55 protein-coding genes (2 of these 55 cut by a window edge) are annotated in these 57,250 nt (G+C 63.4%); 40 read left to right on the top strand and 15 right to left on the bottom strand.

Translation table 11 applies throughout. The annotated features are described in order from the left end of the window. Both ATN38_RS31775 and ATN38_RS31770 read left to right on the top strand, forming a co-directional pair. Nucleotides 1-626: the 3' portion of an urea amidolyase associated protein UAAP2 gene (locus ATN38_RS31775; protein WP_204855796.1), read on the top strand. The gene continues 28 nt to the left of window position 1, outside the view; only the last 626 of its 654 coding nucleotides appear in the window; its start codon lies off the left edge, out of view; it ends in the stop codon at nucleotides 624-626. Continuing rightward, on the top strand, nucleotides 623-2,605 hold the full coding sequence (locus ATN38_RS31770) for a 5-oxoprolinase/urea amidolyase family protein (RefSeq protein ID WP_218749360.1): 1,983 nt from the start codon (nucleotides 623-625) through the stop codon (nucleotides 2,603-2,605). The genes ATN38_RS31775 and ATN38_RS31770 overlap by 4 nt, the downstream gene beginning before the upstream one ends. Nucleotides 2,606-2,720: 115 nt before the next feature. Here ATN38_RS31770 and ATN38_RS31765 read toward each other — a convergent pair whose 3' ends face one another. The 4 genes from ATN38_RS31765 to ATN38_RS31750 are packed head-to-tail and all read right to left on the bottom strand — an operon-like array spanning nucleotide 2,721 to nucleotide 6,286. After that, on the bottom strand, nucleotides 2,721-3,503 hold the full coding sequence (locus ATN38_RS31765; RefSeq protein ID WP_047888369.1) for a Fic family protein: 783 nt from the start codon (nucleotides 3,501-3,503) through the stop codon (nucleotides 2,721-2,723). Continuing rightward, nucleotides 3,500-4,933 (bottom strand): putative nucleotidyltransferase substrate binding domain-containing protein, encoded by a 1,434-nt coding sequence (locus tag ATN38_RS31760; protein ID WP_256932258.1) that lies wholly within the window; start codon nucleotides 4,931-4,933, stop codon nucleotides 3,500-3,502. Before ATN38_RS31760 ends, ATN38_RS31765 begins: the two co-directional genes overlap by 4 nt. A 49-nt stretch (nucleotides 4,934-4,982) precedes the next feature. Beyond that, nucleotides 4,983-5,867 (bottom strand): DUF5995 family protein, encoded by an 885-nt coding sequence (locus tag ATN38_RS31755; RefSeq protein ID WP_080961165.1) that lies wholly within the window; start codon nucleotides 5,865-5,867, stop codon nucleotides 4,983-4,985. A 53-nt stretch (nucleotides 5,868-5,920) separates the two neighbouring features. Continuing rightward, nucleotides 5,921-6,286, bottom strand: coding sequence for a RidA family protein (locus ATN38_RS31750; protein ID WP_019748335.1), 366 nt, complete (start codon nucleotides 6,284-6,286; stop codon nucleotides 5,921-5,923). 98 nt (nucleotides 6,287-6,384) lie between these two features. Here ATN38_RS31750 and ATN38_RS31745 point away from each other — a divergent pair, with 98 nt between their 5' ends. The 4 genes from ATN38_RS31745 to ATN38_RS31730 are packed head-to-tail and all read left to right on the top strand — an operon-like array spanning nucleotide 6,385 to nucleotide 12,129. Continuing rightward, on the top strand, nucleotides 6,385-7,422 hold the full coding sequence (locus tag ATN38_RS31745; RefSeq protein ID WP_003944842.1) for an Rv2578c family radical SAM protein: 1,038 nt from the start codon (nucleotides 6,385-6,387) through the stop codon (nucleotides 7,420-7,422). A 58-nt stretch (nucleotides 7,423-7,480) separates the two neighbouring features. Then, nucleotides 7,481-8,884, top strand: a complete 1,404-nt coding sequence (locus tag ATN38_RS31740; protein WP_374104633.1) for a 3' terminal RNA ribose 2'-O-methyltransferase Hen1 — start codon at nucleotides 7,481-7,483, stop codon at nucleotides 8,882-8,884. Continuing rightward, on the top strand, nucleotides 8,881-11,424 hold the full coding sequence (locus tag ATN38_RS31735; protein WP_218749358.1) for a polynucleotide kinase-phosphatase: 2,544 nt from the start codon (nucleotides 8,881-8,883) through the stop codon (nucleotides 11,422-11,424). Before ATN38_RS31740 ends, ATN38_RS31735 begins: the two co-directional genes overlap by 4 nt. A gap of 36 nt (nucleotides 11,425-11,460) precedes the next feature. Beyond that, nucleotides 11,461-12,129: a bifunctional 2-polyprenyl-6-hydroxyphenol methylase/3-demethylubiquinol 3-O-methyltransferase UbiG gene (locus ATN38_RS31730; RefSeq protein WP_054826439.1), complete on the top strand. Its 669-nt coding sequence runs from the start codon at nucleotides 11,461-11,463 to the stop codon at nucleotides 12,127-12,129. Here ATN38_RS31730 and ATN38_RS31725 read toward each other — a convergent pair. After that, nucleotides 12,090-13,319: an MFS transporter gene (locus ATN38_RS31725; protein ID WP_218749357.1), complete on the bottom strand. Its 1,230-nt coding sequence runs from the start codon at nucleotides 13,317-13,319 to the stop codon at nucleotides 12,090-12,092. The genes ATN38_RS31730 and ATN38_RS31725 overlap by 40 nt on opposite strands. Before the next feature lie 70 nt (nucleotides 13,320-13,389). Here ATN38_RS31725 and ATN38_RS31720 point away from each other — a divergent pair, with 70 nt between their 5' ends. Further along, nucleotides 13,390-14,445, top strand: coding sequence for a LacI family DNA-binding transcriptional regulator (locus ATN38_RS31720; protein ID WP_230793240.1), 1,056 nt, complete (start codon nucleotides 13,390-13,392; stop codon nucleotides 14,443-14,445). After that, entirely contained in the window at nucleotides 14,442-14,897 is a 456-nt protein-coding gene (locus tag ATN38_RS31715; RefSeq protein WP_230691687.1) for a hypothetical protein, read from the top strand. The genes ATN38_RS31720 and ATN38_RS31715 overlap by 4 nt, the downstream gene beginning before the upstream one ends. Nucleotides 14,898-14,992: 95 nt before the next feature. Here ATN38_RS31715 and ATN38_RS31710 read toward each other — a convergent pair whose 3' ends face one another. Further along, nucleotides 14,993-15,811: an AraC family transcriptional regulator gene (locus tag ATN38_RS31710; protein ID WP_047270373.1), complete on the bottom strand. Its 819-nt coding sequence runs from the start codon at nucleotides 15,809-15,811 to the stop codon at nucleotides 14,993-14,995. An 89-nt stretch (nucleotides 15,812-15,900) separates the two neighbouring features. Here ATN38_RS31710 and ATN38_RS31705 point away from each other — a divergent pair, with 89 nt between their 5' ends. Further along, on the top strand, nucleotides 15,901-16,272 hold the full coding sequence (locus ATN38_RS31705; RefSeq protein WP_003945018.1) for a cupin domain-containing protein: 372 nt from the start codon (nucleotides 15,901-15,903) through the stop codon (nucleotides 16,270-16,272). On the opposite strand, the gene ATN38_RS31700 is transcribed toward ATN38_RS31705, so the two are convergent. The 4 genes from ATN38_RS31700 to ATN38_RS31685 form a co-directional block, all read right to left on the bottom strand. Continuing rightward, a complete protein-coding gene (locus tag ATN38_RS31700) occupies nucleotides 16,273-17,001 on the bottom strand; it encodes an HD domain-containing protein (RefSeq protein WP_047270374.1) in 729 nt (242 codons plus the stop codon). Between the two features lie 208 nt (nucleotides 17,002-17,209). Further along, a complete protein-coding gene (locus ATN38_RS31695; protein WP_007728059.1) occupies nucleotides 17,210-17,806 on the bottom strand; it encodes a CHAP domain-containing protein in 597 nt (198 codons plus the stop codon). A 17-nt stretch (nucleotides 17,807-17,823) separates the two neighbouring features. Then, nucleotides 17,824-19,395 carry an MDR family MFS transporter gene (locus ATN38_RS31690; RefSeq protein ID WP_047270375.1) on the bottom strand — a complete coding sequence of 524 codons (1,572 nt, stop codon included), beginning with the start codon at nucleotides 19,393-19,395 and terminating at the stop codon, nucleotides 17,824-17,826. A 41-nt stretch (nucleotides 19,396-19,436) separates the two neighbouring features. Beyond that, entirely contained in the window at nucleotides 19,437-20,069 is a 633-nt protein-coding gene (locus tag ATN38_RS31685; protein WP_047270417.1) for a TetR/AcrR family transcriptional regulator, read from the bottom strand. 104 nt (nucleotides 20,070-20,173) lie between these two features. Between ATN38_RS31685 and ATN38_RS31680 the strand changes: the two genes are divergently transcribed. From ATN38_RS31680 to ATN38_RS31665, 4 genes are all read left to right on the top strand, one after another. After that, nucleotides 20,174-20,527: a zinc ribbon domain-containing protein YjdM gene (locus ATN38_RS31680; protein ID WP_218749356.1), complete on the top strand. Its 354-nt coding sequence runs from the start codon at nucleotides 20,174-20,176 to the stop codon at nucleotides 20,525-20,527. A 101-nt stretch (nucleotides 20,528-20,628) separates the two neighbouring features. Beyond that, nucleotides 20,629-21,660: an ABC transporter substrate-binding protein gene (locus ATN38_RS31675; RefSeq protein ID WP_308251846.1), complete on the top strand. Its 1,032-nt coding sequence runs from the start codon at nucleotides 20,629-20,631 to the stop codon at nucleotides 21,658-21,660. A gap of 51 nt (nucleotides 21,661-21,711) precedes the next feature. Continuing rightward, nucleotides 21,712-22,131, top strand: a complete 420-nt coding sequence (locus tag ATN38_RS31670; protein ID WP_007728052.1) for a DUF1622 domain-containing protein — start codon at nucleotides 21,712-21,714, stop codon at nucleotides 22,129-22,131. Nucleotides 22,132-22,162: 31 nt separating this feature from the next. Continuing rightward, a complete protein-coding gene (locus ATN38_RS31665; RefSeq protein WP_007728051.1) occupies nucleotides 22,163-23,563 on the top strand; it encodes a DUF2252 domain-containing protein in 1,401 nt (466 codons plus the stop codon). A gap of 4 nt (nucleotides 23,564-23,567) precedes the next feature. On the opposite strand, the gene ATN38_RS31660 is transcribed toward ATN38_RS31665, so the two are convergent. From ATN38_RS31660 to ATN38_RS31650, 3 genes are all read right to left on the bottom strand, one after another. After that, entirely contained in the window at nucleotides 23,568-24,284 is a 717-nt protein-coding gene (locus ATN38_RS31660; protein ID WP_218749355.1) for an SRPBCC domain-containing protein, read from the bottom strand. A 2-nt stretch (nucleotides 24,285-24,286) separates the two neighbouring features. Next, the gene (locus ATN38_RS31655; RefSeq protein ID WP_042448756.1) at nucleotides 24,287-24,916 is read right to left on the bottom strand and encodes a helix-turn-helix domain-containing protein; all 630 of its coding nucleotides are present in this window, start codon (nucleotides 24,914-24,916) and stop codon (nucleotides 24,287-24,289) included. A 74-nt stretch (nucleotides 24,917-24,990) separates the two neighbouring features. Further along, nucleotides 24,991-25,914, bottom strand: a complete 924-nt coding sequence (locus ATN38_RS31650; RefSeq protein ID WP_003945028.1) for a neutral zinc metallopeptidase — start codon at nucleotides 25,912-25,914, stop codon at nucleotides 24,991-24,993. A 163-nt stretch (nucleotides 25,915-26,077) separates the two neighbouring features. Here ATN38_RS31650 and aspS point away from each other — a divergent pair, with 163 nt between their 5' ends. The 3 genes from aspS to ATN38_RS31635 all read left to right on the top strand — a co-directional run bounded on the left by aspS (nucleotide 26,078) and on the right by ATN38_RS31635 (nucleotide 30,243). Next, nucleotides 26,078-27,886, top strand: a complete 1,809-nt coding sequence (aspS, locus tag ATN38_RS31645; RefSeq protein WP_003944808.1) for an aspartate--tRNA ligase — start codon at nucleotides 26,078-26,080, stop codon at nucleotides 27,884-27,886. Nucleotides 27,887-27,904: 18 nt separating this feature from the next. Then, a complete protein-coding gene (locus ATN38_RS31640; protein ID WP_042448764.1) occupies nucleotides 27,905-28,870 on the top strand; it encodes a DUF389 domain-containing protein in 966 nt (321 codons plus the stop codon). Between the two features lie 191 nt (nucleotides 28,871-29,061). Next, nucleotides 29,062-30,243, top strand: a complete 1,182-nt coding sequence (locus ATN38_RS31635; RefSeq protein ID WP_042448767.1) for a kinase — start codon at nucleotides 29,062-29,064, stop codon at nucleotides 30,241-30,243. A 71-nt stretch (nucleotides 30,244-30,314) separates the two neighbouring features. On the opposite strand, the gene ATN38_RS31630 is transcribed toward ATN38_RS31635, so the two are convergent. Further along, nucleotides 30,315-30,695 carry a nuclear transport factor 2 family protein gene (locus ATN38_RS31630; protein WP_003944973.1) on the bottom strand — a complete coding sequence of 127 codons (381 nt, stop codon included), beginning with the start codon at nucleotides 30,693-30,695 and terminating at the stop codon, nucleotides 30,315-30,317. A gap of 96 nt (nucleotides 30,696-30,791) precedes the next feature. On the opposite strand from ATN38_RS31630, the gene ATN38_RS31625 reads away from it, so the two are divergent. From ATN38_RS31625 to aroQ, 11 genes are all read left to right on the top strand, one after another. Then, nucleotides 30,792-32,231 carry a replication-associated recombination protein A gene (locus ATN38_RS31625; RefSeq protein WP_370852743.1) on the top strand — a complete coding sequence of 480 codons (1,440 nt, stop codon included), beginning with the start codon at nucleotides 30,792-30,794 and terminating at the stop codon, nucleotides 32,229-32,231. Between the two features lie 77 nt (nucleotides 32,232-32,308). Further along, nucleotides 32,309-34,981 carry an alanine--tRNA ligase gene (alaS, locus tag ATN38_RS31620; protein ID WP_054188211.1) on the top strand — a complete coding sequence of 891 codons (2,673 nt, stop codon included), beginning with the start codon at nucleotides 32,309-32,311 and terminating at the stop codon, nucleotides 34,979-34,981. Between the two features lie 2 nt (nucleotides 34,982-34,983). Further along, entirely contained in the window at nucleotides 34,984-35,517 is a 534-nt protein-coding gene (ruvX, locus tag ATN38_RS31615; RefSeq protein ID WP_003944838.1) for a Holliday junction resolvase RuvX, read from the top strand. Further along, nucleotides 35,514-36,824 carry an endolytic transglycosylase MltG gene (gene mltG / locus ATN38_RS31610; protein ID WP_218749354.1) on the top strand — a complete coding sequence of 437 codons (1,311 nt, stop codon included), beginning with the start codon at nucleotides 35,514-35,516 and terminating at the stop codon, nucleotides 36,822-36,824. The genes ruvX and mltG overlap by 4 nt, the downstream gene beginning before the upstream one ends. After that, nucleotides 36,814-37,653 (top strand): shikimate dehydrogenase, encoded by an 840-nt coding sequence (locus ATN38_RS31605; RefSeq protein WP_218749353.1) that lies wholly within the window; start codon nucleotides 36,814-36,816, stop codon nucleotides 37,651-37,653. The genes mltG and ATN38_RS31605 overlap by 11 nt, the downstream gene beginning before the upstream one ends. An 80-nt stretch (nucleotides 37,654-37,733) precedes the next feature. Further along, on the top strand, nucleotides 37,734-38,357 hold the full coding sequence (locus tag ATN38_RS31600) for an A24 family peptidase (RefSeq protein ID WP_081557840.1): 624 nt from the start codon (nucleotides 37,734-37,736) through the stop codon (nucleotides 38,355-38,357). A 225-nt stretch (nucleotides 38,358-38,582) separates the two neighbouring features. Beyond that, nucleotides 38,583-39,281, top strand: coding sequence for a S1 family peptidase (locus tag ATN38_RS31595; protein WP_007728030.1), 699 nt, complete (start codon nucleotides 38,583-38,585; stop codon nucleotides 39,279-39,281). A 111-nt stretch (nucleotides 39,282-39,392) separates the two neighbouring features. Then, nucleotides 39,393-40,580: a chorismate synthase gene (gene aroC, locus ATN38_RS31590; protein WP_063316721.1), complete on the top strand. Its 1,188-nt coding sequence runs from the start codon at nucleotides 39,393-39,395 to the stop codon at nucleotides 40,578-40,580. A gap of 13 nt (nucleotides 40,581-40,593) precedes the next feature. Beyond that, a complete protein-coding gene (locus tag ATN38_RS31585; RefSeq protein WP_030536425.1) occupies nucleotides 40,594-41,103 on the top strand; it encodes a shikimate kinase in 510 nt (169 codons plus the stop codon). A 25-nt stretch (nucleotides 41,104-41,128) separates the two neighbouring features. Beyond that, nucleotides 41,129-42,238 (top strand): 3-dehydroquinate synthase, encoded by a 1,110-nt coding sequence (gene aroB, locus ATN38_RS31580; RefSeq protein ID WP_003944873.1) that lies wholly within the window; start codon nucleotides 41,129-41,131, stop codon nucleotides 42,236-42,238. Beyond that, the gene (aroQ, locus tag ATN38_RS31575) at nucleotides 42,235-42,663 is read left to right on the top strand and encodes a type II 3-dehydroquinate dehydratase (RefSeq protein WP_003944916.1); all 429 of its coding nucleotides are present in this window, start codon (nucleotides 42,235-42,237) and stop codon (nucleotides 42,661-42,663) included. The genes aroB and aroQ overlap by 4 nt, the downstream gene beginning before the upstream one ends. Nucleotides 42,664-42,750: 87 nt before the next feature. On the opposite strand, the gene ATN38_RS31570 is transcribed toward aroQ, so the two are convergent. Next, entirely contained in the window at nucleotides 42,751-43,359 is a 609-nt protein-coding gene (locus tag ATN38_RS31570) for a B-4DMT family transporter (RefSeq protein WP_019748369.1), read from the bottom strand. 111 nt (nucleotides 43,360-43,470) lie between these two features. Between ATN38_RS31570 and ATN38_RS31565 the strand changes: the two genes are divergently transcribed. The 13 genes from ATN38_RS31565 to gmk form a co-directional block, all read left to right on the top strand. After that, on the top strand, nucleotides 43,471-44,565 hold the full coding sequence (locus ATN38_RS31565; RefSeq protein WP_218749352.1) for a Xaa-Pro peptidase family protein: 1,095 nt from the start codon (nucleotides 43,471-43,473) through the stop codon (nucleotides 44,563-44,565). Nucleotides 44,566-44,599: 34 nt separating this feature from the next. Beyond that, a complete protein-coding gene (gene efp / locus ATN38_RS31560; protein WP_003944958.1) occupies nucleotides 44,600-45,163 on the top strand; it encodes an elongation factor P in 564 nt (187 codons plus the stop codon). Continuing rightward, a complete protein-coding gene (gene nusB / locus ATN38_RS31555) occupies nucleotides 45,164-45,661 on the top strand; it encodes a transcription antitermination factor NusB (RefSeq protein ID WP_007728014.1) in 498 nt (165 codons plus the stop codon). Nucleotides 45,662-45,834: 173 nt separating this feature from the next. Continuing rightward, nucleotides 45,835-46,476: a bifunctional pyr operon transcriptional regulator/uracil phosphoribosyltransferase PyrR gene (pyrR, locus tag ATN38_RS31550; RefSeq protein ID WP_003944977.1), complete on the top strand. Its 642-nt coding sequence runs from the start codon at nucleotides 45,835-45,837 to the stop codon at nucleotides 46,474-46,476. Further along, complete coding sequence (locus ATN38_RS31545; protein WP_003944883.1) at nucleotides 46,473-47,417, top strand: aspartate carbamoyltransferase catalytic subunit; 945 nt, start codon at nucleotides 46,473-46,475, stop codon at nucleotides 47,415-47,417. Before pyrR ends, ATN38_RS31545 begins: the two co-directional genes overlap by 4 nt. 26 nt (nucleotides 47,418-47,443) lie before the next feature. Then, nucleotides 47,444-48,751 carry a dihydroorotase gene (locus ATN38_RS31540; protein ID WP_003944990.1) on the top strand — a complete coding sequence of 436 codons (1,308 nt, stop codon included), beginning with the start codon at nucleotides 47,444-47,446 and terminating at the stop codon, nucleotides 48,749-48,751. A gap of 6 nt (nucleotides 48,752-48,757) precedes the next feature. Continuing rightward, a complete protein-coding gene (locus ATN38_RS31535; protein WP_003944773.1) occupies nucleotides 48,758-49,324 on the top strand; it encodes a transporter in 567 nt (188 codons plus the stop codon). Then, on the top strand, nucleotides 49,321-50,496 hold the full coding sequence (gene carA, locus ATN38_RS31530) for a glutamine-hydrolyzing carbamoyl-phosphate synthase small subunit (RefSeq protein ID WP_007728009.1): 1,176 nt from the start codon (nucleotides 49,321-49,323) through the stop codon (nucleotides 50,494-50,496). The genes ATN38_RS31535 and carA overlap by 4 nt, the downstream gene beginning before the upstream one ends. Continuing rightward, nucleotides 50,496-53,852 (top strand): carbamoyl-phosphate synthase large subunit, encoded by a 3,357-nt coding sequence (gene carB, locus ATN38_RS31525; RefSeq protein ID WP_003945010.1) that lies wholly within the window; start codon nucleotides 50,496-50,498, stop codon nucleotides 53,850-53,852. The genes carA and carB overlap by 1 nt, the downstream gene beginning before the upstream one ends. Continuing rightward, nucleotides 53,849-54,670 carry an orotidine-5'-phosphate decarboxylase gene (gene pyrF / locus ATN38_RS31520; RefSeq protein ID WP_007728008.1) on the top strand — a complete coding sequence of 274 codons (822 nt, stop codon included), beginning with the start codon at nucleotides 53,849-53,851 and terminating at the stop codon, nucleotides 54,668-54,670. Before carB ends, pyrF begins: the two co-directional genes overlap by 4 nt. Before the next feature lie 57 nt (nucleotides 54,671-54,727). After that, nucleotides 54,728-55,927, top strand: a complete 1,200-nt coding sequence (locus tag ATN38_RS31515; RefSeq protein WP_308256713.1) for a glycosyltransferase 87 family protein — start codon at nucleotides 54,728-54,730, stop codon at nucleotides 55,925-55,927. Between the two features lie 369 nt (nucleotides 55,928-56,296). Beyond that, on the top strand, nucleotides 56,297-56,617 hold the full coding sequence (gene mihF / locus ATN38_RS31510; protein WP_003944825.1) for an integration host factor, actinobacterial type: 321 nt from the start codon (nucleotides 56,297-56,299) through the stop codon (nucleotides 56,615-56,617). 36 nt (nucleotides 56,618-56,653) lie between these two features. After that, nucleotides 56,654-57,250: the 5' portion of a guanylate kinase gene (gene gmk / locus ATN38_RS31505; RefSeq protein WP_003944801.1), read on the top strand. 3 nt of this gene lie beyond the right edge of the window; the window shows 597 of its 600 coding nt (coding positions 1-597); it begins with the start codon at nucleotides 56,654-56,656; its stop codon lies beyond the right edge, outside the window.

The raw sequence follows: 57,250 nt of genomic DNA, 5'->3' as shown, positions 1-57,250 counted from the left end.
TCGTTCCCGGAACGGTGATCCTCGACGAGATTGCTGACGCATTCGGGCCGTGGTCCGCAGTTGTCCGTGCCGGTGACGTCCTGACCGTCGTCGATCTACACGGAAATCAAGCCGTCGACACCCTCGTCTACGCCAGTGACGATCACAGCGTTCGGTATTCGGCAGCAGCGACGGTCACAGCTCAGAAGAACCTGTTTCTGTCCACAGGCTCCGTGCTCCGCAGTGACGACGGAACTCCACTCATGACCCTGGTCGCAGACGAGGTCGGAAACCACGACACCGTCGGCGGCGCGTGCTCACAGGAATCGAACACCCTGCGATACGGCCACCACACCAAGCATCAGCACGCATGCGTCGAGAACTTCCTCGTCGAGGGCGCAAAATGGGGGCTCGGTAAGCGGGACCTGGTGTCCAACATCAACTTCTTCATGAACGTCCCGGTCGACCCCGACGGCACACTCGGAATCGTCGACGGACTGTCGGCACCAGGCAAGCGGCTCGCGTTGCGTGCCGAACGTGACGTGCTCGTCCTCGTGTCCAACTGCCCGCAGATCAACAACCCGTGCAACGGCTTCGATCCCACGCCCGTCCGCATGATCGTCACACGGCCGGGAGCAGACGAATGAACGCAAAACTGACCATCGTGCGTCCCGGAATGCTGACGACGGTTCAGGACTATCCAGGACGCGTCGGATACTGGCAGATCGGAGTCCCACCATCGGGCCCGATGGACGACCTGTCGTTTCGGTTGGGAAACACCGCACTCGGAAACCCCGAAGGCGCCCCCGGCATCGAATGCGCGATGGCCGGACCTGCCATGACGTTCGACGAAGACACCACGGTCTGCATCACGGGTGCCCCGGTGTCGGTGACCGTCGACGGCGTCGTCCACGGTCAGTGGCGTCCCGTTCTCGTCCCCGCTGGATCGGTGCTCGACGTCGGAACGGTCAGCGGCCCGGGACTGCGCATCTACGTACTCGTACAGGGCGGAATCGAGACCGACGACTATCTCGGCAGTGCGTCGACCTTCACCCTGGGCAGGTTCGGGGGACACGAAGGTAGGACTCTGCGGGCAGGAGACGTTCTCAAACTCGGACAGGCGACCGGGGTCGCGGGAGCTGTTCCCGCCGAGCATGTTCCGGCGATACACACGTGCTGGGAACTTGCGGTGACCGAGGGCCCGCACGGGGCGCCGGAGTTCTTCACCCGCTCCGACATCGACACGCTGTACGCGACCGAGTACGAGGTCCACTTCAACTCCGACCGCACCGGTGTCCGGTTGATAGGTCCGAAACCTGACTGGGCCAGAACCACCGGCGGCGAAGCGGGACTTCACCCTTCGAACATCCACGACAACGCGTATTCGATCGGTGCACTCGACTTCACCGGCGACACGCCCATCCTCCTCGGACCCGACGGACCGAGCCTCGGCGGCTTCGTCTGCCCGATCACGGTGGTGTCCGCTGATCGCTGGAAGCTCGGACAGTTGGCTCCAGGGAACAAGATTCGCTTCGTGCCGGTCCGCGCCGAACGGGCAGCCTCCCGGCGTGACCTCGGAGTATCGCGTCGAGCCTCCAATTCGGTTGTTCATTCCTCCGGTGGTGACGGCGACGACGGCGTCATAGCCCGCCGTGACGGCGACACCGCGGTCACGTACCGGCGCTCAGGCGACGACAACGTGTTGGTCGAATACGGCGACATGAATCTCGACCTGGCGTTACGTGCGCGTGCTCATGCACTGCATCAGCGACTCGAAGCCGAGAAGCCGGCCGGACTACTCGATCTCACCCCGGGAATCCGCAGCCTGCAGGTCCGCGTCGACCCGGACGTGCTGCCCGTCGGCAAGCTGATGGGAATGCTCGCCGAGGCGGAGGACACCTTGCCGGCGGCCAACGAACTCGTTGTGCCCAGTCGCACTGTGCGGATGCCACTGTCGTGGGACGACCCGGCAACGCGCGAAGCGATCCAGCGGTACATGCACGGGGTTCGCGCCGACGCGCCGTGGTGCCCGTGGAACATCGAGTTCATCCGCCGGATGAACGGTCTCGAATCCGTGAACGACGTGTTCGACACCGTCTTCGGCGCCGAATACATGGTACTCGGACTGGGTGACGTCTACCTCGGAGCGCCGGTCGCGACGCCGCTCGATCCGCGTCATCGTCTGGTCACGACCAAGTACAACCCTGCCCGCACCTGGACCCCCGAAAACGCCGTCGGGATCGGTGGGGCGTACCTCTGCATCTACGGCATGGAAGGCCCGGGCGGGTACCAGTTCGTCGGACGTACGACGCAGGTGTGGAATCACCGCCACCCCGCGAAGTCCGGGCCGTTCGAGGAGGGCACTCCGTGGTTGCTGCGATTCTTCGACCGGATCTCCTGGTACCCCGTCGAGCCGGAAGAGTTGATGGATCTGCGCGCGGACACCGCCGCCGGCCGCGGCGGGGGCGTCGAGATCGAGGACGGCAGCTTCTCGCTGGCCGAGCATCAGGAGTTCCTCGCGTCGAACTCGCGCTCGATCGAGGAGTTCCGTGCGATGCAGTCCGTCGCGTTCGGGGCCGAGCGTCAGCGCTGGTCCGCCGCAGGGGAGTTCGCGCTGCCCGGTTGATGGTCGAGTGAGCACCCTTTTCCTCGAGTGAGCACCGCTTCCAGAGTGTCGGAAGCGGTGCTCACTCAGCAGTAACGGTGTTCAGTCCGCCTGGAACGGGCAGCAGATGTTTGCGTCAGCGAGTCAGCGCGCGATTGAACAGATCGATGAACGGGCGAGGCGACGGGGTTCCGGTGGGCCGGAAAGGCGCAGAATCCCTCGACGCGGATACCCACTCGGTTCTGCTCACCCGCGACAAGTCGAGCTGATACCGGGTGTCCGCGGCGAGTCGGTGCAGGAAGAGGGTTCCGGTTCGCCCGTTTCCTTCCCGAAACGGGTGGGCATGATTGAGCGTCGAGTACACCGATGCGAGCGCGAACGACGCAGCGCCGTGATCGAGCGCTACCCAATCGACGGCGGCGATGATCTCTTCCACCTCGGACAGGTAGTTCCGAATCGCCGAGACCGGAGCAAACGTTGCCGCACCTTTCCTGATGTCGACGGTTCTGATGTGGCCGGCCCACTGGTACAGATCTTGGAAAACGTGCTGGTGAAGTAGGAGAAGTTCGGCTGTGTCTCGCGTGTGCGGTACGAGGTCGCTGCCGAGATGCGCCTCACCCAGGCGAAGCGCGGTCGCCGCGAACTCGAGTGATTGCAGTGCGGCGGGATCTCGCACGTCGAAATTGTTCTCGAGCACCGATGTACCGCGATAGACGTACGGCGCTGATCTTCGCCAGCGGATTCGCGGGGGAATTGCAGACGAGAGGCCGACTGCTCGCGCCAATTCCTGCTCGAAATACTCACGCCGAGAGAGCATCCCGATCATGACGGCCTCGAGTTCCGCGATCTGCTCGTTACTCGGATCCCAGCCTTCGAGGCGCTCCGCCGCTAGAACCTGTTCGAGCGCAGTGCGATTCACGGATCGATGTCGGGTAGCGCCGACGCGGACGCGGCATATTCGAGTCGTCGTTGCACACCTGCGACCTCGCGCACTGCATTGCTCAGCAAGCTCCGCGAGAGCGGAGTGAGTTCGGAGATCACGACTTCGTCGGTCGGTGGCCGACCTGCCGCGAACTGATCGGTCTGGTGGCGGACACGAATCTGCTGCAACACCTCGAAAGATTCGATCAGTACCTGGGCGTCGTCGTCGAGTAGGAAACCGCTTCCCGCTGCAGCCTTGAGGCGTTCGAGTGTCGAACTCGTGCGGGCGCCCACGGAAATCCCCGCCCAACGAGCGATGTTCACGATCGGTTGGACGGCGCTGGCTTTGAGGTTGACGGTTCCGGTCCGACGCGTCATCACGTCCTTGAACGAATGGAGCTTTGCCTTGTCTCCGACGGCTTCGCGAAGGAGCAGTCGCATGACGGCCGGGTGCAGTCGCAGTTGATCCAACGCCGCAGGGCGAGGATCCAACGCCGGATCGCCCGCGACGACGCGGGCATCCGCCAGCATCGACAACATGACCAGGGCCTGGTCCTGGTACGGATTGGATACCCATTTCCGCAGCGCAGTGCGCCATTGTGGGAGCGTCCGAGCGAACCTGGCCTGGGTCGCGACGGCGTTCTTGGTGTCGCGAGGGAACCCGCAGAGATCGAGGATGTCGTGGATGGTCTTCGCGGCGTCGGCTCCCTCGTGATGAGATTCGCCGCCCCACACCAGCGCACTGTCGATATCCGAAGAGGGGAGCGCTTCACGTCTGGCGACGCTGCCGAGCGACAGCCACGCGAAATCCGGTCGCTCATCTCCGCCCACCACCAATTCGATGGCTCGCCTGACCGTCACGTCGATCAGCACGGCCAGCGTCGCGCCGATGTCGAGCGGTGAGACCCGTGACGCCACCAATTCCGTCACCAGAACAGGGACCGCGCGGGCTGTTTCGACGAGGTGGGCGTCATCCTGTGCTGTGGCGAGCGCTGCGCGCAGTTCGAAACCCTGATTGGTGGCCGAAGTCAGGAGGTCGCTGAGTTCGAGCACGCCCATCAGTGCGCCTGCCTCGGTCACGACCGGGAGATGGCGCAATCCGTACTCGAGCATGTCGGTCACGGCGTCGGCGCCCAATCGATCCGGATCGACTGTCACTGCTGACGGCGTCATCACCGTTGATACCGGCTGATTGCTGTCGATACCACCGACTACCACGCGAGCACGTAGGTCACCTTCGGTGAAGATTCCGAAACCGGTTGTTTCCGTCGGGATCACAACAGCGCGGCGGCCCGCATCGGTCATCAACTTCGCGGCCTCGCGGATGGTTGCTCGGCCATCGCAGACAATTGCGGGCCCGCGCAACAGGTCTCGCACCCGGCGCATAGCGGGACTCTGCATGCCTTGCCCCGTCGAGTGCCCCGTCATGGGGTCATTGTCGCAGGTGTGTCCGGTTCAGGCAGCGGAGGGTGAGATGTCAGAGACCACCGAGTCGCGAGAGTACGTCGAGAGCGGAATCTGTAGTACGCCAGAGCGCGTCGATCTCCTGTTCTGCGCCAGGACGTGTCTGCGGATTCTGGAGGGCGAATCCGTTGGCCAGCGTGATGGTGTTGTATCCGCTGTCGGCGGCGCGGAGCAGCAGTTCCGAGGGCTGCGAGTTTCCGGCCAATCGGTCGAGTCCTTCGCCGACGAAGTAGAACCGCCAGAGCGGCCCCAGATCGGCGTCGTACTCGGCCTTGGTGAGGGTCACGATCGAACCACCCTTGACGGCAATGGAATCGACGATCTTGTAAAAATCGGGGACATCCTCCGCAGTGGTTCCGGACGTGGCGACGGCGTGAGCGAGGTCGACGGTGAGATGCGCGTTGTAGCCGGCCATGGCGACCCGTGCTGGACTGGCGTCGCACTGACGTGTCAGGGCGAAGTAGTTGCTCCACGCCGGATCGGTGGGAGTACCGGTGAACTCTGCATGGACGTTCACCAGGTACCTGCGCAGCAATTCGAAGCTGACGGAATGGGCCCACTCGTCATCGGCGAAGGCCGCAGGGTCTCGCTGCAGCGGCATCACCGCCTCGTGTTCGACAGCGTCCAGGCCGATGGAGAACAAGCCTCGCCAATCCTGGTGTGAGACGAGGATCGACGTGATCTCACGATGACGTTCGACAGCGGTCTCGAGCCGAGGCAGTCCGGCACCGTTCAGGGTCGTGACGTCGCTGAGTTCGGCAATCCGGCCCACCTCGGCATTGCTCAACTGGCTGCCGCAAGCCGTCGAAAGACTCTCGCCCGGTTCTGCGAGTGCAGAACCGGGCGAGAGGAAAGCGGCGGTGATGCCGAGCGCGAGCGTCAACGGATACAGCCGCATCGGTTTCATCGGCTCAGACTAGGCGCCCATTTCACAAATGTCCGGATTGGCGATCAGCTGAGAACCGCGTCGGCCTCGATCTCGATGAGCAGAGCGGGGTCGATCAGCGAGCTGACCTCGAGGATCGTCGTGGCGGGACGAATCTCGCCGAACACTTCACCGTGCGCGAGAGCGGCCTGCTCCCACTGCGTCATGTCGCGCAGGTACATGCGAGTGCGGATGACGTCGTCGAGCGAGGCGCCGGCCTCGGCAAGTGCTGCCTTGATAGTTTCGAGCGCCGCGCGGGTCTGATCTGTGAGGGTCTCACCAGGAGCGGTGGTGCCGGAGACTGCGATCTGGTTACCGATGCGCACGGCACGGGAGTAACCGATCTTGGGTTCCCATTCGGAACCGGACGAAATATTGATTCTGTTCGACATGCACCGAATTCTGCCAACAACTTCCCGGCCGTGGTGAGGCACGGTCGGGGATTCGCTCCATCTTGACATACCTTAGAACAAGTGTTCGACTTGGGGCCATGAGGTGGTCGGGTCAGGCATTGGATGCAGATGACGGAGCGCTACCCGGACTCGAACGAGCCGGGTTGGTTCGCTCCGTGCAGACTCCCGAGTTCGAGGGAATCACGTTTCACGAGGTGCTCTGCAAGAGCGCGCTCAACAAGATGCCCGAAGAGTCGACGTTGCCGTTCAGCTTCACCGTCAACGCTTTTCGTGGTTGCTCGCACGCATGCCGATATTGTTTCGCGAGACCGAGTCACGAGTATCTCGACCTCGACGCCGGCGCGGATTTCGATTCCCAAGTGGTCGTGAAGACGAACATTGCCGCGGTGCTCCGCAAAGAGTTGGCGCGAAAGTCCTGGAAGCGGGAGGCGGTGGCACTGGGTACCAACACCGATCCCTATCAGCGAGCGGAGGGCCGATACCGCTTGATGCCCGGCATTATTCGCGCGTTGACCGAATCCGGAACTCCCTTCTCGATCTTGACGAAGGGAACTTTGCTCCGACGGGACCTGCCGCTGTTGAAAATGGCGGCGGCGCAGGTCGACGTCGGAATCGGAGTGTCGTTGGCGATCAACGACGCTGCACTTCAGAAGCAGATCGAGCCTGGTACCCCGTCGCCGCGGGCGCGTCTCGAGATGATCCGCGCCATCACCGACGCGGGATTCTCGTGCAATGTCATGGTGGCGCCGGTCATTCCGTTCCTCACCGATTCCACCAGTCATCTCGACGGGCTGTTCGAGGCACTGTCCGAAGCCGGTGCGACGAGTGTGACGGTCTTCCCGATGCACCTGCGGGGGAGTACTCGGGGTTGGTTCATGAATTGGCTTGCTCAGGAACATCCGGCGCTCATCCGTCGCTACCGCGAGCTGTACGGGCGGGGCGCGTATGTCACTCCCGAATACAAGCGTTGGCTCGCAAGCCGTGTCGAGCCATTGGTCGAGCGCCATGGGTTGGGTGGTCGTTCGGAGCATCGAGACGTCAGTGCAGCTGGCAGTGAGCCGCGTGAGGCGCCCCGAGAACTGGTGGGTGCGGGAGCAGCTCTCACTTTGTTCTGACGGCCGCGGGCGCGTAAATCGGAGGCGCCCCGGACGTTTGCCGGGCTACATTCGCCTGGTGCTACTCACACTGACGTCCACCCCGACCCCGCAGACTCCTGATGCGACCGCGTTGAGCTACCTGCTGCACAAACATCCCGACCGCGTGCAAAGCTTCGACTTGGCGATCGGCACCGCCACGGTTCTGTACCCGGAGGCCTCGGCCGAAAAGACCACGGTGGCAGTGATTGTGGACGTCGACCCCATCGAACTTGTGCAGAGTAGGTATCGACGCGGCAAGAGTGGCGACAACTTTTCGCTGGGTGAGTATGTCAATGATCGGCCGTATGCGGCGTCGTCCATACTCTCGGTTGCTCTGTCGAAGCTGTTTCGCACCGCGTTGACGGGAACGTGCAAGTCGCACCCGGAACTCGTCGGAACCGAACTCGCGTTGACCGTCTCGATTCCGGTGGTTCCGTGCGGCGGCGATGCGGAATTGCCTCGTCGGTTGTTCGAGCCGCTGGGCTGGGATGTGACCGCGATACCGGTGCAGCTTGATCCGCACCTGCCGACGTGGGGAAACTCCGACTTCGTGTCGTTGACGCTCACCGGGGAACACACGGTGCAGAGTGCCCTTCGGCACCTCTACGTGCTGTTGCCGGTCCTCGACGACGTGAAGCACTACTGGGTGGGACCCGACGAGGCAGACAAGTTGATCCGCGTCGCTGGAGAGTGGTTGGCGTCGCATCCGGATTCCGCGCTGATCATGTCCCGCTACCTGGCGCGTCGACGCGACCTGGTCGAATCGGTGGTCGATCGACTGATTCCCGAACAAGCCGAGGCGCAGATCGAACTACCGCGACCGGATCCGCCGCTGGCACGGCTTCGCGTCGACGCAGTTTTGGCGACGCTTCAGCGACTGCACGTCAGAACGATTGTCGACATCGGTTGCGGCGAAGGCAAACTGATCGAGGTGCTGATGCCGCACGCTCAATTCGACAAACTTGTCGGCGTCGATGTGAGCGCGCGCGAACTGACACGGGCGCAACGCAGATTGAAGTTCACCGAAATGTCCGACGCCCAACGTGAACGTGTGTCTTTGATGCAGTCGTCCGCGACGTACCGCGACGCACGCTTGAAAGGCTTCGACGCAGCCGTGCTGATGGAGGTGGTCGAGCACGTCGACACGGCGCGCCTGCCGGCGCTGGTCAGATCGGTCTTCGTGGACGCAGCACCGCAGTATGTGCTGCTGACTACTCCGAATGCCGACTACAACGTGCTGTATCCGGCATTGGCCGCGGGAGAGTTCAGGCACCCCGATCACAGGTTCGAGTTCTCCCGAACCCAATTCCGCGACTGGGCATCCGAAACGGCCCGAGTCCACGGCTATTGCGTGGAGTTCGAATTTGTCGGAGCAATTGATCCGGTCCTTGGCGGGCCGACACAGATGGCAATCTTCACGAAGGAGGCACGAACGTCATGACGGTGTACGAGATTCCAGATCTCGCCCTGGTAGTACTCATCGGCGTCAGTGGCTCGGGAAAGTCGACCTTTGCGGCGCGTCACTTCAGTGAGTTCGAAACTCTCTCGAGTGACACATTCAGAGGGTGGGTCAGTGATGATCCGAACTCACAGGAGTCGACGTCCGATGCTTTCGAAGTGCTGGAGTTCGTCGCGGCCAAGCGTTTGCGACGCGGACGCCTCACGGTGGTCGACGCGACCAACGTCCAGCCCGCCGCGCGCAAGCGACTCGTTGCGTTGGCTCGCGAGCACGACATACTGCCGGTGGCAGTCGTGCTCGATATTCCGGAATCGGTCTGTTCTGCGCGCAACGACGCACGCTCTGATCGGACGTTCGGACGCGACGTCATTCGCCGCCAGCACCAACAGCTGACTCGCTCGCTTCGCGGGTTGGGCAAGGAAGGTTTCCGTTCGGTTCACATACTCAGAGGTGAGGACGCGGTTTCCGAAGCCACATTCTTGCGCCACCCGCTCCGCAGCGATCTGCGTGTCGAGCGTGGTCCGTTCGACGTCATCGGTGACATCCACGGATGTCGAAGCGAGCTCGAGACGCTCCTCGTGAAACTCGGCTACACCATCGACTTCGGGACGGATGGCAGAGCTGTCGATGCGGTGCCGCCGGTCGGGCGAACTGCCGTCTTCCTCGGTGACTACGTGGATCGAGGTCCGGATTCGGTCGGTGTGCTGCGTCTGGTCATGGGGATGGTCGCGGCGGGACACGCGATAGCGGTTCCGGGTAACCACGAGAACAAACTCGTCAAGGCGCTGCGCGGCAAGAAGGTCACGCCGAGTCACGGACTCGCCGAGACCCTCGAGCAGATGGCCACCGAGTCGGCGGAGTTCCGCGAAAGCGTCGTCGACTTCTGTGACGGCCTCGTCGCGCACCTCGTCCTGGACGACGGCAAACTCGTTGTCGCGCACGCCGGTCTCAAGGAGGACTACCACAACAGGGCATCCGGTCGAGTCCGGAGCTTTGCGCTCTACGGTGAAACTACCGGTGAGACGGACGAATTCGGCTTACCCGTTCGATACCCGTGGGCGCAGGACTACCGAGGATCAGCGATGGTCCTCTACGGTCACACGCCGGTGCACGAGGTGGAATGGATCAACAACACCGCGTGCCTCGACACCGGGTGCGTCTTCGGTGGATCCCTCACCGCCCTTCGATACCCGGAACGAGAGATCGTGTCGGTTCCGGCGGAGCAGGTTTGGTACGAGCCGGTGGTACCGCTGGCACCGCCGACTCGTGATCCAGATGTGCTCGATCTCGCCGACGTCCTCGAAACGACCGGCGTCGACACCGAACTGCGCGGTCGAGTGTCCGTTCGCACCGACAACGCTGCCGGCGCCTTGGAAGTGATGAGCCGATTCGCGGTCGCGCCGCAATGGCTGCGGTACCTACCGCCGACCATGGCGCCCTGCGCGAGCGCCCAATCCGATGACTATCTGGAACACCCGTCGACCGCGTTCGACGCATACCGGGCCGGCGGAATCGGAACAGTGATCTGCGAAGAGAAGCACATGGGTTCGCGGGCAGTGGTGCTCGTGTGCCGTGATCGATCGGTTGCTCAGTCCCGCTTCGACGCACCGGATGCGCTCACCGGGATGGTGCACACCCGCACCGGCCGCCAGTTCTTCGACGACGACCTGACTCAGCAGTTGATCGACGACATCGCCGCCGCAGTCACCTCCGCTGGGTTGTGGGAAGAGCTGGGCACCGACTGGCTGCTCCTCGACTGCGAACTGTTGCCGTGGAACGTCAAAGCGGAAGGTCTGCTGCGCTCGCAGTACGCGTCGGTCGCGGCGGCCGGGCGATCAGACCTCACAGCTCGCGAGGCCGTGTTGGCGCGGGCCGGGTCGCGGGGCCTGGACGTGGCGGAGATGTTCGAACAGACAACTGTTCGGGCCGCCAGTATCGAGCGCTTCGGCGAGGCCTACCGACGGTACGTGTGGCCGACGAACGGACTGGACGGCGTCACCATCGCGCCGTTCCAGATTCTGGCGGCCGAGGGCCAGTCGTACGGGGAACGGGATCACGAATGGCACCTCGGTATTTCGGATCGCCTGGCCGAGGCCGACCCGAGTCGATTTACCACTACACGTCGCCTGGTGGTCGATCTCGGTTCCGAGGACTCGGTGTCCGAAGCGACGAAGTGGTGGGAGTCGCTCACCGGCGACGGTGGTGAGGGGATGGTCGTCAAACCGCTGGCGAATCAGATTCACGGACCGCGGGGGTACAACGCGAAGGTTCAGCCGGGGATCAAGGTCCGCGGCCGGGAGTACCTGCGATTGATCTACGGTGCCGACTACCTCGAACCGTCGACGCTTGCGAGATTGCGTAACCGCAACCTCGGACACAAGCAGTCGATGGCGCTGCGCGAGTACGCGCTCGGCATGGAGGCGGTATCCAGGCTCGTCGACCGTGAACCTTTGTGGCGAGCGCACCAGGCCGTGTTCGCGGTGCTGGCTCTCGAATCGGAGCCGGTCGACCCGCGGTTGTGACGGCCGGTGCGCGGGCTCGGATTGATACCGTCGGGTATGGGTGTGATTGCTCGCTTGGACGGTTTCAATCGACGCCATCCGTGGAGTCACAACGATCACTACGGCCGGTGGGTTCTACGTAATCTGCGCGGGGTCAGGTCCGGTCGCGCTCTCGACGTGGGGAGCGGGACCGGCAATCTGATCGACCTCTTGCGTCGGCGGTTCGACGTGGTGGTCGGTGTGGAACCCGACCTGACAACCTCGGCCGCCGTGCGCGCAAGGTTTGTCGACGACGGGAACGTGATCATCGACGCGCAGCGGATCGAGGACTTTGCATCCGAGGCGAAGTACGACGCGATCACAGTCGTCGCAGCGTTGCATCATCTTCCACTCGAAGAATCGATGAAGCAGCTGAGTAGCCTGCTCGAACCGGGCGGGCGGCTCGTCGTGGTCGGGTGTTATCGATCGACCACAGCCACCGACGCACTCCTGTCGGTGTTGGCGACCGTGTGCAATCCCGTCGTCGGCGTCGTCAAGCATCGACGGGTTGCCTCCGAGCCACTGAAGGCGATGACAGCTCCCACCGCGGAACCGGGTGAGTCGATGGCTGACGTCCGACGCGCGGCCGCGTTGTATTTGCCAGGTAGCCGGATCAGGAGACGACTGTTCTGGCGATACACCCTGATCTACGACGAGAGTCCGGCCGGCGCGTCGGTGGGGGAGTAAGTAGACCGTTCCGGTTCCTGGGGAAACGCGCGTCGGCCGAACCCGACTATCGCCAACGAAGCGATCATCAGAGCGACCCCGATGCCCGCCAGATGTGAGAGCCCGCCACTGTCGACGACGGCCGCACCGAGCAGAGCGCCCGTTGCAATCGCGATCTGGAACACGACGACGTAGATGGCTGAGGCACGGTCGGTCCCGATCGGGACGGCGCGCAGAACCGAGGACTGGAGGCAGATCGGAACGGTGGTGAACGCCGCACCCCACAAGATCGTGGCGACGACAGCGAACGCTCCCATCGACGGCGCCAAGAGCCAGAAGATGGCCAGCGCGCCTGCCACCGTCGCGATCGAGATGAGCGTGAAGAGGCGCGGTCGGCGGTCGTAGTACTTGCCGGCGACCCACACTCCGACGGCGCCGGCGGCGCCGTAGACCAGAAGCATCGCGGTACGGATGCCACCGGACGAGCCGAGGCTTTCCTCCACCAGAAGTGTGAAGAACGTGTACGAAGCGAATTGCCCAAGGGCGGCAAACAGCGTTGCCGCGCAGATGACGGCGAGTGCCCGTTTCATCGCCGGTGTCGGCTTCGGTTTGTCTCGCTTACTCCGATGGTGTTGATCGACCGGCATTTCTGGCAACGCACGATGCAGTGAGAAAGCAATGCCCACTGCCACCACACCGATTGCCGCCGACGCGGTCCGCCAACCCCAGGACTGGCCGATCGCCGAAGACAGTGGCCCTCCGAGAACAAAAGCGAGAGACGTTCCGGCATACACCATCGCGATGGCCTTGCCCTGTTGTCCGCGCGGAACCAGAGTGGCTGCGACCGGGGCAACGACAGCCCAGAACACTCCGTGCGTCGCAGCGCAGAGCAATCGTCCGATCACCAGCATCGGATAGTTGACGGCCAATGCTGCGACCAGTTGCGACACCGCGAGGGTGGCCACCGTCAGAACGACGACGCGTCGTCGCGGCCAGGTTTTGACCGCTCCGATCAGCGGAAGCGTCAAGACCGCGACACCGTATGCGTAGAAGGTCAGCAGTAGGCCGACACGCCCTTCGGTGACGTCGAGGTCCGTCGAGATTTCGCTGAGCAGTCCGACGGGGAGCATTTCGGCCGTCACGTAGGCGAAGGCTGCTCCGGCCAGTGTCATCAGCCGTAGCGTGGTTGCCTTCGGCAGTCGAGCACTCATGTTGTGTAACGATACATGTATCGATACACACCTGCGCAATGGATATTTTTCACTCGCTATGCTGATGCTCATGGCCATACGTGCGCAGCGTTCGAGTCGTCCGACGATGGCCGACGTCGCCAAGGCCGCAGGCGTGTCGGTGATGTCGGTGTCGTACTCCTTCGCGCAGCCCGAGCGCGTGTCTGAATCAACGCGGGCCAAGGTGTTCGCCGCCGCCGAAGAGCTCGAGTACGCGGGCCCGAACCGGGCGGCGCAGTCCTTGCGGAGCGGGAAATTCAACAACATCGCGGTCGTCTTCAGCGAGAAGCTGACGTACGCCTTCGAAGACGCAGTAGCTCGGCGATTCCTCTCGGGAGTCGCCGAAGCGTGCCTGGATGCGAACGCCGGGCTGATGATGCTGCCGAACTCGGGGAAACCGGGAGACGTCGACAGAGTTCGCGACGCGGCAGTAGACGGTTTTGTCGTCTGGACCACCGTCTTCGACGATCCCATCCTCGACGCGATTGTCGGCACCGGAAAACCCGCATGCATCCAGGGTGGTCCGTTGCACGAGGGTGTGGATCTCGTCGGGATGGACGATGTTGCCGGCGCCGTTGCGATCGCGGCAGTCGGGTTGTCGGGGGCGCAGCGGCCCGCGGTGATCAGCCTTCCGTGGGATCGTGAGCGTCGGTCCGAAATTCGGATGGACGTGGATCCAGGTGAAGCGTTCTTTCCGGTGTCCCGCCATCGGCTCGAGGGCTACGAGCGCGCCGTCCGCGATGCGGGCCTCGATTGGTCCTCGGTGCGGGTGGGGGTGGTCACTGTCAACGAGCGGAGCGAGGGTGCGCGGATGGCTCGGTCCCTGCTCGACGTTCCCGAGAGCCGAAGGCCCGATGTCATCTTGGCGATGAGTGACGAACTGGCTCTGGGGGTTCTGGACGCGATCCGTGAACTCGGCCTCGCGCTGCCCGACGATGTCGCAGTCGTCGGATGGGACGACACAACAGCCGCATCGGACGCCGGCCTGACAACGGTTCGCCAGTCCCTGTTCGATCAAGGGCGCAATGCAGCTCGCGTGGTTCTCGGGCTCGACGATGCGGTCGAGCCGGTCGAATGGTCGGTGCGTCGGCGAACCTCGACGCGATGATCACGCCGGTAGTCATCGACGGTCTGCGTCTTCGGTGGTTTGTCCCTCCAGAATTGGGGGAGACCGTCCGGTGGGGACTCTCCTGGAATGTCGACAACCCGCGCCGGTGGGCGGTTGCCGAAGTCGCGGGTGCATTGCACCTACTTGCCGGAACTCCTCGTGACGACCCAAACGCGCGTCAGGCGTGGATAGACTTCGGCGCAGATGCCGCCACGACCGGGGTAGTTCGGCGCCTGCGGCTCATGTCGATCGAGTCCGACATGCTTCCCGACCCGAAGATTCCGCACGGCGCAGATTGGGGTTGGGCTACGAGGCAATTCGTGCCTGGCTCCGAGCGCTTCTACGAGTTGGCCCGTGCACCTCGCGCGTTGCGCTCGTATCAGCTGACCGATCGTGAATACGGGCCGCGGCGCGAGGACTTCCTCCTGGTCGACCTCGAGACGGCTGCTTGATCGTTGGGACCTGACACCGTTTTTATTCAGTGGACACAGACTCCAGCTGACCGGAACCAGTGTCTGCTCGACGAAACCGGTGCCAGGTGCTGCGACTAGCGCGCTCCACTGGCCACGTTCAGTGAGTATTTGCCGGGCGGCGCCCCGACATGCTTGACGAAGTGCCGCGACAGGTGGGATTGATCGTGGAATCCGACGTCGACGGCCACGTCCGCCAATTCGCGCCCGGCGAGGATTGCGCGTCGCGCCAGATCGATTCGACGTCCCGTCACGTACTTGTGAGGCGGAAGCCCGAAATGCTTCGCGAAGTTCTTGATCAGATACGTGGGCTTCCGCTGCAGGATGTTCGACGCTTCCCGCATCGTGATTCCCGTTGTGAGTCGCGCATCGAGCAGGTCCCGAAGTTGATCGGCAACGCGTTCGTCAACGGTCCGCGTGTGAAGGGATCGACCTGTGGCCGGTGTGAGGATCTCGTTCAATCTTTCAGCGAGGAATCCCAGGCGACTTTCGGCCTCGAGTGATTCGCCGTCCGGGCCGAGTGCAGAGTGCAGTTGATCGATGCGATGGCGCAGCAGAGGGTCTCGAATCTCGGGGCTGTCCACCGCCGGGCCTATGAGGACCTCGCCGAGAACTGACGTGTCGAGGTAGAGGATTCGTTGACGAAATCCGGCCTCGGTGACCGGAACTCCGTCGTGTGCAATGCCTGGCGGCAACAGAGTCACGATCTCGGGTGCCGCGCCATGAGCGCGATGATCGAGGTCGTATGCAATCGTGCCGCGGTCGACGAGCATCAGAGACCACTGATCGTGCGTGTGTTTGGGATAGGCGTGTCCGACGAAATCGGCATGGAAGACCTCGGTGATTCCCGCGAGGCCCGGTGCCCACGCGGTGATCTGTGCGCCGCGGGGATCCATGTCAGAAACGTACAAGACGCAGCTGCCTCGGGTGACGAAGAGTGGCGGGGTCGTCATCGCGGTGGTGGCGCGCCCGAGGGAGGAACAACATGAACAGTTCGGCAACAGCGGTATCGCTCCGCGAGAAGTTCGGTCAGTTCACCGAGCACTGGTCGCCCAAGAAGATTGCGGCCCTCAATGATTACGAGATCAAGATCGTCAAGATCAAAGGTGAATTCGTCTGGCACTCCCACACCGACACCGACGAAATGTTCCTGGTGACGAAGGGGCAGATTCGAATCCAACTCCGAAACGGAGATGTTCCACTGGGGCCCGGTGAACTGTTCGTGGTACCTCGCGGAGTCGAACATTGCCCGATCGCCGAGGACGAAGCGGAGGTGATGTTGATCGAACCCGTTGGCGTGGTGAATACCGGGAACGTCGGAGGGGCGCGAACCGCAGTGCTCGAGGACTTTTCGTAGTTACCGGCTCTTCCAATCCAGGGGATTGGTACGCAACGGCAAGGCCATTCCCGATCTCCAGAGCGTCGCCGCGCGAGAGTGAGGACGGAGCTCGACCTCGCGCCGCATCGACTGCGCGAACTCGTCGGTGAACCCTGTTCGCGGGTACTCCGCGATTGTTGCATCAACAGTTGCTCGCGGAATTTCGGGCGCACGCCGACCGGCAACGTCGAAATGCGCTGCGGCATGCAGTAGGTAGGCGTCAGCGCCCTCGCCGCGGTCGACGGTCAGATCCATGTGCAGACGGATCGCTTCGCCGATTCGCTGTACCGACCTCTCCGAAGTTCCCACTCTGGTCGCGAGTTCTTCTGCGTCTGCGGCACTGATGTAGGTGAAACACCCGTGCTCGGCCGATCCTTCTGCGCCCAGTCCGACATCGTGAAGGGCGCACGCAGTGAAGAGATCTTCGGGGTCGTACTCGATCGCATCGATCTGCGCGAAGGCGTCGGCCCAGATCCAGCAGCGCAGGCTGTGGTTCAAGACCGCGGGGGAGAGGGTTCCTCTGGCGTGATCGAGCGCTTCGCTGCACAGCTTGGTGTCGGGGAGTGGGCGTTTGCGCAGCTCGGGTGTGCGAGTGGGGTAGCGGCCGAGCCGCAGTCGGAGCATCGACGGAGCACTCATGGCCTGCGCAGCAGCCGCGCGGGCCATGAGTTGTATCTGCTCGAGAGTGGTGAGCTCACCAGGGCGCATCGAATTCCTGTTCTGGGTGGGGGACAGCTGGATACGAATCTAGTTGGCAGGGAAATTTCTTCACAGATGTTTAATATCTGTCAATGACGGAAACACGGAATTATCCGAATATTGGTTGATAGCAAGTGCCATCCAACGGCAACCCCGAATCTGTAACCTCACCTCTACACTTCGCAAGAACCATCAAGCGACGACGGTGGGGCTCGGCTCAGATGACGCCGAACCCGACGATCCCCGGGACTTCCGACGGGACGATGCGATGGAGCATGACCTTGTTGTTCTCGTTGCCGCCGACGGTCGTCAGAGTGCCGGCGTCGTTGACCAGAACGACGTTGACGTGTTGGCCGAAGGGGCTCGAGTCGCCGTACAGGATCGTGTCGCCGACCTTGGGTTGGTAGTCCTGACCGTAGGGGACAAACGCGTCGACGGACTCGTAATACTCCTGCAGCGTGTACACCCCGGGGATGCGCCATGACCCTGAGTTGGGGTTCGAGAACGGCGTGCCGATCTGGTTCATCGACCAGCTCACGAAATCGGCACACCACGATTCTTCGACACCCTCGGCGTACTTGGTGCCGGGACTCCCTGACTCCCATTCCTGCTCGAGGACGCCCAGTAGCGCACTCTGCTGAGCGCTGAGAATGCTGTGATCGACGGCCGGGAACGAATCGAGATTCTCGCCGGCAAGAGCGTCGTCGCCGCGCGCGAACCACCACAGTGCGCCAGCGACAACTACGACCACCGCAACGCCGAATACGCCCAGAACAGCGAGAGTGCGTCTGGGCGTATTCGGTGCGTGCGACATCACGCCACGATAGTCAATTACTCGAGCGGGGGTGCAGAGCGATCGATCGTCGTCGCGAGTGGCTTCTCCTTGACGAAGAGCAACAACACGACCGCTGCGATGACCAAGGGGACGAGGTAGAGGAAGATCGGCGCGAGCGCGTCGTTGTACGCGCCGACGATGATCTCGCGAACCTGGCTCGGCAACTTCCAGAGGATTCCCGGGGTCAAGGAGTTCTCGTCACCACCGACCGCGCCGCCATTCGCCGGGAGTCGCTCGGCCAGGAGATTGGTCAGACGCGAGGCGAACAGGCTGCCCACGATCGCGCTGCCCAACGACGCACCGATCTGGCGGAAGAAGTTGTTCGACGCGGTGGCCGTTCCCACTTCGGCCGCGGGGAAGGTGTTCTGCACGATCAAGATCAAGATCTGCATGACGAGGCCGAGTCCGATACCCATGAGTGCGATGTAGCAACCGAAGACCAGCAGTGAGGTCGACGGCGTCAGACGTGAGAGCAGGACCAGAGCAACAGCGACGATGGATGTTCCGACGATGGGGAAGATCTTGTAGCGGCCGGTCTTGCTGACCAGCTGGCCGGACCCGATGGAGGCGACGAGCAGGCCCGCCATCATGGGAATCATCATCAATCCAGCTTCGGTGGCGTTCTTGCCGGTCACCATTTGGATGTAGGTCGGCAGGTAGGCGAGCGCACCGAACATGGCGATTCCGATGATCAGGCCGGCGACGGTGGTCAACACGAAGTTGCGCTGAGCGAACAGGTGCATCGGAATCACCGGTTCGTCGGCACGCTTTTCGACGAAGACAAAAGCCACTGCCGTCACGACGCAGCCGACGATCAACCCGATGATGACGGTCGATCCCCAGGCGTAGGTGTTTCCGCCCCAGGTCGTGAACAGGATCAGACACGTCGCTGCCGTCGCGACGAGAACCATGCCCAGATAGTCGATGCGAGGCTTGCCGAGGTTCGGCTTCCGCAGGTGCAGAAATGCCATCGCGCTCGCGATGGCGAGTAGGCCAAGGGGGATGTTGATCCAGAAGGCCCAACGCCAACCGATGCCCTCGGTGAACCAGCCGCCGAGTAGGGGACCGGCAACCGAAGCCAGTGCGAACACCCCGCCCATCGCACCCATGTACCGGCCGCGTTGCCTGGCGGGGACGACGTCGGCGATGATCGCCTGGGAAAGCAGGATCAATCCGCCGCCGCCGAGTCCCTGCACGGCTCGACCAGCGATGAGTGTGGTCATGTCGTGGGACAGACCGCCGATCACCGAACCGACGATGAAAATGCTGATGGCGCCGATGAAGAGGCCCTTGCGGCCGATCAGGTCACCGAGTTTTCCGTACACCGGCATCATGACGGTCGAGGCGAGGATGTATGCCGTCGTCACCCAGACCATGTGGTTGACGCCGTTCAATTCGCCCACGATGGTGGGCAACGCGGTACTGAAGATCATCTGGTCGAGCGAAGCCAGAAGCATCGTGATCATCAGCCCGACAAAAACGAGGATGATCGACCGTTTGTCCGGCGAGGCCTCGGTGTCGGTATGCGTGCCGTCGGGCTCGACGGTCGCAGCTTCTCGAGTGGACATGTAGTTCCTTAGTTGAGTGACGGCGGGTGCGAGAGTGTGGATTAGCTCTCGGACCTCAGTATTCGAGCCATCAGGAGTAGTGCCGGATCGAGCAAATCTGTTCTGGGGCTTGCCCGTTCACTGTTCTGCCATTTTCGGAAGACGTAACGCATCGCGGCGCCTGCGGTGATGACCGTTGCTGTGGCTTCGTCGGCAGCGGCTGTGTCCGAGTGCAGGCGGCGATACTCGGTTCTGTTCGACAACTCCCGCGTGAGGATCCGGGTGAGCGTGTCTTCAAGATCGTGGAAGGTGGCCAGATGTTGTTGCAACAGCGTGGGATGACGCTCGAACAATTCGCGTCGATGCGCGAGCAGATCGGGTCGCTCGTCGACGATTTGCATCGCCGCCTCGAATACCGCGAGGGCGCCGCGCAGCGGATCGTCCGGGTGCTCGCCGATGAGCGTGAGCATGGTCGTCTCATTTGGCACGACGAGCATGAGCCCACCGATCGCTGCGTCCTTGGTGGGGAAGTAGTTGAAGAACGTGCGGGTCGACAGATTGCAGGCTTCGCAGATCTTCTCGACGGTCACTTCGTCATAGCCCAGGTCGAGAACGAGTTCGACGGCGGTGTGCTCGATCAGCTGCCTCGTCGCAATTCGTTTTCGTTCGCGCAATCCGAGAGTTTCGGTTCCCATTTCATCCATAATTGCACAGAGTGCAAAGTTTCATCGAATGCAATATTTCGCCCAAGAATGCCTCATGAAATGCAAAAATGGGGATCGGGTGCCTGGTGGATAGGATGAACCGCGTGGAAGACACCTTGCCCCCTTGCCCTGAATGCGCCGGCGAATACACCTACGAGATGGGCGCGTTGATGGTCTGCCCGTCCTGCACGCACGAGTGGGCGCCGACCGATAGTGCCAGCGAGGACCTGGATGTGGTGAAAGATGCCGTAGGCAACATTCTTGCGGACGGCGACACGGTGACGGTCGTCAAGACGCTCAAGGTGAAGGGCAGTCCGACCGGCATCAAGTCAGGTACGAAAGTTCGCAACATCCGCCTTGTCCAGGGCGTTGGTGACCACGACATCGACTGCAAGGTCGACGGCATCGGACCGATGCAATTGAAGTCGAGCGTCGTCAAGAAGGTGTGACCGGACAGCGATAGTTGTCGGCTCGAAATCCTGTTCAGTTTCGACGGTTCGATAGCCACAATCGAGGTGATTCTCGACCGCTCGAACGAATGGACCGAACTGTGCCGAACTCGATCTGCCTGGTGCCCGCACTCGATAACACCGCACTCGATACAGACGAGCAGTGGAAACGCATCGTCGATGCGCTGACGCGCAGGGGTTTCCTCGGCGCCGGGCTCGGTGCCGCGGCCGCGACCTTGCTGGCAGCGTGCAGCAGTGACGAAAATGGCTTGGAGTCAGGCGGTCTCGTCACGGTGCAGGACGAGACGGGCAGTGTCGAGATCCCTTCGGATCCGCAGCGAATGGTCATCGCCCATGTCAGCGCCATGGCGACGGTGCTCGACCTCGGTGTGCCGCCGGAGAAGATCGTCGGCGGCTTCTTCGGTCTCGAGGGTGTGAGCGGTGACGCGGTGTTGCGTACGATGCCGGAGGCTGCGAACATCCCGAACCTCGGCACGGCGGGGACGTGGAACAAGGAAGCGATCATCGGCGCGTCGCCGGATCTGATCGTCATGCTCCTGACCGCCGGAAATGCTTATGCGGCAAAGTCCTACGACGAACTCTCCGCGACCGGTGTTCCAGTATTCGCCGGCTTCAACGGGTACCTCACGTGGGCCGAGATGAAGAAGTTGGTCACCTCGATGGGCGTCGCGGTCCGACGCGAAGACGCTGCTGCGGAATTGAACGCGAGAACGGAAGAGCGCCTCCTCACAATCAAGGATCGACTCTCCGCCCTCGGTTCGTTGCCGTCGGTGACCCTCCTCCGCACCGGCGAGAACGGTGTCGTCTACAACCAGGTCGACGCTCTTCTCGACGCCCTCGGTTTCCCCGGCGAACGAGCTACATCGGAGGAGTTCACGCGCACACTCACAGCGGAGCAACTCGATCAGGTGACCAGCGACGTGATCATCGTGGGCGCATTCCAGGACCAGCAGGACGTCCGTGCGCAGTTGGCGATGAACCCGCTCTGGGAGCGTCTTCCCGCTGTCCGCTCGGGGAACGTCCATTACGTCGACGACAGCCTGTGGGGCTCGGGCTATTCTCCCCGCGCGACCGAGCTGCGACTCGACGACATCGAGCGGATCTTCAGCTGACGCCGTCGTGTCACCTCGACTTATCGGTGCATTACCTCGAGAATCATGACCATGGACAAAATCAGGTTCTTCGAGCTGGTCACCGAATGGTTCGAGGTACTCGGTGTTGTCGCCATGGTTCTCGGGTTCGTGTTCGCATTCGTGATCGCGGGGCGCGCATGGAGTCGAACGCGGGACGGTAGTTCGGCGTTTCGTACTCTGCGCGAGACCATGGGCGCGGTCATCCTTCTCGGCCTCGAGATCCTTGTCGCCGCTGATCTGGTGAAGACGGTGACGTCGTCGCCGTCGCTGACAGACGCCGCAGTTCTGGGCATGATCGTTCTTATTCGGACCGTGCTGAGCCTGTCGATTCAGATCGAGATCGACGGGGTACTTCCGTGGCGCAAGGCGTTGGTGTCAAGTCCGGAACTCCTGGTACGCGCAGCGCGCGGATCAGGAGGCCGCACGACGCCCGACGCGTCGAGTTCGTAGCGATAGCCGTTGCGAGTGAAAGGTCGGGCAGATGACAGCAGTGCGTACCGAGCATCTCACGGTCGACGAAAGGCGGGCACGCGGCCGTCAGGCGCGTAGAGATACGCCATTGGCCGCGCTCGCGGATCTGGCAGAGAGTGACCGTGATCCGATATCACTGCTCGAATTGCAGGCGAAGTCGCGGGTACAGGACCTGGTGCCCATCCGATACGGGCGGATGTCGGCATCGCGGTTCTCGTTCTTCCGCGGCGCTGCGCTGGTGATGGCCGACGATTTGTCACGCAGTCCGGATTCGGGTCTTGCCAGCCAACTCTGCGGCGACGCGCACCTGAGCAACTTCGGTATCTATGCGACGCCCGAGCGAAAGCTCGCGTTCGACATCAACGACTTCGACGAAACGTACCCGGGACCGTTCGAATGGGACGTCAAGCGTCTGGCCGCAAGTTTGGTGATCGCCGCAAAGGACAACGGATTTTCGGGCAAGGAGCGAAAGAAGATCGTTCGCGGATGCGCGGCCGAGTATCGGGAAACCATGATCACCCAGGCAGGATTGGGAAATCTTGCAGTCTGGTACTCGCACATCGCACCCGAGGACGGGCTCGAGGCTCTCCAGATCGACCTGAAGAAGCGCATGCTTGCTCGCACACAAGCGACGCTGGACAAGGCTCGTCGCCGCGACAGTGTGCAGGCGGCAGGCAAGTTCACCGAAATCGTCGACGGCCGGCGGCAATTCATCAGTGATCCGCCGCTGATCGTGCCCGCAAACGAGTTGTTCGCAGGGACCGATCTCACGCAGATCGAGGAGTTGCTACGTCAGCGCGTTCGGTCGTATCGGAGCACGCTGCAGTGGGACCGTCGGGTGTTGCTCGAAAGCTTCGAGATGACGCACATTGCGCGGAAGGTTGTCGGTGTCGGGAGCGTCGGAACACGCGCATGGATGATCCTCATGAAAGGAGTCGACGACGACGATCCGTTGATTCTGCAGGTCAAGGAAGCGCAACCCTCGGTATTGTCCGGCTACGTCGACGGTCCGACCTTCAAGAACGAAGGGGAACGCGTCGTCAACGGGCAACGCTTGATGCAAGCGACAAGCGACATCTTTCTCGGCTGGGAACGAGGGCCGGGGCTCGACGAGGGTGAGCACGATTTCTACATTCGTCAACTGCGTGACGGTAAAGGGTCGGCAGTCATCGAAGAGATGGTGCCGCAGGGGCTGGAACTCTACGGGCGCCTGTGCGCCAGGGTCCTTGCCTACGCACACGCTCGCTCGTCCGATCGGATAGCGATCGCCGAATATCTCGGTGACGGAACCGAATTCGATTTCGCGATCGGGGAGTTCGCGGCTGCCTACGCCAAGCGCAATGCACGCGATCATGCCGCTCTGCTGACCGCAATCGACGACGGTCGCGTGTCAGCAGAGCGGGGAGTGTGACGACTCAGGCGAACACGCCGTCGAGCCAGCCCTGCCACGCTGCCGTTGCTGATCCACCGTCAGCGCCCTCTGCGAAGAGGTGATGGGCCGCGTCGACGGTGCCGCCGAAAGCATTTCGGCCGTAGAACCGCAGCAATGCGTCCTCGGTGCGCAAGCCGATGAACCAGTCGTTGATGTAGTCGACAATCGCGTCGACGGTTCCGATTCCGGGGACTTCCACCGACGCGGAGTCACCGACAGCGGCGCCCGAGGTGATTCCGAGGGCGCTGCGAAGCGTTCCCATCGCTTGCGGCGCGGACGAGGATTCCGGGCCTTCGGCCGAGACATAGGTGACGGGTTTTCCGGCGAAGTACCGCACGTATTGGCCGAGACTGTGCAGGTAGAAGTCCGTGTGCTTGCTCGCGCCGTCGTACTGGTTGTCCCAGTCATCGGCAAACACTCCGGCGTGGACGTAGCGGACAACGGCGGTGCTCTCGTCGCGTGCTTCGACGACGTATTCGAGGTTGTTGAACCAGCCGTCGGGGCCTTGCATGTGGATGGCGAGTTCGCGGGGCGGCTCCCAGGTCGCGATGATCGGGCTGTCCGGGCGGCTGCCGTCGGCGGGGATCTCGAGAGGGGAGGGGAACATCCATCCGGCCGTTTCGGCCGAGATGGCGGCCCAGATCTGCTCGGGGGTTCCTGGGACGACCACCTCGCGGCGGATTTCGAATTTCTCGGACATTGCTACTTCTCCGTTTCGGGCGCGTCGATGGCTTGGGTTGTGATGGTTTGGGGTGTGGTGAGGCTGGGATGCAAGGCGACAACGAGGCGGTGTTTGCGTCCGCCTTCGGAATTGCCGTTGTGATACTTGGCGACGAGTGAGTTGATCGACTCGCCGAGTTCGCCGGCGAACGCGGCACGGTCGGCCGCCGTGGCAAAGGTGATGTCGCTGTCGATGGCAAAGGACGCCAACGGTTTTCCGGCTGCAGTTGCGCCGGCGATCAGCTCGCCGACCTCTCGGACGATCCGCGCTGCGAGACTGACGAGCCAGCGCGCCGAGAGCTGATCGGGGAACCGGCCCGGGTCTGGGGCGAGCGCCGACATGGCGGCAGGGGATATGACGTACGACGCGGCACTGGCCTGCATGATTCGCTCGGTCATGTTGCCTCGCTTGCGTTCCTCGACGAGCTCGACAAGTCCGTGGTCTTCGAGAGTGCGCAGGTGGTAGTTCACCTTCTGGCGTGTCAGCCCGATCCGGGGCGCCAGCGAGGATGCCGATCCCGGCACCGCCAATTCGGCCAGAATCCGTTGCCGAATCGGATCGAGCGACGCCTCGGCAGCTCCGGGGCGATCGATGACTGCTACGTCCAACATGAGAAAACCATCCCACCGACAACTAAATCTGTCAAGACAGAAAAAATTGTCGGTGGGATGGTTTCGGAGATTCGCTATCGCTTGAGGTCGGGCGGGTTGTTCAGATCCCGCGCCGAGTACGTGTCACACGACGAAATCTGGCCGGTCTGGTATCCGGTCATGAACCACGCCTGACGCTGTGCGGAGGAGCCGTGTGTCCAACCTTCAGGGTTGACCCGACCGGTCGTGGACTTCTGGATACGGTCGTCGCCCACCGACGAGGCGGCGGACAACGCGTCGCGAATGTCGTCTTTTGACAAGGGCTTCAGGAACGGTTGACCGGTCGCTTGATCGGGAATCGTGTCCGCAAAATGTGCCCAGACGCCTGCGTAGCAATCGGCCTGGAGTTCGGTGCGAACCGCACCCGACTGCTCACCCTGCGGGTCGGCCTGCGCGCGGCCGATGTCGCCGAGCTGATTCTGGATGTGATGTCCGAACTCGTGCGCGACCACGTACTCCTGTGCGAGCGGTCCGGCGCTGGAACCGAAACGGTCGACGAGTAGTTGGAAGAAACTCGTGTCGAAGTACGCAGTCTGGTCGGCCGGGCAGTAGAACGGACCGACGTCACTAGACGCCTGGCCGCAACCGGTGTTGACCGAACCGCTGAACAGAATGACTTCGGGTCGCACGTACGCCGTGCCGGTCTGCTTGACCAACTGCTGTTCCCAAACGTCGTCGAGGCTTCCGACGGTCAGTGTGACGCGGCAGTTCACATCGGCGTTGGCCTGAGCACCGGTGCACTCGTCGACCGACGACAGTCCGGTCGACGAACTCGAAGTCTCGGTAGACGTACCCAGGAGTGAGCCGGGGTCACCGCCGAACAACAGCGCCAGGATCAGAACGATAATGCCGCCCGCGCCACCGCCGATCGCGATTTTGCCGCCGCGGCCACCGCCACCCCCGCCGCCTTGAACCTGAACGCGTCCCGCTTCGCCGCGGGCCCCCTCGTTGAAGGTCATCTATGTCCGCTTTCTGCTGTCGTGAACAAGTGCTTGCCGTCACTTCTGGAGATAGCTTCGCATGCGATGCGGGTCCGCGTTTCCGCTCTGTGCAGTTCGCTCCGTAGGATCGCAGGCAAAGTAGTCGGTCGTCGGTTATTGGAAGTAGTTCGAAAGGAATCCCGTGCTGCGCACACATCTCGCCGGTTCATTGCGACCCGAGCAGGCAGAGCAGACCGTAACGCTCACCGGTTGGGTAGCCAGGCGTCGTGATCACGGCGGAGTGATCTTCATCGATCTCCGTGATGCATCCGGAGTTGCGCAGGTAGTTTTCCGGGCAGGTGACGTGGCCGAGCAGGCGCACCGTCTGCGCGCGGAATACTGCGTTCGCGTGACCGGAACGGTCGAGGTTCGCCCCGAGGGCAACCAGAACTTCGAGATCCCCACCGGAGCAATCGAGGTCAACGCCACTGAACTCGAGGTTCTCAACGAAAGCGCACCGCTGCCGTTCCAGCTCGACGATCAGGTCGGCGAAGAAGCGCGCCTCAAGTACCGCTACCTCGACCTGCGTCGTGAAGGCCCCGGCTCCGCAATTCGCTTGCGCTCCAAGGTAAGTGCTGCAGCGCGCGGCGTTCTCGCGCATCACGAGTTCGTCGAGGTCGAGACTCCGACGCTCACGCGCTCGACGCCCGAGGGTGCCCGTGACTTCCTGGTGCCGTCGCGCCTTCAGCCCGGTAGCTTCTACGCACTGCCGCAGAGCCCGCAGCTGTTCAAGCAGCTCCTCATGGTCGGCGGCATCGAGCGCTACTACCAGATCGCACGTTGCTACCGCGACGAGGATTTCCGCGCCGATCGCCAGCCCGAGTTCACTCAGCTCGACATCGAGATGGCTTTCGTCAACCAGGACGACATCATCCTGCTCGCCGAGGAAATCCTGACGGCGCTCTGGAAGCTCGTCGGCCACGAGATCAAGACGCCGATCGACCGCATGACCTACACCGAGGCAATGCGTCGTTACGGCAGCGACAAGCCGGACCTGCGTTTCGACATCGAACTCGTCGAGTGCATGGACTTCTTCAAGGACACGACGTTCCGCGTGTTCCAGGCGGAGTACGTCGGCGCCGTCGTGATGCCCGGCGGTGCAAGCCAGCCGCGCAAGCAACTCGACGCCTGGCAGGAATGGGCCAAGCAGCGTGGGGCCAAGGGTCTGGCGTACGTGTTGGTCGGTGAAGACGGCACTCTCGGTGGACCTGTTGCCAAGAACCTGACCGACGCCGAGCGTGAGGGCCTGGCCGCCCACGTCGGAGCTCAGCCGGGAGACTGCGTCTTCTTCGCAGCTGGTGCAACGAAGCCGATGCGCGCCCTCCTCGGCGCTGCCCGTGGTGAGATCGCCCGCAAGAAGGACCTCATCGATCCTGACGCGTGGGCGTTCGTGTGGATCGTCGACGCTCCGATGTTCGAGCCGACCGCCGACGCCACTGCATCCGGTGACGTCGCTCTCGGCCACTCCGCGTGGACCGCCGTGCACCACGCGTTCACGTCGCCGAAGCCGGAGTTCTTCGACACGTTCGACACCGATCCGGATTCCGCTCTCGCCTACGCCTACGACATCGTCTGCAACGGCAACGAGATCGGCGGCGGCAGTATTCGTATCCACCGCAAGGACATTCAGGAACGAGTGTTCAAGGTGATGGGTATCTCCGAGGAAGAGGCGCAGGAGCAGTTCGGCTTCCTCCTCGACGCCTTCGCCTTCGGTGCGCCGCCGCACGGCGGAATCGCATTCGGCTGGGACCGCATCACCGCGCTCCTCGCCGGCATGGATTCCATCCGTGAGGTCATCGCGTTCCCGAAATCCGGCGGCGGCGTCGACCCGCTGACGGATGCTCCGGCACCGATCTCGGCTCAGCAGCGCAAGGAATCGGGTATCGACGCGAAGCCCGAGAAGAAGTCAGAGGACAAGAAGTCCGAAGGCGACACCGGCGAAGCCAAGTAGAGCCGACACCGGATCGCCATGCTGCATTTGCGGGTGATCTGCCCGACCGAGCGCACCGAGCAAGTTCTCGGTGCGCTCGCGTCGCAGCGGGGCGCGACACACATCGTCGTGATGCGCGATGTCGCGGTTCATCCTGCCGGCGACATGGTGGAGGCCGACGTCGCCCGTGAGGCGGCAAACGACGTCGTCGATGCCCTGAACGAACTCGGCGTCGCCGAGGACGGCGGAATGACGCTCGTACCGGTCGAGACGGTGTTGTCGGCGTCGGCGCGCAAAGCCGAGCGTGACGTGCCTGGTGATCCCGCGGATTCCGTCGTGTGGGAGGAATTGCTGTCCCGCACTCGCGAAGAGTCGACTCTCAACGGATTGTTCGTCGCGTTCCTGACCATTGCGTGTCTGCTGGCCGCGATCGGCGTCGTCACCGACTCTCAGATCACGATCGTCGGCGCCATGGTCGTCGGTCCGGAGTTCGGTCCGCTGGCTGCTTTGGCAGTCGCACTCGTACGGCGAGATCGACGGTTGCGTCGACGTTCGATTCTCGCGCTTGCCGTCGGATTCCCCATCGCGATGGGCGTGACGCTTGCCGCAACGTTCGTGGTGAAGTTCTTCGGATGGATGGACGTCGTCAGTCTCGAGTCACTCCACGAGGTCGATTTCGTATACAAGGTCGGGCCCATTTCGTTTGTCGTCGCGCTTCTTGCCGGTGCGGCTGGGATGCTGGCACTCGTCTCGTCGAAGTCCGCTGCCTTGGTCGGGGTGTTCATCTCTGTCACCACGGTTCCTGCCGCCGGTTTCGCGGTGGTTGCGGCAGCAAACGGAGAATGGCGGATCGCCGGGTTGTCGTCTCTGCAACTGGCTGTCAACCTGCTTGGGATCGTCACTGCCTGCGTGCTTGTTCTCTGGCTCAGAACCCGAGCCGACGAGGAATTCGAAGCAGCGTTGAAAGGCATTTCTCGATTTGTCGACGAGGACAAAACTCCATGACGTCGCCGGTTCGGAGTTCTGCTCACCGACAGCAAAATTCTCGAGAGAACTGTGTGCCGGTGTGGCGATTGGGGACTTTTGTCATCACCGCAGGTAGTCGGCAATTTCTGTTGCTGTGAGGCCTTGAATTCTCCGCTGCGAGCGGACGAGCTGGGCATGATCGGAGTCACTAACGGGTAAGTTGGTCGGTGATGACCGCATTACTGGCAGACCCCGTTTCCGAAGTCGTCGCAGCTGCTGAGCAGTTGCTGACACGCCGCACAGGGGCACCCGTAACCCTGGTGGATCCCGTAGATCTCGGGGGGAGTGGCCGCACCGTCGTGCTGCGCGTTCGCGTCGCCGAGAACCCGTTCTCCCTGCCCCGAACTTTGGTGATCAAGCAGGTCCGCGACAACTTCCAGGGAGCTACCAAAACAGCGATTGCGCTCCCGGCCGCGTCCGAAGGTGACTTCGACGTCGAGACCGCATTCCTTCGTGAAGCGGTGTCGTATCAGTTCGCCAACGCGCTTGCCAAGGACGCACGCCCCGGCGCCGAACTGTTGGCGTCCGACCTCGATGCTCGCCTCCTGATCCTGAGTGATCTCGGCGATGCCACCGCAATCAGCGTCCGACTCGAAGACTCCGACCCGGACACCGTCACTTACACGTTGATGGCCATGGCTCAGGCAATGGGACGCATGCACGCCGCGACCGTCGGCCGGGAGGACGACTTCACCGCACTGCTGCGTCGAGCCGAGGTTGCCCATTGCTCCGATGAAGTTGCGGATCAGGTGGGACGTGCCGTGGCCGGTGTTCCCGCGATGCTGGTGGAAAGTCTCGGCATCGATGTGAGTTCGGACATTCTCGAGCAGGTTCAGCATGCGCAGACACTGTTCAGCGGTGGCCGGTTCCGTGCCTTCAGTCCGTCGGACCTGTGCCCCGACAACATCATTGTCAACGACGACGGCGTGCAGTTCCTCGACTACGAGTGGGGTGGCTACCGCGATGCCCTCCTCGACATCACCTACGCGTTGGTGTCTTTCCCCGGTTGCCTGTGCAACATCGACCTGACCGAAGAGCGGGCGTCGGCGATGGTCGATGCCTGGCGGGCCGAGGTCGTGGGGATGTGGCCCGCCCTGGCCGACGAGGCCGAATTGGGGCGCCGGATCGTCGAGGCCCAACTCATCTGGGTCTGGCTCAGTACCTATCTGTACCTGCCCGAGGATCATTCGCGTATCGCCGCCGTCCGCGAACATTATCTCTCGATTCCACGCGCCGACGCACTGGTCGGACGCTGGGCCAGGCTCGCACGCTCGGCTCAGCTCGCCGGCAACGACGCCGTCGAGGCACACGCCCGCGACGTCGTGGCGGCGCTGCGGACCGAGTTCAGCTGAGGCCCTGACCGATCACACACAGAAGGGCGCCCGTGCACGAAGCACGAGCGCCCATTCTCGGTCGAGTCCGCTCAGTTGTCGGAGACCAGATCGTTCTCGGACAGGTCCGTCGCCGCGAGCGCCGTCGCCAGATCGGGATGCCGGAACGTCGAAGTCACCTGGTCGGCCACGACTCGGAAAGCAGAGGCCAGGGTCGCGGACTTGTCCGGTTCGGCCGCCCACGTTGCGGTCTGTTCGACGACGACCACGCCGTGGTGGACGTACATCTTTCCGGGGACGAGCGTGATGCCGGCGTTGGTGGCCCACTCGCGCAGGGCAGCGAGTCCCTGGCTCGCGCCCTTGGGGCCGCCTACCTCGATGTCGTCACTCGACAACTGCAGCAGAGTGTCGACGTCTTGGGAGTTGAGTGCATCGTGCCACGCGAGGACGGTGGCGATCTCGGAGGTGCTCATGGCGACAACGCTATCCAATGCGGATTCACGACTGGGTGAGGGCTGGCGGAACAGCGGATTGTGTCGGGCGTCGGTGGTCTCTAGTAGCGTCGATTCGTGAGCGATTGGCAAGCGGAAGACAGTGTGGGGGCGAAAGACGGCGTGGTGGCGGAAGACGGCCTGTTCGAGGCAACTCCGGAGGAATCCGCGATCGTCGACGAACCAGATGTCGTGTCTGTAGCCGAGCGCGCCCTGTCCTCGGTGCCGCCCGGTGCTCCTCTGGCTGTCCGCATGCGTCCGCTCACTCTTGGTGAAGTTGTCGGTCAACAGCACTTACTCGGGCCCGGCGCGCCACTCCGCAGAATGGTCGAGGGGTCCGGCGCCGCATCGGTACTTCTGTACGGACCTCCCGGCACCGGCAAGACCACGCTCGCATCGTTGATCTCGGGTGCTACCGGCCGCCGGTTCGAGGCTCTGTCGGCTCTGTCCGCCGGAGTCAAAGAAGTCCGCGGTGTCATCGAACTCGCGCGCCGCCGCCTGCTGAACGGCGAACAAACCGTCTTGTTCATCGACGAGGTTCATCGCTTCTCCAAGACCCAGCAGGACGCCTTGCTCGCCGCGGTCGAGAACCGCATCGTGCTCTTGGTCGGCGCGACCACCGAGAACCCGTCGTTCTCGGTCGTCTCCGCTCTGTTGTCGCGCTCGTTGGTCCTGCAACTGCAATCGCTCACCGCTGCGGATGTCCAGGAACTGCTCGAGCGCGCTGTCGCCGACGAACGCGGGTTCGGCGGAGCGATCACGATCGACGACGACGCGATGGAACACCTCGTTCGTCTGGCGGCCGGCGACGCCCGCCGAGCCCTGACGGCACTCGAGGCTGCCGCCGGGGCTGCACTGGACACCGCAGGTGACGCTTCGGGCCCGGTGGTGCTCGACCTCGCGACCGTCGAGGCCAGTGTCGACAAGGCCGCGGTTCGGTACGACCGTGCCGGAGATCAGCACTACGACGTCATCAGTGCATTCATCAAGAGCATTCGTGGATCAGACGTCGACGCCGCCCTGCACTACCTCGCACGGATGCTGACCGCGGGCGAAGACCCTCGCTTCATCGCACGGCGTCTGGTGGTTCACGCCAGCGAAGACATCGGCATGGCTGATCCGATGGCGCTGCAGACTGCCACCGCGGCGGCGCAGGCAGTGCAGCTGATCGGTATGCCGGAGGCTCGTCTGGCGCTGGCACAGGCCACCATTCATCTGGCGACGGCTCCCAAATCGGGTGCGGTCATCGCCGCACTCGGCGCGGCCATGGCCGACGTGGCCGCCGGAAAATCCGGACTGGTACCGCCGCACCTGCGTGACGGGCACTACAAGGGCGCCGAGCAATTGGGCAACGCAGTCGGATACAAGTACCCGCACGACACACGTGATGGTGTTCTGCGGCAACAGTATCCACCGGACGATCTGGTGGGTGTCGACTATTACCAGCCCACCGCGCACGGCAACGAGCGGGAGATCGCCGATCGGGTGAGCAAACTTCGCCGAATAGTTCGTGGCTGACGCCTGCCAGGTTCCACCGGCCGACGCGTTAGTCTGGACACCCATAGCTCGACGCTCTTGAAGGTAAGGACCGGTTAGTGCAAACCCACGAGATCCGCAGGCGATTCCTCGACCACTTCGTCAAGGCCGGCCACACCGAGGTGCCCAGCGCCTCGCTGATTCTCGACGACCCGAACCTTCTGTTCGTCAACGCGGGCATGGTTCCGTTTGTGCCGTTCTTCCTCGGGCAGCAGACGCCGTCCTACTCACGGGCGACGTCCGTGCAGAAGTGCGTCCGCACCCTGGACATCGAAGAGGTCGGCATCACCACCCGCCACAACACCTTCTTCCAGATGGCGGGCAACTTCTCCTTCGGTGACTACTTCAAGAAGGAAGCCATCTCCCACGCCTGGCAGTTGCTGACAGGTTCGGTCGAGGACGGCGGATACGGCATCGATCCCACGCGCCTGTGGGCCACCGTCTACCTCGACGACGACGAAGCATTCTCGATCTGGCGCGACGAGGTAGGAGTGCCCGAAGAGCGCATCCAGCGCCGCGGCATGAAGGACAACTACTGGTCCATGGGCATTCCCGGGCCGTGCGGCCCCTGCTCGGAGATCTTCTACGACCGCGGCGCCGAGTACGGCGTCGAGGGTGGCCCCGAAGCCGACGAGGATCGCTACATCGAGATCTGGAACCTCGTGTTCATGCAGAACGAGCGCGGCGAGGGCACCAACAAGGGCGACTACCCGATCCTCGGACCGTTGCCGAAGAAGAACATCGACACCGGCATGGGCGTCGAGCGCGTTGCGTTCCTCCTGCAGGGCGTCGAAAACGTCTACGAGACAGATCTTCTCCGCCCCGTCATCGACAAGGCCGCCGAACTGACCGGCAGTGTCTACGGGACCGACCACACTTCAGACGTCCGTTTCCGCGTCATCGCCGACCACGCACGCACCGCAGCGATGTTGATCGCCGACGGTGTGAACCCCGGCAACTACGGCCGCGGCTACGTCCTGCGCCGGTTGCTGCGTCGCATCGTGCGTTCGGCCAAACTGCTCGGCAGCGAGCAGCCCACCATGCGCGAGTTCATGATCGTCGTCCGCGACACGATGGCGCCGTCGTACCCGGTTCTGGAAACCGACTTCACGCGCATCGAGAACGTTGCCGTCGGCGAGGAGACCGCGTTCCTCAAGACGCTGGCTTCGGGTTCTGCTCTGTTCGAGAATGCTGCCGAGACGGTCAAGTCGTCCGGAAAGTCGGTCATCGCCGGCGATCAGGCATTTGCACTGCACGACACCTACGGCTTCCCGATCGACCTCACGCTCGAGATGGCGTCCGAGGCCGGTCTCACCGTGGACGAGGACGGCTTCCGCACGCTCATGGCCGAGCAGCGCAAGCGCGCCAAGGACGACGCTCAAGCGCGCAAGCACGCCCATGCCGACCTCACGGTCTACAAGGAACTGCTCGACCGAGGAGCCACCGAGTTCACCGGTTTCGACGAGCTCGTCTCCGAGGCTCACGTCCTCGCACTGATCGTCGACGGCGTCCGTGTCCCGGTCGCGAAGGCCGGTCAGAACGTCGAGGTCATCCTCGACCGAAGCCCTCTCTACGCAGAGTCCGGTGGACAGATCGCCGACATCGGTTCGCTCACCGCTCCGGGCCTCGAAGCCAAGGTCAACGATGTGCAGAAGATCGCCAAGAAAGTCTGGACGCACAAGGTGACGGTGCAGAAGGGTGAGATCACCGAGGGCGACGTCGTGCTCGCGCACGTCGACGCCGAGTGGCGCAAGGGTGCAACCCAGGGGCACTCCGGTACCCACATGGTGCACGCGGCGCTGCGTCAGGTGCTCGGCCCCAACGCGGTGCAGGCAGGCTCGCTCAACAAGCCGGGTTACCTCCGCTTCGACTTCTCCTGGCAGGGCGCGCTGTCCGACTCCCAGAAGCAGGACATCGAGGCACTCACCAACGAAGCCGTGGCGTCGAACTACGCGGTCAACACATTTGTCACGGATCTCGACAAGGCCAAGGCGATGGGTGCGATGGCACTCTTCGGTGAGAACTACGGCGACGAGGTTCGCGTCGTCGAAATCGGCGGCCCGTTCTCGATGGAACTGTGCGGTGGCACTCACGTCGGAAGCTCCGCACAGATCGGTCAGGTAACGCTGCTCGGTGAACAGTCGGTCGGCTCCGGAATCCGACGCGTCGAGGCGTACGTCGGTTTGGACTCCTACCGCTACCTCGCCAAGGAACGCGCGCTCCTGGCCGGACTCTCCTCCTCGCTGAAGGTTCCTTCGGAAGAGGTGCCCGCCCGCGTCGAGGCGCTCGTCGAGCGACTCAAGGTGGCCGAGAAGGAACTCGAACAGACAAAGGCCAAGGCAGTGCTGGCGTCAGCAGGCGAGTACGTCGCCAAGGCCAAGCGCATCGGCAGTGTCCTCGTCATCGCCGAGCCTGCTCCCGCCGGAGTCGGCGGAAACGACCTGCGCAGCCTCGTCACGGACATCAAGGGTCGCCTCGGCTCCGAACCTGCCGTCGTAGCTCTGCTCGGTGATGTCGACGGCAAGGTTCCGTTCGTGGTCGCCTCGAGCAAGGCAGCTCAAGGTCTCGGTGTGAAGGCCGGTGAGCTGGTCGCGTCGTTCGGTCCCAAGATCGGTGGCCGCGGCGGCGGAAAGCCCGACATGGCCCAGGGTTCGGGTTCGGACTCCGCAGGAATCCCGGCGGCGCTCGATGCGATCCGGGACAGAGTCGGAGAGCTGGCGGGCGGCAGCTGACGGTGGTGGCTACGCAGCAGGGTCCCGATCGCCCCGGCATCGACGACCCTGGTCGCGGGCGGCGCATCGCCATCGACGTGGGCAGTGTTCGCATCGGCGTCGCGTCCAGCGACCCCGACGGCATCCTCGCGACACCGGTGGAAACGGTTCCACGCTCGAAGGAGCGTGGGCCCGACGCGCCGGATATCCGGCGCATTATCGCCATCGTGTCCGAATACGAGGCCGTTGAGGTTATCGTCGGACTGCCACAGACGCTGCGCGGTGAGCAAGGTAAGGCCGCCGGTATCGCGACTGCATTCGCCAAACGACTGCAGCGGGCCGTCGAACCGATCCCGGTGAGACTGTCCGACGAACGACTGACGACCGTCACGGCTGCGCGCAATCTCCGCGAAAGTGGAGTCAAGGCACGCGGCCAGCGACCGATGATCGATCAGGCTGCGGCGGTGGAAATCCTGCAAGGCTGGCTGGACGAGCGGAGTAGAGCTGTGAAACCAGGGGAGTCGTCGAAGGACGCTGCACTGGAGGGCGATCTGTGAACGCGCGGTGGGATGAGGGCGGCGGAAGCCGGCCCACCAGTTCGTTCGACTTCGACAACGACGAGACCATGGTCATGCGTGCACTGCCGCAGAACATCGATCCGCCGCATATGTCGCGAGCCGAGGCACGCAAGCAACGCGAAGCGCGCAACAAGCGCGCCAAGCGTGGCAAGAAGGTCGGCGTTCTCGCCCTGCTGGTGTTGGTGATCGCAGTCCTCGGTGTCGGTGCATACGGCGCTCTCTGGTACATGGATCGCAACAAGACCGCGGAGGATTTTGCCGGCCCCGGCGGCGCACCCGTGGTCATCCAGATCAACAGTGGAGAAACCGCATCGGAGATCGGTGCGACGCTCGAGGCGAAGAACGTCGTCGCGAGTTCCGCTGCTTTCTACAACGCGGCGATCGCCAATCCGTCTGAGATCCAGAAGGTGCAACCCGGCTTCTACCAGGTGCCGGTGCAGAGTAGCGCCGCGAGCGCTCTCGACACCTTGGTTGCCCCGGACTCCCGAGTCGGCAGTGTTGTCATCGCCGAAGGGCGTCAGCTGCACGACAGTTCGGACGCGCAGACCGGCTCGCTCAAGAAGGGCATCTACAACCTCATTTCCGAGGCGAGTTGTGTCGGCCCGGTTTCCGCTCAGAAATGTGTCTCGACAGACGAATTGAACACTGCGGGAGCATCTTCCGATCTGGCTTCGCTCGGCGTGCCCGAATGGGCGATGTCGTCGGTCAAGAGCGTGCCGGACAAGGACCGTCAGCTCGAAGGCCTGATCGCCGCCAGCAGTTGGGATTTCGATCCCACTTCGACGCCCACCGAGATCCTGCGGTCGTTGGTCGAGGGTAGCGCCGCCAAGTACGAGGCCACGGGAATTCTGACAGCCGGCAGCGGGGTCGGAATGTCTCCGTACCAGTTGTTGGTGGCAGCGTCGCTGGTCGAGCGTGAGGCGTTGCCCGCAGACATGGCCAAGGTCGCGCGGGTGATCGTCAACCGACTCGCAGTCGATCAGCCTCTGCAGTTCGACTCCACGGTCAACTACTCACTCGACACCACCGAGGTCGCAACCACGGATGCCGACCGTGAGCGCGTCACGCCGTGGAACACGTACGCAATGCCGGGTCTGCCTGCAACGCCCATCGCTTCGCCGAGCATCGACGCGCTGAAGGCCGTGGAATCGCCGGCGGCCGGTGACTGGTTGTACTTCGTCACGATCAACAAGGAAGGCCAGACGCTCTTCACCAAGAGCTACGAGGAGCATTTGGCCAACATCGAACTGGCACAGCAAAGTGGGATTCTCGACAGTGGACGGTAGTACCGCGACTTCGCTCGCGACGCCACGTAAGGCGGCAGTTCTCGGAAGCCCGATCGCTCACTCGAAGTCCCCGTTGCTGCATCTTGCGGCGTACGCGGCTTTGGGGCTGAGCGATTGGACCTACGAGCGGATCGAATGCACCGGCGAGCAGTTGCCTGCCCTCGTCGACTCACTCGGCCCCGAATGGATCGGCCTCTCGGTGACGATGCCGGGCAAGATCGCAGCACTCGAATATGCCACCGAACGCACACCGCGAGCGGTGACCATCGGCTCGGCCAACACCCTGGTTCGCATCGACGGCGGTTGGCGTGCCGACTGCACGGACGTCGACGGAGTCAGCGGTGCGTTGATCGCCGGCGGTGTCGGCGATCTCAGCGGCACTTCGGCGGTAGTTGTCGGCGCGGGCGGCACCGCGCGGCCGGCATTGGTCGCGTTGGCCGACATGGGAGTTCGGACAGTCACCGTGGTCGCGCGTGATCCGGGGCGCGCATCCGGTGCCATCGAATGCGGTGGTGCGGTCGGGTTGGACATAGATCTGGTCGCCTTCGACGACGCACAGCTAGGCGGGATCTGTGCCGAATCCTCGGTCTTGGTCAGTACCGTTCCCGCGGAAGCGGCAGCGCCCTTTGCCCAGCAATTGGGGAAGGCGCGATTTGTCCTCGACGCGATCTACAACCCCTGGCCGACGCCACTTGCTTCGGTTGTCGAGGCGGCCGATGGAACGGTGATCGGTGGCCTCGAGATGTTGCTCAATCAGGCCTTCGGGCAGGTAGAGCAGTTCACGGGCAAGCCCGCTCCGCGAGAGGCGATGGCAGCCGCTATCGCTTAGGTCTGTTCACAGTGTCGAGGTAGTCCACAAGACGATTCGTAGTCTGCCGCTGGCGAACGGCAGACGCCAAGCTCGAAACCATGTGGACGTTGATGGTCTTGGCAGGCTCGGGGGTAGTCGCTGGTTTCGGAGCTCGGGCGATCGTCGACAATTGGTTGCGGCGACACGGTTATCGACCAGTCGTGACTTTCTGTTGTGTGCCGCAGTGCGCCGTCGCAACAGGCTGGGTTGTCGTCGGTGCGCTGAATACCTCGGTGGTGCAGTTATTTTCCGGTCTCGCCGTGGTGTGGTGGTGCGTCGCGATCTCGACTGTCGACCTGGCTGTGCGTCGGCTGCCCAACAGTTTCACGCTGCCGGGCTACGCCGTCGTGATGGTCTACGCGACGGTGTCGGGAACGGTGTGGGTGGCGGTGGTGGGGTCGGCACTGCTCGCCGGAATCCACCTCCTGGCGCACGTGATGTCGCCTGGTTCCATGGGCGTCGGCGATGTGAAGCTCTCGCTTCCTCTGGGCGCCGTGACCGGATTGGTGGGAGCGGACGCCTGGCTGTGGTCGTTGGTGTCTGCCTCGGTGCTCACCGCAACGCTGGGCACCGCGCTGGAACTGCGAAGACGAGGGCTGGTAGCCCACAATTCGCCCATTGCGCACGGACCCTCGATGTGCCTGGCAGCCTGCGGTTCGATTGCGTTTGCCTGGCTGACGTGACGAGTGCAACATCCGCGAGAAGTCTGGCGTTATTGACCGTTCAACGACGGACGGTGAACTGCAGGAAAGACGTAACCGTCGGTTTCATAAATGCGGGTATTGCCAGCGCGCGGTCCCAGTATGCGGCGAGTCGGACTTGCCGAATGTCCACACCCTGACGTTCACTGAGGTTTCGGAAATGGGACAAAACGAATCTCGTTTCGCACTCGATTATCGGGGGAACCTATGCGCACAAGGCTTTTCGTCGCTGCGGCAGCCTGTTTGGCGGCTGTGGCTGCAGGAGCGGGCGTCGCCGGCGCCGCGCCTGCACCTTCATCGGTGGCACTGGGCGGGGGCTCAGGAATCCTGCTGCCGGACGTGGATCACTCCGATCCTGACCGAGTTGCAGCATGCACGTTGACCGCGGTCGGCTACGACAACGCCGGTTCTCTCGTGGCACTCACCGCCGGACACTGCGGAGTTGTCGGGGACCGGGTGTTCGCCGAGTACCTGCCCGAGGCCGGACCCATCGGTCGGTTCTCTTACTCGAGTCCGGTCTCGGACATCGCCGTGATCGATCTCGACGACGCCAAGGTAGCTCCGCTGCGTACCGTCGGCGGCACGACGATCAACGGAATCGGCGCCCCGCCGGCCCCGGGCACGATCGTGTGCAAGGAAGGCCGTTCGACCGGCAACACGTGCGGTATCACCTGGGGTTACGACTCCGTCTACGGTGAGATCGTCGAGCACACGTGCTCGATTCCCGGTGATTCCGGTGGACCGCTCGTCGTCGGTGACCGCCTGGTGGGCTTGATCAGCAACGGCTACCCGCCGTACTGCTTCGAGCCGCTTCCGCCGCCGTTCCACGCTCCCGACAACTCGGCGGACATCAACATCGGTTTGGCTGACATCAACGCAAACGGTGGAGGATTCCGCCTGTTCTAGACCCACAGGTACCTCTGAGATGGCCCACACGCCTCGTGCGTGTGGGCCATCTGTGTTCACCGGGAGGACCACTGTGACAACTGAGGTCTGCGACGTGGAAAGATGGTCGGCGTGCTGCGTTGGATAACTGCCGGAGAATCCCATGGTCCCGCCCTCGTCGCGATGCTCGAGGGCATGGTCGCGGGGGTCGAAGTGACCTCTGAGGCCATCTCGTCCGAACTTGCCCGTCGTCGACTCGGTTACGGCCGTGGCGCACGGATGAAGTTCGAGGCCGACAAGGTCACCATCATCGGCGGTGTCCGCCACGGATTTACGCTCGGTGGCCCCGTGGCCATCGAGATCGGCAACACCGAGTGGCCCAAGTGGGAAACCATCATGTCCGCCGACCCGGTCGACCCGGACCTGCTCGCCGATCAGGCTCGCAATGCCCCGTTGACGCGCCCGCGTCCCGGACACGCCGATTACAGCGGCATGCTCAAGTACGGCTTCAACGACGCGCGTCCCGTCCTCGAGCGCGCCAGCGCTCGCGAGACCGCAGCCCGCGTGGCCGCTGGAACCGTCGCACGGTCCTTCCTGCGTCAGGTATTCGGTGCCGAGGTCGTTTCACACGTTATTTCCATCGGTGCTTCCGAGCCGTACGTCGGACCCGTGCCGGCGGGCAAGGATCTCGACGCGATCGACGCGAGCCCGGTCCGCGCATTCGACAAGGCTGCAGAAGAGTCGATGATCGCCGAAATCGAATCGGCGAAGAAGGACGGCGACACCCTCGGTGGCGTCGTGGAGGTCGTCATCCACGGCCTGCCGGTCGGACTCGGCACTTTCGTCAGCGGCGCCGAGCGTCTCGATTCACGACTTGCTGCTGCTCTCATGGGAATTCAGGCCATCAAGGGTGTCGAGGTCGGCGACGGCTTCGAGACCGCGCGCCGTCGTGGCAGCGAAGCTCACGACGAAATCCGCCCGGGCCCGGACGGCATCGTGCGCTCCACGAACCGCGCAGGCGGAATCGAAGGTGGCATGACCAATGGTGAGGCTCTTCGAGTTCGCGCCGCGATGAAGCCGATCTCGACGGTTCCGCGCGCTCTGGCGACGGTCGACATGGAGAGCGGCGAGGAAGCGGTTGCCATCCACCAGCGCAGCGACGTGTGCGCGGTTCCGGCCGCCGGCGTCGTCGCCGAGTCGATGGTCGCGCTCGTCGTGGCTCAGGCCGCACTCGAAAAGTTCGGTGGTGATTCCATTGCTGAAACCACTGCCAACTACCGTCGTTACGCCGAGGGCATCGCAGCCCGACCGCCTCGATAGGACTCACGTATCGATGAAGCCGAAGGCTGTACTCATCGGTCCGCCCGGTGCCGGCAAATCGACCATCGGTCGACGTCTCGCGCAGGCACTCGAACTCGAATTGGTCGATACCGACGCCGAGATCGAACGGACCACGGGTAGGACGATCCCGGAGATCTTCACCCATGACGGAGAGCCTCGGTTTCGTGAGATCGAGGAATCGGTGGTTCGCGAAGCGTTGCAGGCCACCGACGGAATCGTCTCGCTCGGCGGTGGTGCGATCCTCTCCGATCGCACGCGCGAACTGCTCCAGGGGCACACGGTCATCTACCTCGAGATCAGTGTCGCCGAAGGGCTTCGCCGCACGGGGGCGAACAATCATCGCCCGCTGCTGGCCGGCGGAGATCCCAAGGTCAAGTACCAGGAGTTGATGAGGCGTCGTCGTCCGCTGTACCGGCGTTCGGCCACGATTCGGATTCGGACCGACGGCCGAAGTCCGGCGCGTGTCGTCGGGCAACTGGTGTCGAAACTTCAAGACAAATGAACAACCGGAGCGGAGTAGTGGAGCAGTGACCGAACCCGTACGTGTAGAGGTGAAGACCGCAAGTCCTTACCCGGTCGTGATCGGCCGCGGCCTGCTCGGTGATCTCGTTGCCGAGTTCGACGGCGCGCGCACTGTCGCGATCTTCCATCAGCCGCCGCTGGCAGAGACCGCGGAGGCCGTACGGGCTGCGTTGGCGGAGAAGGGAATCGACGCCCACCGTATCGAGATCCCCGATGCCGAGGACGGCAAGGATCTTGCTGTCGCGGGCTTCTGCTGGGACGTGCTCGGCCGGATCGGCCTGACTCGCAGCGACGCGATCATGAGCTTGGGCGGGGGAGCGGCGACCGACCTCACCGGCTTCGTCGCGGCTACGTGGATGCGCGGTGTCAAGGTAGTTCACGTCCCCACCACCTTGCTCGCGATGGTCGACGCAGCAGTGGGCGGCAAGACCGGTATCAACACCGAAGCGGGCAAGAACCTCGTCGGTTCGTTCCACGAACCGGGAGCGGTGTTCATCGATCTCGCGACGCTCGAGACTGTGCCGCACAACGAGATCGTTGCAGGCATGGCCGAGGTCATCAAGACCGGATTCATCGCCGACCCGGTGATCCTGGATCTCATCGAAGCCGATCCCAAGGCAGCTCTCGATCCGTCGGGAACTGTTCTGCCCGAGTTGATTCGGCGCTCCGTAGAGGTCAAGGCCAAGGTCGTGGCCGCGGATCTGCGCGAGTCGGATCTGCGCGAAATCCTCAACTACGGCCACACCCTCGGCCACGCGATCGAACGTCGTGAGCGCTACAAGTGGCGCCACGGTGCCGCTGTCTCCGTCGGCCTGGTCTTCGCTGCCGAACTCGGACGGCTCGCGGGCCGACTCGACGACGCCACCGCGGATCGTCACAAGTCGATCCTCGATCTCGTCGGGCTGCCGACGTCGTACGACGGTGATGCGTTCGGCGATCTGATGAAGGGAATGCAGACCGACAAGAAGAACCGTGCCGGGCTGCTGCGTTTCGTGGTCCTCGACGGACTGGCCAAGCCGGGTCGCCTCGAGGGGCCGGATCCGAGTCTGCTGGTTGCGGCGTACTCCGCGATTGCCCGCGATGCGCGGCCGGCCGGCGGAACGGTCCTGTTGTGAGGATCAACGTCGTCAACGGACCCAATCTGGGGCGTCTGGGTAAGCGTCAGCCCGAGGTCTACGGCGCGACCACACACGACGATCTGATCGAATTGTGCGTCGCGGCAGGCAAGGAGCTCGGCGTCGAGGTGATCGTCCGTCAGAGCGATCACGAAGGCGATCTGCTCGGTTGGATCCACGACGCGGCGGACGCGGGGGAACCGGTGATCCTCAATGCCGGTGGCTTGACGCACACGTCGGTGGTCCTGCGAGATGCATGCGCCGAACTGACCGCAGGTCTCGTCGAGGTACACATCTCGAACGTTCATGCGCGAGAAGAGTTTCGGCACCACTCCTACCTGAGTCCGATTGCGACCGGAGTGATCGTCGGACTCGGCGTCGCCGCGTATCCGCTGGCGATCAGGTTCCTCGCCGAGCGAGGCTGAACGAGGGAAGTCGAAAAAACAGCCACACGAATGCGGCCCCGAGGAAAATATCCTCGGGGCCGCATTCGGTTGTGTGGACGGTGGGCGTTACTGCTCGCGCTTGCCCAGATCGATCGCCGGGAAGACCGCGGTATCGGCGTCGGATTCCTCGACGGACATCGCGGCTCCGCTGTATGCGTGCTGCTCGGTGGGGGAGTCGTAGCCCTCGCTGACGGGCACCGGTTCGTGGTGACGCTCGTGGGACGGGGTCTGCGGAGCTGTTCCGTTCTTGCGCTGTTCACGGCTGACGAAGAAGCGTCCGACGGTGATGGCGATCATGGCGGGGACGAAGATGAGAAGGATCGTGAACGCCGCACCGGAGGTCACCTCGAAGAACAAGCCCTGCTGGGTGAGTTCGAGGGAGGGGACCAGGCTGAGTGCCCAGCTGGCAGCGCCGGCGACGAACCCGCCGACCAATGCGGCCTTGAGCCACAGCATGGTCAGATCGGCGCCGTCCTCGGGTTCGGGGAAATTCCGGCGGTCACGAATGCCGTCGATACCACCCCAGATCGCGGCGAAGACGATGACGATCAACAGGGACAGCCAGCGCAGGGTGGACCCCTGAAGTGGCCACTGTGCGATCGCTGCACCGAGCAACGCACGAAACACAACATGTATCAGGGCCATGCCGAGGCCACGTACCAACCACGCATTCATGGGTACAGCCTAACTAGAACCCATTACACCTTGTGGCCTAACCCACACTTATTGCTGTAACCGCGAGTTTCGAGTTGATCGGCAGGTCTGCGCGGGCGGTAGGTTCGAGGGATGCCGGTCGACTTCAGAACACGCCGTGAATCCCTCAGACGCCTCCTCTCGGAGCGCAAACTCGACGCGATTCTCGTCACAGATCTCCTCAACATCAGATACCTCACCGGTTTCACCGGTTCCAATGCGGCGCTCGTCGTCAGTGCATCCGATTCAGCGTCCGACGAGCGTGAGACGGTGATCTGCACCGACGGCCGCTACGTGACGCAGGTGTCAGAGCAGGTGCCGGACCTTCGGGCCGAAATCGCCCGTTCGAGTGCTGCGCACTTGATCGAGAAGTCCACGGCGCCCGTTCTCGCGTTCGAGTCACATGTGGCGACGTTCGCCGAACATCGGGCTTGGACCGAAGCAGCGCCGAAGATCCGGTTCGAACCGGTGAGTGGACTCGTCGAACAATTGCGCATGGTCAAGGACGAGTACGAGGTGGAGTTGTTGCGAGCCGCGTGCACCGCAGCCGATGTCGCGTTGGCGCAGTTGATCGCTCGCGGCGGTCTGCGACCTGGCCGAACGGAACGAGAGGTCGGCCGCGAGCTGGAAAATCTGATGCTCGACAACGGGGCGGACGGTATTTCCTTCGAGACGATCGTGGCGGCCGGCGCCAACTCGGCGATTCCGCATCACCGACCGACCGATGCGATCCTGGCGTCGGGTGACTTCGTCAAACTCGACTTCGGCGCCCAGGTCGGTGGGTACCACTCGGACATGACACGGACCTACGTGCTCGAGTCCGTTTCCGATTGGCAACGGGAGATTTACGAGCTCGTCGCGCGTTCGCAAGCTGCCGGTTGCGACGCGCTTGCGCCGGGTGTCGAATGTGCGGCAGTCGACGCCGTCGCCCGTGCGGTGATCGACGATGCAGGCTACGGCGAGTTGTTCCTGCACGGCCTCGGCCACGGTGTGGGGCTCGAAATCCACGAAGCACCGGGGATCGGCAAGCTCGGCACCGGTACACTTCTTTCCGGCGCGGCGGTGACCGTCGAGCCGGGCGTGTACTTCTCCGGGCGCGGAGGTGTACGGATCGAGGACACGCTCGTTGTTCGTGAGCAGGGGCCAGAGCTGCTCACACTGACCGCAAAAGACCTTACCGTCGTCTGAGACGGTTTCCCGACCCCTAGGAGACGCGAAGCAAGTGGCTTCCACCAGTGATTTCAAGAATGGTCTGGTTCTGCAGATCGAAGGCCAGCTGTGGACGATCATCGAGTTCCAGCACGTCAAGCCCGGCAAGGGCCCTGCCTTCGTGCGCACCAAGCTCAAGAACGTGCTCTCGGGCAAGGTAGTGGACAAGACGTTCAACGCCGGTGTGAAGGTCGAGACCGCCACGGTCGACCGTCGTGACATGACGTACCTGTACCACGACGGCAGCGACTACATCTTCATGGACGGCGACACCTACGACCAGGTGTCGATCAGCGAGTCCACCGTCGGCGACCAGTCGCGTTTCCTGCTCGAGAACATGGCAGTCCAGGTCGCGACCCACGAAGACGTTCCCCTCTTCGTCGAGCTTCCGGTCACCGTCGAGCTCGTCGTCAAGCACACCGATCCGGGCCTGCAGGGCGACCGCTCCACCGGCGGCACCAAGCCTGCCACCCTCGAGACCGGTGCCGAGATCAACGTCCCGCTCTTCATCAACACCGGTGACAAGCTCAAGGTCGATTCCCGTGACGGCAACTACCTCGGGCGTGTGAATTCCTGAGTGTCCGGCACACATAAGAAACTCGGTGCACGCCACAAGGCGCGCAAGCGTGCCGTCGACTTCCTCTTCGAAGCCGAGGCACGTGACCTCGATCCGGTCGCACTGGCGTCGGAGCGTTCTGATCTGTCCGTCAAGGACGACGCGGTAGCACCCGTCGCGGCCTACACCGTCACGTTGGTGTCCGGCGTTGCGGAGAATCTGGACCGGATCGATCAGGTCATCTCCTCGCATCTGCAGGACTGGACGCTCGAGCGTCTGCCCGCCGTCGACCGTGCGATTCTGCGTATCGCCGTGTGGGAGCTCTTCCACGCGACGGACGTTCCGCCGGTTGTCGCCGTGGACGAGGCCGTCGAACTCGCGAAGCAGCTCTCGACGGACGACTCTCCGGGATTCGTCAACGGAATCCTCGGCCAGGTCGTTCTCGTTGCGCCGCAGGTTCGATCGGCTGCGGCCGCGACCTCCCAGCGCGCGCAGGAATCGGATTCGGGTACCGAGTAGCAAGTTTTGTTCCACCACCGCCGTGCGAGTGTCACCGTGCGCGTTGTGTGTCTGCACACAACCGGTCGGAGTCGCTGCTCGCACGGCGGGATCAGGTCTGTCGGCTGATAGGGTGGGGACCGTCAGACATCCTTTAACGATCCGTCCAGTGAGGCGGAGAAGGAGGTCGCTGCATGAGCGTGCCCGAAGGGTCTCGCCCATCCGATCTTGCAGGTCCAGGTAACTCGAAGGCGCCGGTCGGTGCCGAGGCAGGTAGCGAAACCCGCGAATTGTTGTCCGCCCAGGATGTGGGCCGGACCATCGCGCGGATCGCTCACGAGATCATCGAGAAGACCGCACTCGACGGACCCGAGGGAACTGCCCCTCGTGTGGTCCTGATCGGGATCCCGACGCGTGGAACCACCCTCGCCACGCGACTGCGCGCCAAGATCGAAGAATTCTCCGGTGTGCGACTTCCCATCGGATCTCTCGACATCACCCTCTACCGCGACGATCTCCGGAACAAGCCGCACCGCCCGCTCGAGCGCACGTCCGTCCCCGAAGGTGGCGTCGACAATGCGCTGGTCGTTCTCGTGGACGACGTCCTCTTCTCCGGTCGCACCGTGCGCTCGGCACTTGACGCGTTGCGCGATCTGGGCCGCCCCCGCGCGGTCCAACTCGCAGTGCTCGTGGATCGTGGTCACCGCGAACTCCCGCTGCGCGCCGACTACGTCGGCAAGAACGTCCCGACCGCGAGGTCCGAGGACGTCAAGGTTCTCCTCCAGGAGCACGACGGCAGGGAAGCGGTAGTCATCTCCGGGGGTAAGAGCGCGTGAAGCACCTACTTTCCATCGCGGACCTCGATCGTGAGTCCGCGGTAGAACTTCTCGACGAGGCAGAACGGTTCGAGCAGGCACTTCTGGGACGAGAGGTACGCAAGCTCCCGACGCTGCGCGGACGCACGGTCATGACGGTGTTCTTCGAGAACTCGACGCGCACCCGGGTGTCTTTCGAGGTGGCAGGCAAATGGATGAGTGCCGACGTCATCAATGTCAGCGCATCCAGTTCCTCGGTGTCCAAAGGTGAATCCCTGCGCGATACCGCGATGACCCTGCGCGCGGCCGGTGCCGACGCACTCATCGTGCGCCACCCGGCTTCGGGCGCCGCCCACCAGATCGCAAAGTGGACCGGAGCGGCCGACGACGGTGGCCCGGCAGTCATCAACGCAGGTGACGGCACGCACGAGCACCCCACTCAGGCGCTTCTCGACGCTTTGACCCTTCGCCAGCGTCTCGGCGACATCGAGGGCAAGCGGATCGCCATCGTCGGCGACATCCTGCACAGCCGTGTCGCCCGCTCCAACGCACTGCTGCTCTCGATGCTCGGTGCCGAGGTTGTTCTTGTTGCGCCGCCGACACTGCTGCCGGTCGGTGCGCACACGTGGCCGGTCACGGTCTCGCATTCGCTCGACGCGGAACTGCCCGGACTCGACGCGGTGCTGATGCTGCGTGTTCAGGCCGAACGCATGAACGGTGGCTTCTTCCCGTCGCAGCGCGAGTACTCGATCAACTACGGCCTGTCCGAGAAGCGGCTGGCGATGCTGGCCGATCACGCGGTGGTCCTGCACCCCGGCCCGATGCTGCGCGGCATGGAGATTGCATCCGCCGTTGCCGATTCCTCCAAAACTGCTGTACTGCAACAGGTTACCAACGGCGTACACATGCGCATGGCTGTCTTGTTCCGACTGCTGGTCGGGTCGGAGGACGGTGCGCTGTGACCAGAAACGAGAATGGAGAATCACCCGTGAGTGTCCTGCTCCGCGGAGTCCTGATCTACGGAGAAGGTGAGCCCACCGACGTACTCGTCGGCGACGGCACGATCCTCGAGATCGGCGTGGACCTCGATCCGGCCACGGCATCCGAGGTGATCGATGCCGGCGGGCAGATCCTGCTTCCCGGCTTCGTGGACCTGCACACACATCTGCGTGAGCCCGGCCGCGAAGACACCGAGACCATCGAAACCGGAAGCTCGGCAGCGGCTCTGGGTGGATACACCGCGGTCTTCGCGATGGCCAACACGAGTCCCGTCGCCGATTCGGTGGTCATCACCGATCACGTCTGGCGACGCGGGCAGGAAGTCGGCCTCGTCGACGTCCACCCCGTCGGCGCAGTCACAGCGGGCCTGGAAGGCAAGCAACTCGCCGAGATGGCGACCATGGCCGCAGGCGTCGGCAAGGTCAAGATGTTCTCCGACGACGGCCACTGCGTCTACGACCCACTGATCATGCGTCGCGCGCTCGAATACTCCAGTTCACTGGGCGTCCTGATCGCCCAGCACGCGGAAGAGCCGCGCTTGACCGTCGGTGCGGTCGCCCACGAGGGCCCCACGGCCGCGCGTCTCGGCCTGGCCGGATGGCCGCGCGCAGCCGAAGAATCGATCGTGGCCCGCGACGCACTGCTCGCGCGTGACGCCGGCGCCCGCGTTCACATCTGCCACGCCTCCACCGCCGGAACCGTCGAACTCGTGAAGTGGGCTCGCAGCCAAGGGATTTCGATCACCGCCGAGGTCACCCCGCATCACCTGCTCCTCGACGATTCACGGCTCGAGACGTACGACGCGATCAACAAGGTCAACCCGCCCTTGCGTGAGGCCAGTGATGTTGCCGCGCTGCGCAAGGGTCTGGCCGAGGGAATCATCGACTGCGTCGCGACCGACCATGCTCCGCACGCCGAGCAGGACAAGTGCTGCGAGTTCGCAGCCGCTCGCCCTGGAATGCTCGGCCTCGAGACCGCACTCTCGATCATCGTGCAGACGATGGTCCAGCCCGGCTTGTTGGACTGGCGCGGTGTTGCCCGGGTCATGAGCGAGCGCCCCGCGGCAATCGTCGGCCTCGACGATCAGGGCCGTCCCATCGAGGTGGGGGAGCCCGCGAACCTGACATTGGTCGATCCGTCGGCCGAGTGGACGGTCCACGGTCCCGACCTGGCGAGTGTCGCGCATAACACTCCGTACGAGTCGATGACATTGCCCGCTCGGGTCACGACCACACTGTTACGTGGCCGCATCACCGCACACGACGGGAATGTGCGGCTGCGGAGTAGCGAGGAGTAGCGCGTCATGGACAGAGCACTGTGGATCATCGGTCTGGCGATCTTCTGGGTCGCGATGATCGGCCTGATGTACGTCGGCTGGCGTGGACGCGCTCGACGCCAGAAAGACAAGATCGGCGAACTGCCGACGGTACCGGCAACCCTGGGTGAACTGCTCGTCCTGCCGACCACCGGCCTGTACGTCGGCAGCACCATCGCACCCAGTTGGCAGGACCGAATCGCCGTCGGCGACCTCGGTTTCCGCGCCACCTGCGAGATCAGCCGCTACAGCGGCGGAATTCTGGTCGAGCGTGACGGCGCGTCGGCCATCTGGATTCCGGAGAAGTCGATCCGCGCGATCCGCACGGAGAACGGTCTTGCCGGCAAGGTCATGAGCAAGGACGGCGTCCTGGTGATTCGCTGGGAATTGCCGAGCGGAACCGAGATCGACACGGGCGTGCGCGGTGACGACAAGACGGTTTATCCGGACTGGGTCAAGCCGGTGACTGCTTCGAACAAGACCGCTTCGAACAAGACGAATGACAACGAAGACGCAAGCTCTGGCGACATCGAGCAGAACGGAAAGAACGCATGAGCGGCTTTGACAACAGCCCCGCAGTACTGGTCCTCGAAGACGGACGGGTGTTCCGCGGAACCACCTTCGGTGCGGTTGGACAGACCCTGGGCGAAGCGGTGTTCAGCACCGGAATGACCGGCTACCAGGAAACGCTCACCGATCCCAGCTACCACCGCCAGATCGTCGTCTCCACCGCACCGCAGATCGGCAACACCGGCTGGAACGACGAAGACGACGAGTCGGTCGGACCGACCGGCGAGCGTGCCGGCGCCAAGATCTGGGTTGCCGGGTACGTCGTTCGTGACCCCTCGCGCGTCACCTCGAGCTGGCGTGCAACCGGTTCGCTCCAGGCCAAGCTCGAAGAGCAGGGCATCGTCGGAATCGCCGGGATCGACACCCGCGCCCTGGTTCGCCACCTGCGTACTCGCGGTTCGATGAAGGCCGGAATTTTTTCCGGTGAAGCCATCGCCGCCGATGACGAACTGGTCCGACGGGTTCAGGATCAGCCGACCATGCTCGGCGCCGATCTTGCCGGTGAGGTCAGCACCACCAGCGGCTACGTCGTCGAGCCGAAGGGCGGGGAGGCGCTGTACACGGTTGCCGCCATCGACCTCGGTATCAAGACCAACACCCCGCGCATGTTCGCCGAGCGCGGTATTCGCGTCCACGTGTTGCCGTCCAACGCGAGTCTCGAACAGATCCTCGACCTGAAGGCCGACGGAGTGTTCCTCTCCAACGGTCCCGGTGACCCAGCCACCGCCGACGGCGCAGTCCACCTCACGAAAGAGGTCATCGGACAGGGCTTGCCGCTGTTCGGTATCTGCTTCGGCAACCAGATCCTGGGCCGCGCCCTGGGCCTGAGCACCTACAAGATGAAGTTCGGCCACCGCGGAATCAACATCCCGGTGATCGAGCATCAGACCGGTCGCATCGCGATCACCGCTCAGAACCACGGCTTCGCGCTCGAAGGCGAAGCCGGTCAGGAATTCGACACCCCGTTCGGCCGCGCGGTGGTCAGCCACACCTGCGCCAACGACGGAGCCGTCGAAGGTGTTCGCCTGCTGGACGATTCGGCCTTCTCGGTGCAGTACCACCCCGAGGCGGCAGCCGGCCCGCACGACGCCGCGTACCTCTTCGACCGCTTCACCAGCCTGCTCTCCGCACGGAAAGAAACCGGAGTCAAGAACTAATGCCACGCCGTACAGATCTCAAGCACATCCTGGTAATCGGCTCCGGTCCGATCGTCATCGGTCAGGCCTGCGAGTTCGACTACTCGGGCACCCAGGCCTGCCGCGTCCTCCAGGAGGAGGGCCTGCGCGTCAGCCTGGTCAACTCCAACCCGGCCACCATCATGACGGACCCCGAGTTCGCCGACGCCACGTACGTCGAGCCGATCACGGCCGAGTTCCTCGAGAAGGTCATCGCCAAGGAAGCCTTGCAGGGCAACAAGATCGACGCCGTCCTCGCGACGCTCGGCGGTCAGACTGCGCTCAACGCCGCAGTGGCGCTGCACGAGCAGGGCATCCTCGAGAAGTACGACGTCGAACTGATCGGCGCCGACTTCGACGCCATCCAGCGCGGCGAGGATCGCCAGAAGTTCAAGGACATCGTCGCCAAGGTCGGTGGCGAATCCGCGAAGTCCGCAGTTTGCTACACGATGGACGAAGTACACGCCACGGTCGCCGAACTCGGCTACCCGGTTGTCGTGCGTCCGTCCTTCACCATGGGCGGCCTCGGTTCCGGCATGGCGTACGACGTCGACGATCTCAACCGCATCGCCGGTGGCGGTCTGGCCGCGTCGCCGACGGCGAACGTCCTGATCGAGGAATCCATCCTCGGCTGGAAGGAATACGAACTCGAGCTCATGCGCGACAGTCGCGACAACGTCGTGATCGTCTGCTCCATCGAGAACGTCGACCCGGTCGGTGTCCACACCGGAGACTCGGTCACCGTCGCCCCGGCGATGACGCTGACCGACCGCGAGTACCAGGCGATGCGCGACCTTTCCATCGACATTCTGCGTGAGGTGGGCGTCGACACCGGCGGCTGCAACATCCAGTTCGCGATGGACCCGAAGGACGGCCGCCTGGTCGTCATCGAGATGAACCCGCGTGTCTCCCGCTCGTCGGCTCTGGCGTCGAAGGCGACCGGTTACCCGATCGCGAAGATGGCGGCCAAGCTTGCCATCGGCTACACGCTCGACGAGATCGTCAACGACATCACCAAGGAAACCCCGGCTTGCTTCGAGCCGACGCTCGACTACGTCGTCGTCAAGGCTCCGCGGTTCGCTTTCGAGAAGTTCCCCGGTGCCGACGGAACTCTGACCACCACGATGAAGTCGGTGGGCGAGGCCATGAGCATCGGCCGCAACTTCACCGAGGCTTTCGGCAAGGTCATGCGTTCGCTCGAGACCAAGCGTGCGGGTTACTGGACCGGCGCCGACATCGAGACGGAGAGCCTGGATGCACTGCTCGCCGATCTGAGCGTTCCGCAGGACGGCCGCATGTACGGCATCGAGAAGGCATTCGCGCTCGGCGCAACTGTCGAGCAGCTCTTCGACGCCACCAAGATCGATCCGTGGTTCCTCGACCAGTTCCAGCAGATTCACGAGCTCGGTGAAAAGCTGCGCGCTGCAGAGTCTTTCGACGAGGCTTCCCTGCGTCAGGCCAAGTACCACGGCATCTCGGACCGCCAGATCGCGGCTCTGCGCCCCGAACTCGGTGGTGACACGCACGCAGGTGAGGACGCCGTTCGCGCTCTGCGTGATCAGCTGGGCGTGCGCCCTGTCTACAAGACCGTCGACACCTGCGCCGCAGAGTTCGAGGCCAAGACGCCGTACCACTACTCGACCTACGAGCTCGATCCCGAGGCCGAGTCCGAAGTTGCTCCGCAGACCGAGCGACCCAAGGTTCTGATCCTCGGATCCGGCCCCAACCGCATCGGTCAGGGCATCGAGTTCGACTACTCGTGTGTCCACGCGGCGCAGACGCTGTCCGAGGCCGGGTACGAGACCGTCATGGTCAACTGCAACCCCGAGACCGTCTCCACGGACTACGACACCGCTGATCGCCTGTACTTCGAGCCGCTGACGTTCGAGGACGTCTTCGAGGTCTACCGCGCGGAGGCGCAGTCGGGCACCGTTGCCGGCGTCATCGTCCAGCTCGGCGGCCAGACCCCGCTCGGACTGGCGAAGCGTCTCGAAGCTGCCGGCGTCCCCATCGTGGGAACCAGCCCCGCAGCCATCGACCTGGCGGAGGACCGCGGCGAATTCGGTCGCGTGCTCACCGAAGCCGGTCTGCCTGCACCGAAGTTCGGTACCGCCACCACGTTCGACGGCGCCCGCGAGATCGCAGCAGGCATCGGCTACCCGGTGCTGGTGCGTCCGTCGTACGTGCTCGGTGGTCGCGGCATGGAGATCGTCTACGACGAGGCTTCCCTCGCCGACTACATCTCGCGCGCCACGGAGATCTCCGACGATCGTCCGGTCCTGGTCGACCGCTTCCTCGAAGACGCGGTCGAGATCGACGTCGACGCTCTGTGTGACGGCACCGAGGTGTACCTCGGCGGCGTCATGGAGCACATCGAGGAAGCCGGCATTCACTCCGGTGACTCGGCGTGTGCGCTCCCGCCCATCACTCTGGGCCGGGCGGATCTCGAGAACGTCCGCCGCTCCACCGAGGCTCTCGCGAAGGGCATCGGCGTCAAGGGCCTGCTCAACGTCCAGTACGCCCTCAAGGACGACATCCTCTACGTGCTGGAAGCAAATCCCCGCGCCAGCCGCACGGTTCCGTTCGTGTCCAAGGCGACGGCCGTCCAGCTGGCCAAGGCATGCGCCCGCGTCATGCTCGGCGAATCCATCGCGGAACTGCGTGCGAGCGGCATTCTGCCGGCGAAGGGCGACGGCGGAAACACCCCGGCCGGTGCACCGATCGCGGTCAAGGAAGCTGTGTTGCCGTTCAACCGCTTCCGCCGCGCCGACGGTACCGGCGTGGATACCTTGCTCAGCCCGGAAATGAAGTCCACCGGTGAAGTCATGGGAATCGACTTCGACTTCGGTACGGCTTTTGCCAAGTCGCAGACTGCCGCCTACGGTTCGTTGCCCACCACGGGCGCGGTGTTCGTCTCGGTCGCCAACAAGGACAAGCGTTCGCTGATCTTCCCGGTCAAGCGCCTGGCAGACCTCGGATTCACCATTCTTGCCACCGAAGGAACCGCAGATGTTTTGCGGCGCAACGGTATCGAGTGCAAGCAGGTGTACAAGCAGTCGGGTGAAGATGTTCCGGCCGGTGCCGAGACCATCGTCGACCAGATCCGCAGCGGCGAGGTCGCCATGGTCATCAACACGCCGTACGGCAACAACGGCCCGCGTGTCGACGGCTACGAGATCCGAAGCGCAGCGGTTGCGTCGAACATCCCGTGCATCACGACGGTGCAGGGCGCCTCGGCTGCCGTGCAGGGCATCGAAGCAGCCATTCGCGGCGACATCGGAGTTCACTCCCTGCAGGAATTGCACGCAGGTCTTCGTCAGCCGGCACAGCAGTCGTGAGTCACAGTTGGGGGCAGCGTCTCCGGTCCGCGATCGCGGACCGGGGGCGGCTGTGCGTCGGTATCGACCCGCATCCCGCGCTTCTCGACGCGTGGGGACTGCCGCGTACGGCCGAAGGTCTCGAGACTTTCGCCGAGATCTGCGTCGAGGCCTTCACCGGTGAGGTCGGACTGGTCAAACCTCAGGTCGCGTTCTTCGAGGCTTACGGCAGCGCCGGCTTCGCCGTGTTGGAGCGGACCATCTCGGTTCTTCGTGATGCGGGAACTTTGGTCGTCGCGGATGCCAAGCGCGGTGACATCGGTTCGACGATGGACGCGTACGCGCAAGCCTGGTTGGGTGATTCGCCGTTGGCCTCCGACTCGGTCACCGTTTCGCCGTACCTGGGATTCGGGGCGCTGACTCCGACACTCGAACTGGCACGGCAGAACGCCCGCGGGATCTTCGTCCTGGCACGAACCTCCAATCCGGAAGGCGGCGTACTTCAACAGTCGTCGACTGACGGTGTGAGCGTGGCTCAGTCGATCGTCGACGCTGCGGTCGATGCGAACGGCGACGGCCGTGACACCGTCGGACTGGTGGTCGGTGCAACTCGGGACCACGGTCTGGACCTGTCGCAGTTCAACGGCCCGATTCTCGCTCCGGGACTCGGCGCTCAGGGTGCGACGGCAGCGGATCTCGCAGACATCTTCGCGGGATCGACCGAGCTCCTGCTGCCGAACACTTCCCGTGGGGTGCTCAAGCATGGTCCTTCGGTATCGGCACTTCGGGAGGCAGCAATGCGTGACCGAGACGAGATCGAAGCCGCATTGGCGAACTGATCCGTGAGTGACCTCGAGGCTCGTTCGAGCGGTGGAACCCGGTGGTACCGTCCGTCGGTGAATCGTTGGTGGCAGATCGGACTTCTCGTCGCGGCGTGCGCGCTGCTGGCCACCGGGTTCCAATCCGTCACCGGCGTACACGGCGACGATCTCGCCGTGTACCGGACGGCGGGTCAGGCCGTCCTCGACGGGTCGAACCTGTACGACGAGTCGTTCAACGCGAGACTGCCGTTCACGTATCCGCCCTTCGCTGCGCTCGTCGCCGTTCCAGTCGCCCTGGGTTCCTGGGGTGCGGTCCAGTGGGGATGGAGTTTCGTCAGCCTCCTGATGCTGGCCGCGATCATCGTGCTCAGCTATCGCGAAGTCCCGTTCACACGTAAGCGGCCAGTCGTCGTCTACGTGGGTTTCCTGGTCCTGTGGACGGCGGCATCGCCGATCTCCGATCACCTCGGGTACGGCCAGATCGGGTTGTTTCTGACTCTCCTGTGCTTGATCGACGTGCTGGCTCGACCACGGTGGATTCCCGAGGGTGTGCTGGTGGGGATCGCCGGCGCGGTCAAACTGGTGCCACTCGTCTACATCGGTTACTACGTGATCACCGGGCGCTGGAAAGCAGTTGCGGGCGGCCTCGCCGGCTTCCTCGGCGCCACGGCTCTGGGCTTTGCGGTTCTCCCGCGCCAGACGATCGACTACTTCGGCGACATCGCCTCACTCTCGGGGCGCGTCGCCGTCGGTGACCCGTCCGTGTTCGGTAACCAGTCCGTGCGTGGAATGGCTTTGCGGCTACTTCCCGAGGGCCTGGTGGGTCCGGCGTGGCTCGTCGCCTGTGCGGTGTTGGGTGTCCTCGGAATTGTCGCGACGCGGCGCGCTCAGCGCCTGCGGGGCGATCTCGCCGGTTTCACGGTGGTGGCTCTGCTGGCGGCAATCGTGACTCCCATTGCCTGGACGCACCACTTCGTGTGGTTGGTGCCGGCGGTGGGTGTACTCCTCGTTCCGATCAAGTCGGGAGTGGGGGAGGGCACTCGATCGGTCCCTGTGTGGTCCTGGATCGCGATCGGTCTCACCGCTGTCGTAGTGCTGTTTCGGCTTCCTCGAGTCGGCGCGGACATGGATATCCCGGTAGTCGGCTTCGTGCTGGAGAATTCATTGCTCTGGGCGAGCCTCGCGGTAGTGCTCGCTCTGGCCGCCCCCGGCGTGAGTCGCATCGAACCCGAGACGGTCGACGCCGGCGATCCGAAATCGTCGCTGCAGACCTGAAAACGGGCCGCGACACGCGCATAGGCGCCGAAAATGCTCGAAAATTTTGGATGTGTCGGCGACCACGTTCATTCCCGCAGGTAACGATTTCGCACACTCGCACGGGGGTGTCGCACGCTATGGGTCGAAATACATTGTGTTACAGTCTATTTCGGTACTGTACGCACGTTCGTGTGGCGTCGAATTCGTCTCGATCCAGCCGAAAACGGTGACGATCCGTGACATCGATTCGACGCGCATAACCCACCGCGATCTGCATCGGACCGCGGGGGGTGGGTTAGCAATTCGCGCCAGGCGTGAGTACGGTCGCTATCGCTGCTGGTTATCAGCGGAATAGACAAAATTTGCACACGACGAGACGGAGGAACCGTGGCCCTTCCCCAGTTGACTGATGAGCAGCGCGCTGCTGCTTTGGAGAAGGCAGCTGCTGCCCGCAAGGCCAGGGCTGAGCTCAAGGAGCGCCTGAAGCGTGGCGGCACCGACCTCAAGCAGGTCCTCAAGGACGCCGAAGACAACGAAATCTTGGGCAAGATGAAGGTTTCGGCACTGCTCGAGGCGCTGCCCAAGGTGGGCAAGGTCAAGGCTCAGGAGATCATGACCGAGCTGGAGATTGCACCGACCCGTCGCCTTCGTGGCCTCGGTGATCGGCAGCGCAAGGCTCTGCTCACCAAGTTCGACTTCGAGGCCTGAGCCGACAAGTGATGATTGCTGACGCGGCAGTGTCTGATGATTGCTGACGCAACAGTGTCAGAGAGCAAGACCGCAGTGCGGAGGGGTCGGCTGGTTGTACTGGCCGGCCCTTCGGCTGTCGGTAAGTCCAGCGTCGTTCGCGAGCTGAGAACTCGGTTGCCTGAACTCGTTTTCAGTGTTTCGGCGACCACTCGCGATCCCCGTCCAGGTGAAGTGGACGGCAAGGACTACCGATTCACCTCCCGTGAAGAATTTCAACGGATGATCGACTCCGGTGAACTTCTCGAATGGGCGGAAATCCACGGCGGCCTGCAGCGCTCCGGCACCCCCGCAGCTCCGGTCGAAGAAGCGCTCGAAGCTGGAAAGCCCGTTCTCGTCGAGGTCGATCTCGCCGGAGCACGAGCTGTCCGCAAGGCGATGCCCGAGGCTCTGTTGGTGTTCATGGCTCCACCGAGCTGGGACGTTCTGGTGCAACGGCTGACCGGACGTGGAACCGAAACGGAAGACGTCGTGGCGCGCCGACTCGAGACGGCCCGAGTGGAATTGGCCGCACAGGACGAGTTCGACACGGTCATCGTGAACGAGGATGTAAGCCGTGCTTGCGATGAGTTGGTATCCTTGTTGGTTGGGAAC

The sequence above is a fragment of the Rhodococcus sp. FH8 genome, from assembly GCF_019266085.1.
In the GTDB taxonomy this organism is placed as follows: Bacteria; Actinomycetota; Actinomycetes; order Mycobacteriales; family Mycobacteriaceae; genus Rhodococcus_F; species Rhodococcus_F qingshengii.
The sequence above is the reverse complement of the archived record's forward strand: the minus strand, read 5'-3'. Positions and strand labels throughout refer to the sequence as shown.

Bases quoted from the DNA above. Each gene is read 5' to 3' on its own strand.
- ATN38_RS31680 (WP_218749356.1), top strand. From the start codon at position 20,174: ATGAACCGCGTGGAAGACACCTTGCCCCCTTGCCCTGAATGCGCCGGC.
- ATN38_RS31585 (WP_030536425.1), top strand. From the start codon at position 40,594: ATGAAGCCGAAGGCTGTACTCATCGGTCCGCCCGGTGCCGGCAAATCG.
- ATN38_RS31720 (WP_230793240.1), top strand. From the start codon at position 13,390: ATGGCCATACGTGCGCAGCGTTCGAGTCGTCCGACGATGGCCGACGTC.
- ATN38_RS31635 (WP_042448767.1), top strand. From the start codon at position 29,062: ATGACCGCATTACTGGCAGACCCCGTTTCCGAAGTCGTCGCAGCTGCT.
- ATN38_RS31745 (WP_003944842.1), top strand. From the start codon at position 6,385: ATGAGGTGGTCGGGTCAGGCATTGGATGCAGATGACGGAGCGCTACCC.
- ATN38_RS31640 (WP_042448764.1), top strand. From the start codon at position 27,905: ATGCTGCATTTGCGGGTGATCTGCCCGACCGAGCGCACCGAGCAAGTT.
- ATN38_RS31655 (WP_042448756.1), bottom strand. From the start codon at position 24,916: ATGTTGGACGTAGCAGTCATCGATCGCCCCGGAGCTGCCGAGGCGTCG.
- ATN38_RS31730 (WP_054826439.1), top strand. From the start codon at position 11,461: ATGGGTGTGATTGCTCGCTTGGACGGTTTCAATCGACGCCATCCGTGG.
- ATN38_RS31595 (WP_007728030.1), top strand. From the start codon at position 38,583: ATGCGCACAAGGCTTTTCGTCGCTGCGGCAGCCTGTTTGGCGGCTGTG.
- ATN38_RS31725 (WP_218749357.1), bottom strand. From the start codon at position 13,319: ATGAGTGCTCGACTGCCGAAGGCAACCACGCTACGGCTGATGACACTG.
- ATN38_RS31660 (WP_218749355.1), bottom strand. From the start codon at position 24,284: ATGTCCGAGAAATTCGAAATCCGCCGCGAGGTGGTCGTCCCAGGAACC.
- ATN38_RS31770 (WP_218749360.1), top strand. From the start codon at position 623: ATGAACGCAAAACTGACCATCGTGCGTCCCGGAATGCTGACGACGGTT.
- ATN38_RS31650 (WP_003945028.1), bottom strand. From the start codon at position 25,914: ATGACCTTCAACGAGGGGGCCCGCGGCGAAGCGGGACGCGTTCAGGTT.
- ATN38_RS31750 (WP_019748335.1), bottom strand. From the start codon at position 6,286: ATGTCGAACAGAATCAATATTTCGTCCGGTTCCGAATGGGAACCCAAG.
- ATN38_RS31760 (WP_256932258.1), bottom strand. From the start codon at position 4,933: ATGACGGGGCACTCGACGGGGCAAGGCATGCAGAGTCCCGCTATGCGC.
- ATN38_RS31710 (WP_047270373.1), bottom strand. From the start codon at position 15,811: ATGGATCCCCGCGGCGCACAGATCACCGCGTGGGCACCGGGCCTCGCG.
- ATN38_RS31715 (WP_230691687.1), top strand. From the start codon at position 14,442: ATGATCACGCCGGTAGTCATCGACGGTCTGCGTCTTCGGTGGTTTGTC.
- ATN38_RS31670 (WP_007728052.1), top strand. From the start codon at position 21,712: ATGGACAAAATCAGGTTCTTCGAGCTGGTCACCGAATGGTTCGAGGTA.
- ATN38_RS31690 (WP_047270375.1), bottom strand. From the start codon at position 19,395: ATGTCCACTCGAGAAGCTGCGACCGTCGAGCCCGACGGCACGCATACC.
- ATN38_RS31695 (WP_007728059.1), bottom strand. From the start codon at position 17,806: ATGTCGCACGCACCGAATACGCCCAGACGCACTCTCGCTGTTCTGGGC.
- ATN38_RS31685 (WP_047270417.1), bottom strand. From the start codon at position 20,069: ATGGGAACCGAAACTCTCGGATTGCGCGAACGAAAACGAATTGCGACG.
- ATN38_RS31570 (WP_019748369.1), bottom strand. From the start codon at position 43,359: ATGAATGCGTGGTTGGTACGTGGCCTCGGCATGGCCCTGATACATGTT.
- ATN38_RS31535 (WP_003944773.1), top strand. From the start codon at position 48,758: ATGGACAGAGCACTGTGGATCATCGGTCTGGCGATCTTCTGGGTCGCG.
- carB (WP_003945010.1), top strand. From the start codon at position 50,496: ATGCCACGCCGTACAGATCTCAAGCACATCCTGGTAATCGGCTCCGGT.
- ATN38_RS31700 (WP_047270374.1), bottom strand. From the start codon at position 17,001: ATGCGCCCTGGTGAGCTCACCACTCTCGAGCAGATACAACTCATGGCC.
- ATN38_RS31755 (WP_080961165.1), bottom strand. From the start codon at position 5,867: ATGCGGCTGTATCCGTTGACGCTCGCGCTCGGCATCACCGCCGCTTTC.
- ATN38_RS31565 (WP_218749352.1), top strand. From the start codon at position 43,471: ATGCCGGTCGACTTCAGAACACGCCGTGAATCCCTCAGACGCCTCCTC.
- pyrR (WP_003944977.1), top strand. From the start codon at position 45,835: ATGAGCGTGCCCGAAGGGTCTCGCCCATCCGATCTTGCAGGTCCAGGT.
- ATN38_RS31735 (WP_218749358.1), top strand. From the start codon at position 8,881: ATGACGGTGTACGAGATTCCAGATCTCGCCCTGGTAGTACTCATCGGC.
- carA (WP_007728009.1), top strand. From the start codon at position 49,321: ATGAGCGGCTTTGACAACAGCCCCGCAGTACTGGTCCTCGAAGACGGA.
- ATN38_RS31600 (WP_081557840.1), top strand. From the start codon at position 37,734: ATGTGGACGTTGATGGTCTTGGCAGGCTCGGGGGTAGTCGCTGGTTTC.
- ATN38_RS31665 (WP_007728051.1), top strand. From the start codon at position 22,163: ATGACAGCAGTGCGTACCGAGCATCTCACGGTCGACGAAAGGCGGGCA.
- ATN38_RS31705 (WP_003945018.1), top strand. From the start codon at position 15,901: ATGAACAGTTCGGCAACAGCGGTATCGCTCCGCGAGAAGTTCGGTCAG.
- ATN38_RS31630 (WP_003944973.1), bottom strand. From the start codon at position 30,695: ATGAGCACCTCCGAGATCGCCACCGTCCTCGCGTGGCACGATGCACTC.